General features: G+C 73.0%; 54 protein-coding genes and 1 pseudogene (2 of these 55 only partly in view). 36 read left to right on the top strand and 19 right to left on the bottom strand.

Features of this window, described 5'->3' with window-relative positions; all coding sequences use genetic code 11:
• The 10 genes from HHL19_RS08430 to HHL19_RS08385 form a co-directional block, all read left to right on the top strand.
• Positions 1-563 carry the 3' portion of an ABC transporter permease gene (locus HHL19_RS08430; protein ID WP_169087211.1) on the top strand. 367 nt of this gene lie to the left of the window's left edge, so only the last 563 of its 930 coding nucleotides appear in the window; its start codon lies beyond the left edge, outside the window; it ends in the stop codon at positions 561-563.
• The gene (locus HHL19_RS08425; RefSeq protein WP_169087209.1) at positions 556-1,518 is read left to right on the top strand and encodes an ABC transporter permease; all 963 of its coding nucleotides are present in this window, start codon (positions 556-558) and stop codon (positions 1,516-1,518) included. Before HHL19_RS08430 ends, HHL19_RS08425 begins: the two co-directional genes overlap by 8 nt.
• A gap of 11 nt (positions 1,519-1,529) precedes the next feature.
• Positions 1,530-2,582 carry an ABC transporter ATP-binding protein gene (locus tag HHL19_RS08420; protein WP_169087207.1) on the top strand — a complete coding sequence of 351 codons (1,053 nt, stop codon included), beginning with the start codon at positions 1,530-1,532 and terminating at the stop codon, positions 2,580-2,582.
• A complete protein-coding gene (locus HHL19_RS08415) occupies positions 2,575-3,663 on the top strand; it encodes a dipeptide ABC transporter ATP-binding protein (RefSeq protein WP_169087205.1) in 1,089 nt (362 codons plus the stop codon). Before HHL19_RS08420 ends, HHL19_RS08415 begins: the two co-directional genes overlap by 8 nt.
• A gap of 209 nt (positions 3,664-3,872) precedes the next feature.
• Positions 3,873-5,498: an ABC transporter substrate-binding protein gene (locus HHL19_RS08410; RefSeq protein ID WP_169087203.1), complete on the top strand. Its 1,626-nt coding sequence runs from the start codon at positions 3,873-3,875 to the stop codon at positions 5,496-5,498.
• An 83-nt stretch (positions 5,499-5,581) separates the two neighbouring features.
• The gene (locus HHL19_RS08405; protein WP_169087201.1) at positions 5,582-6,505 is read left to right on the top strand and encodes an ABC transporter permease; all 924 of its coding nucleotides are present in this window, start codon (positions 5,582-5,584) and stop codon (positions 6,503-6,505) included.
• The gene (locus HHL19_RS08400) at positions 6,498-7,484 is read left to right on the top strand and encodes an ABC transporter permease (RefSeq protein WP_169087199.1); all 987 of its coding nucleotides are present in this window, start codon (positions 6,498-6,500) and stop codon (positions 7,482-7,484) included. The genes HHL19_RS08405 and HHL19_RS08400 overlap by 8 nt, the downstream gene beginning before the upstream one ends.
• A gap of 6 nt (positions 7,485-7,490) precedes the next feature.
• On the top strand, positions 7,491-8,474 hold the full coding sequence (locus tag HHL19_RS08395; RefSeq protein ID WP_169087197.1) for an ABC transporter ATP-binding protein: 984 nt from the start codon (positions 7,491-7,493) through the stop codon (positions 8,472-8,474).
• Positions 8,467-9,612, top strand: coding sequence for a dipeptide ABC transporter ATP-binding protein (locus tag HHL19_RS08390; protein ID WP_169087195.1), 1,146 nt, complete (start codon positions 8,467-8,469; stop codon positions 9,610-9,612). Before HHL19_RS08395 ends, HHL19_RS08390 begins: the two co-directional genes overlap by 8 nt.
• A 169-nt stretch (positions 9,613-9,781) precedes the next feature.
• Positions 9,782-10,720 carry a hypothetical protein gene (locus tag HHL19_RS08385; RefSeq protein ID WP_169087194.1) on the top strand — a complete coding sequence of 313 codons (939 nt, stop codon included), beginning with the start codon at positions 9,782-9,784 and terminating at the stop codon, positions 10,718-10,720.
• On the opposite strand, the gene HHL19_RS08380 is transcribed toward HHL19_RS08385, so the two are convergent.
• The gene (locus HHL19_RS08380; RefSeq protein ID WP_169087192.1) at positions 10,696-12,882 is read right to left on the bottom strand and encodes a prolyl oligopeptidase family serine peptidase; all 2,187 of its coding nucleotides are present in this window, start codon (positions 12,880-12,882) and stop codon (positions 10,696-10,698) included. The two genes, HHL19_RS08385 and HHL19_RS08380, sit on opposite strands and share 25 nt — an antisense overlap.
• 259 nt (positions 12,883-13,141) lie before the next feature.
• On the opposite strand from HHL19_RS08380, the gene HHL19_RS08375 reads away from it, so the two are divergent.
• The 4 genes from HHL19_RS08375 to HHL19_RS08360 all read left to right on the top strand — a co-directional run bounded on the left by HHL19_RS08375 (position 13,142) and on the right by HHL19_RS08360 (position 16,980).
• Complete coding sequence (locus tag HHL19_RS08375) at positions 13,142-13,342, top strand: hypothetical protein (protein WP_169087190.1); 201 nt, start codon at positions 13,142-13,144, stop codon at positions 13,340-13,342.
• A gap of 41 nt (positions 13,343-13,383) precedes the next feature.
• Positions 13,384-14,310, top strand: coding sequence for an N-acetyl-1-D-myo-inositol-2-amino-2-deoxy-alpha-D-glucopyranoside deacetylase (gene mshB / locus HHL19_RS08370; protein WP_169087188.1), 927 nt, complete (start codon positions 13,384-13,386; stop codon positions 14,308-14,310).
• Positions 14,307-14,660: a DUF6113 family protein gene (locus HHL19_RS08365; RefSeq protein ID WP_169087186.1), complete on the top strand. Its 354-nt coding sequence runs from the start codon at positions 14,307-14,309 to the stop codon at positions 14,658-14,660. Before mshB ends, HHL19_RS08365 begins: the two co-directional genes overlap by 4 nt.
• Positions 14,661-14,811: 151 nt before the next feature.
• Positions 14,812-16,980 carry a hypothetical protein gene (locus HHL19_RS08360; protein ID WP_206325342.1) on the top strand — a complete coding sequence of 723 codons (2,169 nt, stop codon included), beginning with the start codon at positions 14,812-14,814 and terminating at the stop codon, positions 16,978-16,980.
• Between the two features lie 75 nt (positions 16,981-17,055).
• Here the strand turns inward: HHL19_RS08360 and HHL19_RS08355 are convergent, their stop codons facing one another.
• Complete coding sequence (locus HHL19_RS08355) at positions 17,056-17,418, bottom strand: DUF1304 domain-containing protein (RefSeq protein WP_169087184.1); 363 nt, start codon at positions 17,416-17,418, stop codon at positions 17,056-17,058.
• A gap of 564 nt (positions 17,419-17,982) precedes the next feature.
• Between HHL19_RS08355 and HHL19_RS08350 the strand changes: the two genes are divergently transcribed.
• Both HHL19_RS08350 and HHL19_RS08345 read left to right on the top strand, forming a co-directional pair.
• On the top strand, positions 17,983-18,447 hold the full coding sequence (locus HHL19_RS08350; protein WP_169087182.1) for a MarR family transcriptional regulator: 465 nt from the start codon (positions 17,983-17,985) through the stop codon (positions 18,445-18,447).
• 565 nt (positions 18,448-19,012) lie between these two features.
• Entirely contained in the window at positions 19,013-19,828 is an 816-nt protein-coding gene (locus tag HHL19_RS08345; protein ID WP_169087180.1) for an inositol monophosphatase family protein, read from the top strand.
• A 30-nt stretch (positions 19,829-19,858) separates the two neighbouring features.
• Here HHL19_RS08345 and HHL19_RS08340 read toward each other — a convergent pair whose 3' ends face one another.
• Together HHL19_RS08340 and HHL19_RS08335 are read right to left on the bottom strand one after the other, a co-directional pair.
• On the bottom strand, positions 19,859-20,716 hold the full coding sequence (locus HHL19_RS08340) for a transglutaminase-like domain-containing protein (protein WP_346768449.1): 858 nt from the start codon (positions 20,714-20,716) through the stop codon (positions 19,859-19,861).
• Positions 20,717-20,723: 7 nt separating this feature from the next.
• Positions 20,724-21,734: a GNAT family N-acetyltransferase gene (locus HHL19_RS08335; protein WP_169087178.1), complete on the bottom strand. Its 1,011-nt coding sequence runs from the start codon at positions 21,732-21,734 to the stop codon at positions 20,724-20,726.
• 112 nt (positions 21,735-21,846) lie between these two features.
• Here HHL19_RS08335 and fdxA point away from each other — a divergent pair, with 112 nt between their 5' ends.
• Entirely contained in the window at positions 21,847-22,167 is a 321-nt protein-coding gene (gene fdxA / locus HHL19_RS08330; RefSeq protein WP_015035968.1) for a ferredoxin, read from the top strand.
• A 111-nt stretch (positions 22,168-22,278) separates the two neighbouring features.
• Complete coding sequence (locus HHL19_RS08325; protein WP_169087176.1) at positions 22,279-23,373, top strand: bifunctional succinyldiaminopimelate transaminase/glutamate-prephenate aminotransferase; 1,095 nt, start codon at positions 22,279-22,281, stop codon at positions 23,371-23,373.
• Positions 23,374-23,447: 74 nt separating this feature from the next.
• Here HHL19_RS08325 and HHL19_RS08320 read toward each other — a convergent pair whose 3' ends face one another.
• The gene (locus tag HHL19_RS08320; RefSeq protein WP_169087174.1) at positions 23,448-23,897 is read right to left on the bottom strand and encodes an ATP-binding protein; all 450 of its coding nucleotides are present in this window, start codon (positions 23,895-23,897) and stop codon (positions 23,448-23,450) included.
• Between the two features lie 391 nt (positions 23,898-24,288).
• Positions 24,289-25,209 carry a hypothetical protein gene (locus HHL19_RS08315; protein ID WP_169087172.1) on the bottom strand — a complete coding sequence of 307 codons (921 nt, stop codon included), beginning with the start codon at positions 25,207-25,209 and terminating at the stop codon, positions 24,289-24,291.
• A gap of 29 nt (positions 25,210-25,238) precedes the next feature.
• Here HHL19_RS08315 and dapE point away from each other — a divergent pair, with 29 nt between their 5' ends.
• Positions 25,239-26,354, top strand: a complete 1,116-nt coding sequence (dapE, locus tag HHL19_RS08310) for a succinyl-diaminopimelate desuccinylase (RefSeq protein ID WP_169087170.1) — start codon at positions 25,239-25,241, stop codon at positions 26,352-26,354.
• Positions 26,355-26,433: 79 nt separating this feature from the next.
• Positions 26,434-27,183: a TIGR00730 family Rossman fold protein gene (locus HHL19_RS08305; RefSeq protein WP_169087167.1), complete on the top strand. Its 750-nt coding sequence runs from the start codon at positions 26,434-26,436 to the stop codon at positions 27,181-27,183.
• A gap of 27 nt (positions 27,184-27,210) precedes the next feature.
• Here HHL19_RS08305 and folP read toward each other — a convergent pair whose 3' ends face one another.
• On the bottom strand, positions 27,211-28,071 hold the full coding sequence (folP, locus tag HHL19_RS08300; RefSeq protein WP_169087165.1) for a dihydropteroate synthase: 861 nt from the start codon (positions 28,069-28,071) through the stop codon (positions 27,211-27,213).
• Positions 28,072-28,183: 112 nt separating this feature from the next.
• On the opposite strand from folP, the gene HHL19_RS08295 reads away from it, so the two are divergent.
• Both HHL19_RS08295 and HHL19_RS08290 read left to right on the top strand, forming a co-directional pair.
• Positions 28,184-28,513, top strand: coding sequence for a DivIVA domain-containing protein (locus HHL19_RS08295; RefSeq protein WP_169087163.1), 330 nt, complete (start codon positions 28,184-28,186; stop codon positions 28,511-28,513).
• Complete coding sequence (locus tag HHL19_RS08290; protein WP_169087161.1) at positions 28,510-29,094, top strand: DNA-3-methyladenine glycosylase I; 585 nt, start codon at positions 28,510-28,512, stop codon at positions 29,092-29,094. The genes HHL19_RS08295 and HHL19_RS08290 overlap by 4 nt, the downstream gene beginning before the upstream one ends.
• A gap of 27 nt (positions 29,095-29,121) precedes the next feature.
• Here HHL19_RS08290 and HHL19_RS08285 read toward each other — a convergent pair whose 3' ends face one another.
• A complete protein-coding gene (locus HHL19_RS08285) occupies positions 29,122-29,925 on the bottom strand; it encodes an enoyl-CoA hydratase-related protein (protein ID WP_169087159.1) in 804 nt (267 codons plus the stop codon).
• 312 nt (positions 29,926-30,237) lie between these two features.
• Between HHL19_RS08285 and HHL19_RS08280 the strand changes: the two genes are divergently transcribed.
• Complete coding sequence (locus HHL19_RS08280; RefSeq protein WP_009997451.1) at positions 30,238-30,405, top strand: DUF3117 domain-containing protein; 168 nt, start codon at positions 30,238-30,240, stop codon at positions 30,403-30,405.
• Between the two features lie 122 nt (positions 30,406-30,527).
• Here HHL19_RS08280 and HHL19_RS08275 read toward each other — a convergent pair whose 3' ends face one another.
• Positions 30,528-31,193 carry an O-methyltransferase gene (locus HHL19_RS08275; RefSeq protein ID WP_169087157.1) on the bottom strand — a complete coding sequence of 222 codons (666 nt, stop codon included), beginning with the start codon at positions 31,191-31,193 and terminating at the stop codon, positions 30,528-30,530.
• A gap of 142 nt (positions 31,194-31,335) precedes the next feature.
• On the opposite strand from HHL19_RS08275, the gene sigE reads away from it, so the two are divergent.
• The 5 genes from sigE to HHL19_RS08250 all read left to right on the top strand — a co-directional run bounded on the left by sigE (position 31,336) and on the right by HHL19_RS08250 (position 35,972).
• The gene (gene sigE / locus HHL19_RS08270) at positions 31,336-32,094 is read left to right on the top strand and encodes an RNA polymerase sigma factor SigE (protein ID WP_169087155.1); all 759 of its coding nucleotides are present in this window, start codon (positions 31,336-31,338) and stop codon (positions 32,092-32,094) included.
• Positions 32,091-32,966, top strand: a complete 876-nt coding sequence (locus tag HHL19_RS08265; protein ID WP_346768448.1) for a zf-HC2 domain-containing protein — start codon at positions 32,091-32,093, stop codon at positions 32,964-32,966. Before sigE ends, HHL19_RS08265 begins: the two co-directional genes overlap by 4 nt.
• A gap of 76 nt (positions 32,967-33,042) precedes the next feature.
• Positions 33,043-34,704, top strand: coding sequence for a trypsin-like peptidase domain-containing protein (locus HHL19_RS08260; RefSeq protein WP_169087152.1), 1,662 nt, complete (start codon positions 33,043-33,045; stop codon positions 34,702-34,704).
• Positions 34,705-34,809: 105 nt separating this feature from the next.
• Positions 34,810-35,307, top strand: a complete 498-nt coding sequence (locus HHL19_RS08255; RefSeq protein WP_169087150.1) for a sec-independent translocase — start codon at positions 34,810-34,812, stop codon at positions 35,305-35,307.
• A gap of 62 nt (positions 35,308-35,369) precedes the next feature.
• Entirely contained in the window at positions 35,370-35,972 is a 603-nt protein-coding gene (locus HHL19_RS08250; RefSeq protein ID WP_169087148.1) for a hypothetical protein, read from the top strand.
• A 63-nt stretch (positions 35,973-36,035) separates the two neighbouring features.
• On the opposite strand, the gene HHL19_RS08245 is transcribed toward HHL19_RS08250, so the two are convergent.
• The 3 genes from HHL19_RS08245 to HHL19_RS08235 are packed head-to-tail and all read right to left on the bottom strand — an operon-like array spanning position 36,036 to position 39,050.
• Complete coding sequence (locus HHL19_RS08245) at positions 36,036-37,169, bottom strand: Mrp/NBP35 family ATP-binding protein (RefSeq protein ID WP_169087146.1); 1,134 nt, start codon at positions 37,167-37,169, stop codon at positions 36,036-36,038.
• Positions 37,170-37,213: 44 nt separating this feature from the next.
• A complete protein-coding gene (locus HHL19_RS08240) occupies positions 37,214-37,789 on the bottom strand; it encodes a DUF1003 domain-containing protein (protein ID WP_169087144.1) in 576 nt (191 codons plus the stop codon).
• Complete coding sequence (locus HHL19_RS08235) at positions 37,782-39,050, bottom strand: CBS domain-containing protein (RefSeq protein WP_169087142.1); 1,269 nt, start codon at positions 39,048-39,050, stop codon at positions 37,782-37,784. Before HHL19_RS08235 ends, HHL19_RS08240 begins: the two co-directional genes overlap by 8 nt.
• 342 nt (positions 39,051-39,392) lie before the next feature.
• Here HHL19_RS08235 and HHL19_RS08230 point away from each other — a divergent pair, with 342 nt between their 5' ends.
• On the top strand, positions 39,393-40,163 hold the full coding sequence (locus HHL19_RS08230) for a hypothetical protein (protein WP_169087141.1): 771 nt from the start codon (positions 39,393-39,395) through the stop codon (positions 40,161-40,163).
• Positions 40,164-40,245: 82 nt separating this feature from the next.
• Positions 40,246-40,335 (top strand): annotated as a pseudogene (locus HHL19_RS38435) (transposase); the annotation flags it as partial.
• A 73-nt stretch (positions 40,336-40,408) separates the two neighbouring features.
• Here HHL19_RS38435 and HHL19_RS08225 read toward each other — a convergent pair.
• From HHL19_RS08225 to HHL19_RS08205, 4 genes are all read right to left on the bottom strand, one after another.
• Positions 40,409-43,189 (bottom strand): tetratricopeptide repeat protein, encoded by a 2,781-nt coding sequence (locus HHL19_RS08225; protein ID WP_169087139.1) that lies wholly within the window; start codon positions 43,187-43,189, stop codon positions 40,409-40,411.
• The gene (locus HHL19_RS08220; protein WP_169086363.1) at positions 43,186-43,617 is read right to left on the bottom strand and encodes a hypothetical protein; all 432 of its coding nucleotides are present in this window, start codon (positions 43,615-43,617) and stop codon (positions 43,186-43,188) included. The genes HHL19_RS08225 and HHL19_RS08220 overlap by 4 nt, the downstream gene beginning before the upstream one ends.
• Positions 43,618-44,107: 490 nt before the next feature.
• Complete coding sequence (locus tag HHL19_RS08210) at positions 44,108-44,611, bottom strand: hypothetical protein (protein WP_169087137.1); 504 nt, start codon at positions 44,609-44,611, stop codon at positions 44,108-44,110.
• Between the two features lie 24 nt (positions 44,612-44,635).
• Complete coding sequence (locus HHL19_RS08205) at positions 44,636-45,763, bottom strand: magnesium and cobalt transport protein CorA (protein ID WP_169087135.1); 1,128 nt, start codon at positions 45,761-45,763, stop codon at positions 44,636-44,638.
• A gap of 423 nt (positions 45,764-46,186) precedes the next feature.
• Here HHL19_RS08205 and HHL19_RS08200 point away from each other — a divergent pair, with 423 nt between their 5' ends.
• The 4 genes from HHL19_RS08200 to HHL19_RS08185 all read left to right on the top strand — a co-directional run bounded on the left by HHL19_RS08200 (position 46,187) and on the right by HHL19_RS08185 (position 49,575).
• Entirely contained in the window at positions 46,187-46,777 is a 591-nt protein-coding gene (locus HHL19_RS08200; protein ID WP_169087133.1) for a suppressor of fused domain protein, read from the top strand.
• Between the two features lie 109 nt (positions 46,778-46,886).
• Positions 46,887-47,525 (top strand): DUF6758 family protein, encoded by a 639-nt coding sequence (locus tag HHL19_RS08195; RefSeq protein ID WP_169087131.1) that lies wholly within the window; start codon positions 46,887-46,889, stop codon positions 47,523-47,525.
• Positions 47,526-47,649: 124 nt separating this feature from the next.
• Positions 47,650-48,519, top strand: a complete 870-nt coding sequence (locus tag HHL19_RS08190; RefSeq protein ID WP_169087129.1) for a PHP domain-containing protein — start codon at positions 47,650-47,652, stop codon at positions 48,517-48,519.
• A 450-nt stretch (positions 48,520-48,969) separates the two neighbouring features.
• A complete protein-coding gene (locus HHL19_RS08185; protein ID WP_169087127.1) occupies positions 48,970-49,575 on the top strand; it encodes a MarC family protein in 606 nt (201 codons plus the stop codon).
• Positions 49,576-49,662: 87 nt separating this feature from the next.
• Here the strand turns inward: HHL19_RS08185 and HHL19_RS08180 are convergent, their stop codons facing one another.
• Positions 49,663-49,815, bottom strand: coding sequence for a hypothetical protein (locus tag HHL19_RS08180; protein ID WP_099054331.1), 153 nt, complete (start codon positions 49,813-49,815; stop codon positions 49,663-49,665).
• A gap of 183 nt (positions 49,816-49,998) precedes the next feature.
• Between HHL19_RS08180 and HHL19_RS08175 the strand changes: the two genes are divergently transcribed.
• A complete protein-coding gene (locus tag HHL19_RS08175; protein ID WP_169087125.1) occupies positions 49,999-50,922 on the top strand; it encodes an NYN domain-containing protein in 924 nt (307 codons plus the stop codon).
• Here HHL19_RS08175 and HHL19_RS08170 read toward each other — a convergent pair.
• Positions 50,906-51,808, bottom strand: coding sequence for an alpha/beta hydrolase (locus HHL19_RS08170; protein ID WP_169087123.1), 903 nt, complete (start codon positions 51,806-51,808; stop codon positions 50,906-50,908). The two genes, HHL19_RS08175 and HHL19_RS08170, sit on opposite strands and share 17 nt — an antisense overlap.
• Before the next feature lie 100 nt (positions 51,809-51,908).
• Positions 51,909-54,779: a DEAD/DEAH box helicase gene (locus tag HHL19_RS08165; RefSeq protein WP_169087121.1), complete on the bottom strand. Its 2,871-nt coding sequence runs from the start codon at positions 54,777-54,779 to the stop codon at positions 51,909-51,911.
• Between the two features lie 494 nt (positions 54,780-55,273).
• Here HHL19_RS08165 and HHL19_RS08160 point away from each other — a divergent pair, with 494 nt between their 5' ends.
• Positions 55,274-55,962, top strand: the 5' portion of a protein-coding gene (locus HHL19_RS08160; RefSeq protein ID WP_169087119.1) for a ferritin-like fold-containing protein. The gene runs 64 nt beyond the window's last position; 689 of the gene's 753 nt are visible here — the first part of the coding sequence; it begins with the start codon at positions 55,274-55,276; the stop codon falls past the right edge of the window.

The following is a 55,962-nucleotide window of genomic DNA, read 5'->3' as shown; positions in this document are numbered from 1 at the left end:
TCAAGCCCGACACGCTGCGCGACCGCGGCCTGCTGATCCTCACGCTGCTGCTGATCTCGGTCCCCTCGTTCGTCCTGGGCCGTCTCTCCCAGTACTTCTTCGCGTTCCAGCTCGGCATCGTCGAGCCGAACGTGTCGCTCGAAGAGAACCTCAGCGAACTGCTGCTGCCCGCATCGGTGCTGGGCGCGCTCTCCCTGGCCTACGTGGCCCGCCTGACGCGCACCTCCATCGCCGAGAACCTGCGCGCCGACTACATCCGCACCGCGGTCGCCAAGGGCCTGCCGCGCCGGCGGGTCGTCAGCGTGCACCTGCTGCGCAACTCGATGATCCCGGTCGTCACCTTCCTCGGCACCGACCTCGGCACCCTGATGTCCGGCGCCGTCGTCACCGAGGGCATCTTCAACATCAAGGGAGTCGGCAGCCTCATCTTCGACGCGCTGCGGCACCGCGAGGGCTCGACGGTCGTCGGCGTCGTCACTCTGATCGTGCTCATCTACCTCATCGCCAGCCTGCTCGTCGACCTGCTTTACGCGGTTCTGGACCCGAGGATCCGTTATGCCTGAGAAGATCGCAGAGACCGCGGAGGGCTCCGTCGCCACGATCGCGGACGGGCGCGACACCGTCACGGCGGACGAGGCGGGGCAGACGTCGGGGAAGGCACGCAGCCTCTGGTCCGACGCCTGGCACGACCTGCGGCGCAACCCGCTCTTCCTCGTCTCGTCGGTGATGATCCTGCTGCTGATCGTGATGGCCGTCGCGCCCTCGCTGTTCACCAGCGCCTCGCCGCGTGACGGTGACCTGGTCAACCACTACCTCCAGAAGCCCAACTGGAGCCATGTCTTCGCCGCGGACTGGTTCGGCTACGACATCCAGGGCCGCTCCATCTACGCCCGCGTCATCCACGGCGCCCGGGCGTCGATCACCGTCGGCGTCACGGTCACGATCCTGGTCACCGCCGTCGGCGGCGCCCTCGGCATGCTGGCCGGCTACTACGGCGGCTTCATCGACAGCGTCCTGTCCCGGGTCACCGACATCTTCTTCGGCGTGCCCTTCCTGCTCGGTGCGATGGTCATCCTGACCAGCTTCGAGACGCGCGAGGTCTGGGTCGTGATCCTCGCCCTGGCCTTCCTCGGCTGGACCCAGATCGCCCGTGTCGCGCGCGGCGCGGTGATCACGGTCAAGCAGGCCGACTACGTGGTGGCCGCCCGCGCGCTCGGCGCCTCCACCTCGCGGATCATGATCAAGCACATCCTGCCGAACGCCCTCGCGCCGGTGATCGTCGTCGCGACGATCGCCCTCGGCGGCTACATCGGTGCCGAGGCCACGCTGTCCTTCCTCGGTATCGGCCTCGCCGAGCCGACGGTCTCGTGGGGCATCGACGTCTCCGACGGCTTCCAGCAGATCCGGAACGCTCCGTACGTCCTGGTCATCCCGTCCGTCATGGTCTCGATCACGGTGCTCTCGTTCCTCATGTTCGGCGATGCGGTGCGCAACGCCCTCGACCCCAAGCTGCGCTGAGGGAGGCGTACATGACCATCATCGAAAAGACCGCGAGCGTACCCGCGCCGCGTGGCGCCGCCGGCGACACGCTTCTCGAAGTGCGCGACCTGCACGTGGAGTTCCACACCCGCGACGGCGTGGCCAAGGCTGTCAACGGCGTGAACTACTCGGTCAGCGCCGGCGAGACCCTCGCCGTCCTCGGCGAGTCCGGCTCCGGCAAGTCCGTCACCGCCCAGGCCATCATGGGCATCCTCGACATGCCCCCCGGCAGGATCCCGCAGGGCGAGATCCTGTTCCGCGGCCAGGACATGCTGAAGATGTCCGAAGAGGAGCGCCGCAAGATCCGCGGCCGGAAGATCGCGATGATCTTCCAGGACGCGCTCTCCTCGCTGAACCCGGTCCTCTCGGTCGGCTACCAGCTCGGCGAGATGTTCCGCGTCCACCAGGGCATGTCCAAGAAGGACGCCAAGCTCAAGGCCATCGAGCTGATGGACAAGGTCAAGATCCCCGCCGCCAAGGCGCGGGTCAGCGACTACCCCCACCAGTTCTCCGGCGGTATGCGCCAGCGCATCATGATCGCCATGGCGCTCGCCCTGGAGCCGGACCTGATCATCGCCGACGAGCCGACCACGGCCCTCGACGTGACGGTCCAGGCCCAGGTCATGGACCTGCTCGCGGAGCTCCAGCGCGAGTACAACATGGGCCTGATCCTGATCACCCACGACCTCGGCGTCGTCGCCGACGTCGCGGACAAGATCGCCGTGATGTACGCCGGCCGCATCGTCGAGCAGGCGCCCGTCCACGAGCTGTACGGGCGTCCCGCCCACCCGTACACCCGGGGTCTGCTCGACTCGATCCCGCGCCTGGACCAGAAGGGCCAGGAGCTGTACGCGATCAAGGGTCTGCCGCCCAACCTGACGCGCATCCCGAGTGGTTGCGCCTTCAATCCCCGCTGCCCGAAGGCCACCGACCTCTGCCGTACGGAGATCCCGGCCCTGGTGCCGGTCACCGAGCAGGACGGCGCGGATCTGCCGGGCCGCAAGAGCGCCTGCCACTTCTGGAAGGAGACGATCGATGGCTGACCTCAGCAAGAACGACGAGGCCGTGGCCGCGGCTCTCGACACGCCGATCGAGCGCGGCGAGCCGATCCTCCAGGTGCGCAACCTGCAGAAGCACTTCCCGCTGACGCAGGGCATCCTCTTCAAGAAGCAGGTCGGCGCGGTCAAGGCCGTGGACGGGGTCTCCTTCGACCTCTACCAGGGCGAGACCCTCGGCATCGTGGGCGAGTCCGGCTGCGGCAAGTCCACGGTCGCCAAGCTCCTGATGAACCTGGAGCGGGCCACCGCGGGCGAGGTCTTCTACAAGGGCCAGGACATCACCAAGCTGACCGGCCGCGCGCTGAAGGCCGTCCGCCGCAACATCCAGATGGTGTTCCAGGACCCGTACACCTCGCTGAACCCGCGCATGACGGTCGGCGACATCATCGGCGAGACCTTCGACATCCACCCCGAGGTGGCCCCGAAGGGCGACCGGCGCCGCAAGGTGCAGGAGCTGCTCGACGTCGTCGGTCTGAACCCGGAGTACATCAACCGGTACCCGCACCAGTTCTCCGGCGGTCAGCGCCAGCGCATCGGCATCGCCCGCGGCCTCGCGCTCAACCCGGAGATCATCATCTGCGACGAGCCGGTCTCGGCCCTGGACGTCTCCGTCCAGGCGCAGGTCATCAACCTGATGGAGAAGCTCCAGGACGAGTTCAACCTGTCCTACATCTTCATCGCGCACGACCTGTCGATCGTCCGGCACATCTCGGACCGCGTGGGCGTCATGTACCTCGGCAAGCTCGCCGAGATCGGTACGGACGCGGAGATCTACGACCACCCCACGCACCCGTACACCCAGGCGCTGCTCTCCGCGGTGCCGGTGCCGGACCCGCGGGCGCGTGTCGACCGCGACCGGATCATCCTCACGGGCGACGTGCCCTCGCCGGCGAACCCGCCGTCGGGCTGCCGCTTCCGCACCCGGTGCTGGAAGGCCCAGGACAAGTGCTCCACGGAGCAGCCCGTCCTGGCGATCCCGGAGCGCTTCCGCGGCCAGGACACCCTCGCGGCCCACGAGTCGGCGTGCCACTTCGCCGAGGAGCGGGACGTCGTCCACGCGGGCTGACCGACCGTGACGGCCTGAAGGACGGACCCGCAGGACCAGGGCCCCTCGCACCCCCGCCGGGTGCGGGGGGCCCTTCCGTATCGCCGCGGCCCCTCCCGTACCGCCCCGTGCACCCCCCGTACTCGCTCGGACGCCGTAAAAGTGCACCCCCGTCAATATCGGGTGATATTTGGCCCTAAGTCACGCTTAGGACAATCGGGAGGCACTCCATGCGCGGAGCCACGCACGCCAAGTGGGCCGCACTGGCCACCGCCGTCGCCCTGGCGGCGACCGCCTGCGGCGGCGGTGACGACAGTGGCGGTGGAGGGGCCGACGGCATCGTGAGCTCCTCCTGGGGCGACCCGCAGAACCCGCTGGAGCCAGCGAACACCAACGAGGTCCAGGGCGGCAAGGTCCTGTCGATGATCTTCCGCGGGCTCAAGCAGTACGACCCGAAGACCGGCGAGGCCAAGGACATGCTCGCCGAGAAGATCGAGACGACCGACTCGACCAACTTCACCATCACCGTCAAGGACGGCTGGACGTTCTCCAACGGCGAGAAGGTCACCGCCCAGTCCTTCGTCGACGCCTGGAACTACGGCGCCGCCCTCAAGAACAACCAGAAGAACGCCTTCTTCTTCGGCCAGATCGAGGGCTACGACCAGGTCCACCCCGACGAGGGCGAGGCCACCGCCGACACCCTGTCCGGCCTCAAGGTCACCGGCCCGCAGACCTTCACGGTGAAGCTCTCCCAGAAGTTCTCGACCTGGCCGGACACCCTCGGCTACGCGGCCTTCGCGCCGCTCCCCAAGGCCTTCTTCGACGACCACGACGCCTGGCTGTCGAAGCCCGTCGGCAACGGCCCGTACACCATCGACTCGTACTCCAAGGGCTCCCAGATGGAGCTCAAGCGCTGGGACGGGTACCCCGGTGACGACAAGGCCCAGAACGGCGGCATCACCCTCAAGGTCTACACGGACAACAACACCGCGTACACCGACCTGATCGCCGGCAACCTCGACCTCGTCGACGACGTCCCCGCCGCCCAGCTCAAGAACGTCTCCGCCGACCTCGGCGACCGGTACATCAACGTCCCGGCCGGCATCATCCAGACCCTCTCCTTCCCGTTCTACGACGAGGCGTGGAACAAGCCGGGCCAGGAGAAGCTCCGCCAGGGCCTGTCGAGGGCCATCGACCGCGAGCAGATCACCGAGACGATCTTCCAGAAGACCCGTACCCCCGCCGTCGACTGGACCTCCCCGGTCCTCGGCGAGGACGGCGGCTTCAAGGACATCTGCGGCGACTTCTGCACGTACGACGCCGCCGAGGCGAAGAAGCTGGTCGCCGAGGGCGGCGGCATCCCCGGCGGCACCATGAAGATCTCGTACAACGCCGACACCGGCTCCCACAAGGAGTGGGTGGACGCCGTCTGCAACTCCATCAACCGGGCCCTCGGCAACAACACGGCGTGCGTCGGCAACCCGATCGGCACCTTCGCCGACTACCGCAACCAGGTCACCACCCAGAAGATGACCGGACCCTTCCGGGCCGGCTGGCAGATGGACTACCCGCTCATCCAGAACTTCCTGCAGCCGCTGTACTACACCAACGCCTCGTCCAACGACGGCAAGTACACCAGCGCCGAGTTCGACAAGCTGGTCGACCAGGCCAACGCCGAGACCGACATCCCGAAGGCCGTCGGCCTCTTCCAGCAGGCCGAGGAAGTCCTCCGCGACGACATGGGCGCGATCCCGCTCTGGTACCAGAACGGCAGCGCCGGCTACTCCGACCGGGTCGAGAACGTCTCCCTCAACCCGTTCAGCGTCCCGGTCTACGACCAGATCAAGGTCAAGTGACGTCGTCGTAGGCCGGTGGCGTACGGCCCGGCACGCGGAACCCCGCGCCGGGCCGTACGCCTTCCCCCTCCCTGGAGGTTCCCGTGGGTCGATACGTGATCCGGCGGCTGCTGCAGATGATCCCGGTCTTCTTCGGCGCCACGCTGTTGATCTTCCTGATGGTGAACGTGATGGGCGATCCCATCGCCGGACTCTGCGGCGACCGCGCCTGCGACCCGGCGACGGCCGCCCGGCTGAGGCAGGAGTTCGGCCTCGACAAGCCCGTCTGGCAGCAATACCTGACCTATATGGGCAACGTCTTCACCGGCGATTTCGGCACCGCCTTCAACGGGCAGCCGGTCACCGAACTGATGGCCACCGCCTTCCCGGTCACCATCCGGCTCACCATCGTCGCCATCCTCTTCGAGATCGTCATCGGCATCAGCCTCGGCGTCATCACCGGCCTCAAGCGCGGCCGCCCCGTCGACACCACCGTCCTGCTGCTGACCCTGGTCGTCCTCTCCGTCCCCACCTTCGTCACCGGCCTCCTCGTCCAGCTGCTGCTCGGCGTCAAGTGGGGCTGGATCGACCCGGCCGTCTCGCCCGCCGCCACCTTCGACGAGCTGATCGTCCCCGGCCTGGTCCTCGCCTCCGTCTCCCTCGCGTACGTCACCCGGCTCACCCGCACCTCGATCGCCGAGAACAAGCGCGCCGACTACGTCCGCACCGCCGTCGCCAAGGGCCTCCCGCGCCGCCGGGTCATCAGCCGCCACCTGCTGCGCAACAGCCTCATCCCGGTGGTCACCTTCATCGGCGCCGACGTCGGCGCGCTCATGGGCGGTGCCATCGTCACCGAACGGATCTTCAACATCCACGGCGTCGGCTACCAGCTCTACCAGGGCATCGTCCGGCAGAACACCCAGACCGTGGTCGGCTTCGTGACGATCCTCGTCCTGATCTTCCTGCTGGCCAACCTCCTGGTGGACCTCCTGTACGCCGTCCTTGACCCGAGGATTCGCTATGCCTGAGCCGCTCGAACCGCTGGAAGAGGGTCGCGCGATCGCCGCGACCGGCGCCGGGGGAGCCACCGACCTCGCCATGGAGGAGGCCGAGACCCTGGAGAAGCTGCCCGCCGGCCCCCAGGGCACCGGACCCGACAACAAGCCCCGCTCCCTCTGGTCCGACGCCTGGCACGACCTGCGCCGCAACCCGGTCTTCATCGTCTCCGGCCTGATCATCCTCTTCCTGGTGATCATCGCGATCTGGCCGTCCCTGATCGCCTCCGGCGACCCCCTCGACTGCGACCTCTCCAAGGCGCAGGAGGGATCCCAGCCCGGCCACCCCTTCGGCTTCAACGGACAGGGCTGCGACGTCTACACCCGGACCGTCTACGGAGCCAGGGCCTCCATCGAGGTCGGCGTCCTCGCCACCCTCGGCGTGACCCTCCTCGGCGCCACCCTCGGCGGCCTCGCCGGCTTCTTCGGCGGCGCCTGGGACGGCATCCTCTCCCGGATCACCGACATCTTCTTCGCCATCCCCGTCGTCCTCGGCGGCCTCGTCCTGCTCTCCGTCGTCAGCAACAACACCGTCTGGCCCGTCATCGGCTTCATGGTGCTGCTCGGCTGGCCGCAGCTCTCCCGCATCGCCCGCGGCTCGGTGATCACCGCCAAACAGAACGACTACGTGCAGGCCGCCCGCGCGCTCGGCGCCTCCAACTCCCGGATGCTGCTCCGGCACATCGCGCCCAACGCCCTCGCGCCCGTCATCGTCGTCGCCACCATCGCCCTCGGCACCTACATCGCCCTGGAGGCGACCCTGTCCTTCCTCGGCGTCGGCCTGAAACCGCCGACGGTCTCCTGGGGCATCGACATCTCCTCGGCCTCGCCGTACGTCCGCAACGCGCCGCACATGCTGCTCTGGCCCTCCGGCGCGCTCGCCATCACGGTGCTCGCCTTCATCATGCTCGGCGACGCCGTCCGCGACGCCCTCGACCCGAAGCTGAGGTAGGCACCCATGCTGCTCGAAGTGCGCGACCTGCACGTGGAGTTCCACACCCGCGACGGGATCGCCAAGGCGGTCAACGGCGTGAACTACTCCGTCGACTCGGGGGAGACCCTCGCCGTCCTCGGCGAGTCCGGCTCCGGCAAGTCCGTCACCGCCCAGGCCGTCATGGGCATCCTCGACATGCCCCCCGGGAAGATCACCGGTGGCGAGATCCTCTTCCAGGGCCAGGACCTGCTCAAGCTCAAGGAGGAGGAGCGCAGGAAGGTCCGCGGCGCCAAGATGGCGATGATCTTCCAGGACGCGCTCTCCTCCCTCAACCCCGTCCTCAGCGTCGGCGAACAGCTCGGCGAGATGTTCGTCGTCCACAAGGGGATGAGCAAGAAGGACGCCCGCGCCCAGGCCGTCGAACTGATGGACCGGGTCCGCATCCCCGCCGCCAAGGAGCGCGTCGGCCAGTACCCCCACCAGTTCTCCGGCGGCATGCGCCAGCGCATCATGATCGCCATGGCGCTCGCCCTCGAACCCGAGCTGATCATCGCCGACGAGCCCACCACCGCCCTCGACGTCACCGTCCAGGCCCAGGTCATGGAGCTCCTCGCCGAACTCCAGCGCGAGTACAACATGGGGCTCATCCTCATCACCCACGACCTCGGCGTCGTCGCCGACGTCGCCGACGACATCGCCGTCATGTACGCCGGCCGGATCGTCGAGAAGGCCCCCGTCCACGAGATCTACAAGGCGCCCGCCCACCCCTACACCCGCGGCCTCCTCGACTCCATCCCGCGCCTGGACCAGAAGGGCCAGGAGCTGTACGCGATCAAGGGCCTGCCGCCCAACCTGCTCGCCATCCCGCCCGGCTGCGCCTTCAACCCGCGCTGCCCGATGGCCCAGGACGTCTGCCGCACCGACGTGCCCCCGCTGTACGAGGTCACCGAGTCGCCCGTCCCGCGCTCCAGCGCCTGCCACTTCTGGAAGGAGTGCCTCCATGGCTGAGGCGATTCTCGAGGTCCGGGACCTGCACAAGCACTACCCGCTGACCCAGGGCATCCTCTTCAAGAAGCAGGTCGGCGCGGTCCGGGCCGTCGACGGCGTCGACTTCGACCTCGCCGCCGGCGAGACCCTCGGCATCGTCGGCGAGTCCGGCTGCGGCAAGTCGACCGTCGCGAAGATGCTGGTCAACCTGGAGAAGCCGACCTCCGGCTCCATCAGGTACAAGGGCGAGGACCTCACCAAGATGTCCCCCCGCGCCCTCAAGGCAGTCCGCCGCAACATCCAGATGGTCTTCCAGGACCCGTACACCTCGCTCAACCCGCGGATGACGGTCGGCGACATCATCGGCGAGCCGTACGAGATCCACCCCGAGGTCGCGCCCAAGGGCGACCGGCGCCGCAAGGTCCAGGACCTGCTCGACGTCGTCGGCCTCAACCCCGAGTACATCAACCGCTATCCGCACCAGTTCTCCGGCGGCCAGCGCCAGCGCATCGGCATCGCCCGCGGCCTCGCCCTCCGGCCCGAGATCATCGTCGCCGACGAGCCGGTCTCCGCCCTCGACGTCTCCGTCCAGGCCCAGGTCGTCAACCTCCTCGACCGGCTCCAGTCCGAGTTCTCCCTGTCGTACGTCTTCATCGCCCACGACCTGTCGATCGTGCGGCACATCTCGGACCGGGTCGGCGTCATGTACCTCGGCCGGATCGTGGAGATCGGCTCCGATGTCCAGATCTACGACCACCCCACCCACCCCTACACCCAGGCACTGCTCTCCGCCGTGCCCGTCCCCGACCCCGAGGCGCGCGCCCACCGCGAGCGGATCATCCTCACCGGCGACGTGCCCTCCCCGGCCAACATCCCCTCCGGCTGCCGCTTCCGCACCCGCTGCTGGAAGGCGCAGGACCGCTGCGCCCTGGAGGTCCCGCTGCTCGCCGTCCCGGCCGTCTTCCGCCTCACCGACACCCCCGCCAAGCACGACTCCGCCTGCCACTTCGCCGAGGAGAAGCGGGTGGTCCCGCCGGAGGAGTCGCTGGCCCACCCGGACCCCCTGGAGGAGGGCCCGGCCCCGGCGGAGGCGGCGCGGGAGGCGGGGGCACCGGAGAAGCCGGGTCCGGAGGAGCCGGGAAGCCCGAAGTCGCTTTAACGCCCCGGCAATCACCGAGTATCGGATCCGATATACGAATACTGGATCCTGTCGGACATGCGGCCCGTGCGGGTGCCGTCGACCGGCGGGGGCTCCCCGGAGCCCCCGCCGGAACACCGTTCCGCGGAACCGCTTGCCCCCGCCGCCCCCGACCGTGAGTATCGGCCCCGTGACTGTCACACGACCGGCACGTCTCACCGGCGCGGCGCTCGCCGCCGTCCTCGCGCTCGTCCCCTTCGTCTGGATCCTGCGCGACCTCGCCGCCCTCGGCTCGCCCGAGGACCTGTTCCGGTACTGGACCGGCGACCGCCTCGTGCCCGGCCGCGCCCGGTCGGCCACCACCCTGCTCGACCCGCTGCTCTGCCTCGCCGCCGCCGGCACCGCCCTCGCGGCCCTCCGCTCCCGGCACGCCGCCGCCGCGCTCGCCGCCGCCGGCGCCGTCACCCTCGCCGTACGCCTCCCCGGCCTCTGGACCCACGGCACCGGCCCCCTCGTCACCGCCCTCGCCGAACTCGCCCTCGGCGCCGGGCTCCTCGCCACCGCCCTCGCCGGCCGCCGCCCGCCCACCGGCCCCGACGAACCGGTCCCCACCCGGCCCCGCCGCGCCCCGGCCGCCGCCGCCGGCGTCCTGCTCGCCGTCGCCGCCCTCGTCCTGCTCGCCGGGGAGATCGACCGGGCCGCCGGGCTCGGCCCCCGCCTCGCCGTCGACCGCTTCACCGGCGGCCGCTCCGTCCTCGGCGCCGCGCTCGGCGTCCCGCCCGGCTGGCTCGCCGCCGTCCTCGTCGCCCTCCACCTGACGGCCGCCGTCTCCGCCTTCGCCGCCGCCCGGCACACCCGCCCCCTCGGCCTCCTCGCCGGCGGCCTCCTCCTCGGCACCGGCCTCGCCGAACTCGCCCGCCTCGCCCGGCTCCACCTCCACGACGACGTCGTGTACGTCCAGGCCCCCGAACTCGACGTCCCCGGCCTCGCCACCGCGCTCTACGGCGCGCTCGCCGGGGCCGCCGCCCTCGCCCTCCTGGCCGGGCGCGGCGCCCCCGACGCCGCACCCGCCCCCGGGATCCCGGCGGCGACCCCGTCGCCGCCCTACCCGCGCCCGCCGGGCTGGTGACCGGCGAAACCGCCAAGGGACCGCTTCAGGAAGTCGACCTGGAGCAGCAGCAGGTTCTCCGCCACCTGCTCCTGCGGGGTCATGTGCGTCACCCCCGACAGCGGCAGCACCTCGTGCGGGCGGCCCGCCGCGAGCAGCGCCGACGACAGCCGCAGCGCGTGCGCCACCACCACGTTGTCGTCCGCGAGCCCGTGCACGACCATCATCGGCCGGACCGGCTCCGCGGGCTCCGACAGACCGTCGTCGGTGAGCAGCGACTGCGCCGCGTACACCCCAGGCTCCGCCTGCGGGGTGCCCAGGTACCGCTCGGTGTAGTGGGTGTCGTACAGCCGCCAGTCCGTCACCGGCGCCCCCACCACCGCCGCGTGGAAGACGTCCGGCCGCCGCAGCACCGCGAGCCCCGCCAGATAGCCGCCGAACGACCAGCCCCGCACCGCCACCCGGTTTAGGTCCAGCGGGAACCGCTCCGCGAGCGCCCGCACCGCCGCCACCTGGTCCTCCAGCGTCACCGCGAAGTCCCGCAGCACCGCCTTCTCCCACGCGGGGGAGCGCCACGGCGTCCCCCGGCCGTCCGCCACCACCACCGCGAAGCCCTGCTCGGCGAACCACTGCGACGTCAGGTGCGCGTTGTGCGCGGCGACCACCCGGGGCCCGTGCGGGCCGCCGTACGGATCCATGAGGACCGGCAGCGGCCCGTGCCCCTCCTCGTACCAGGACGGCAGCAGCACCGCGCAGGGGATCCGCCGCTCACCGGCCTCCGTGAGCACCGGCCTGGCCCGCAGCGGCGGTTCGGCCGCGTACGAGCCCACCACCGCCACCTGCCGCCCCGCGCGCAGCACGCGTGCCACCGAACCCGGCGCGTCCGGCCGGGAGGAGACGAGCACGGTCACCGCGCCGCCGCGCACCGCCCCGTGCCAGCCCGCGCCCTCCGAGACCCGCTCCACGCCCGCCGACGACACCCGGTACACATGCGCCTCGCCCGTCTCCGGGGTCCCGGCCGCCTCGCCCGCCGACGCCGACACCAGCACGTCGTCCTCGCCGACGTCCAGCACCGCCCGCACGTGCAGCGAGGCGTCCGTCAGCCGCTCCTCGCCCACCGACAGCGCCCGCGCCCCGCTCTCGTCGCCGATCCGTACAAGGCGCCCGTCCGGCGACCAGCACGGCACCCCCGGCAGCAGCTCCAGCCAGGCCGGGTCCTCCTCCTCCCGCACGGTCGCCGTCGTGCCCGACGCCGTGTCCACCGCGAGCACCCGCTGGCTCCGCTGGTCCCTGGCCTGCACCAGGAGCAGCGGCGCGCCCGCCGACGACCAGTGCACGCGCGCGAGGTACGGGAACCGCTCCCGGTCCCACACCACTTCGGTACGGGAGCCGTCGAGGCCGTAGCGGAAGAGCCGCACCTCCGCGTCGGGCGTCCCCGCCGCCGGGTACGCCACCCGCTGCGGCTCCCGGTCCGGGTGCGCGGGGTCCGCGATGTACCACCGGCGCACCTCGCGGTCGTCCGCGCGGGCCACGAGGAGCGCGTCCGACTCCGGAGACCACCAGAATCCGCGGTCCCGTCCCATTTCCTCCGAGGCGATGAATTCGGCCAATCCGTAGGTGCTGGTCCCGTCCTCCGGAACCGCCAGTTCCCGATCGCTGGAACCATCCGCTCCGACCACCCGCAACGCCCCGCCCGACACGTACGCCACCAGGCGCCCGTCCGGCGAGGGCCGCGGGTCGATCACCGGCCCCGGCACCGGCAGCTCCCGCGCCGTCCCGGCCCGCAGCTCGGCCGCGAACAGCCTCCCTGACAGGGCGAACGCCGCCAGCTCCACCGTCGCGTCCACCGCGTAGCCGACGATCCCCGCCGACCCCTCGCGGCTCCGCTCGCGCCGCGCCCGCTCCTCCGCCGACAGCTCCTCCTCGGCCCCCGCGAGCAGCGCGGACGGCTCCGCGACGACCCGCTCCACCGGTTCCCCGCCGTCCGCCGGCAGGTCGAGCACCATCAGCGCGTGCGTGCGGTCCGTGCCGGATCCGGAACGGACGAAGACGACCCGCTCCCCGTCCGGGGAGACCGAGAAACCGCGTGGCACCCCGAGCGTGAACCGCTGGGTCCTGGCGTGCAGACGCGGGAAGGAAAGCCCCACGGATGGGGCGGCTGAGTGCTGCTGAGACAAGGTCATACGGCCGAAAGTAGCGCTGTACGCCCCCTCGCGCGCCTGTACGCCGATCAATGCGCGGGTACGGATAGTTATGATCCGTAGCGCTTGGTGGGTGTCCCTTCGTGGGTATGCACTCGCGTGGGGTCCCCGGGCACATGCCCGAGGCCCGCACCGGCCGCACGAAGCACGGGCACCACCCGTACGCACCACTCGCACCAACCGCACGCAACCGCACGCACGAACCGCTCGAACAACCGACCGAAGGTGGAGGTGAACCGCCGTGGCACTCTCGCTCTCGATCTCCGTGGTGGTGCTGCTGGCGATCGTCGTCTTCCTGCTGATCCGGAAATCCGGACTCAAAGCCGGTCACGCGGTGGTCTGTGCGCTCCTGGGCTTCTACCTCGCCAGCTCCTCCCTCTCCGACTCCATCACCACCCTCACCACCAACGTGGCGAGCATGATCGCGGGCCTCAAGTTCTGACCCGGACGGTCGGCGGCGCCCCCGCCTCGTAGGCTGGGGCCATGACCGATCTCCCCGCCCGTCGTCTGCTCCTCGTGCACGCGCACCCGGACGACGAGTCGATCAACAACGGCGCCACCATGGCCAGGTACGCGGCCGAAGGCGCCCTGGTCACCCTGGTCACCTGCACCCTGGGCGAGGAGGGCGAGGTCATCCCGCCCGAGCTCGCCCACCTGGCCCCCGACCGCGAGGACCGCCTCGGCCCCCACCGCGTCGGCGAACTCGCCGCCGCCATGGCCGTCCTCGGCGTCACCGACCACCGCTTCCTCGGCGGCGAGGGCCGCTTCCGCGACTCCGGCATGATGGGCGTCCCCCAGAACGAGCGCGCGAACGCCTTCTGGAACACGGACGTGGACACCGCCGCCGCCCACCTCGTCGAGGTCGTCCGCGAGACCCGCCCCCAGGTCCTCGTCACCTACGACCCCGACGGCGGCTACGGCCACCCCGACCACATCCAGGCCCACCGCGTCGCCATGCGCGCCGCCGACCTCGCCGCCGACCCCGCGTACCGCCCCGACCTCGGCCCCGCCCACACCATCGCCAAGATCTACTGGAACCGGGTGCCCCGCCCCGTCGCCGAGGCCGGCTTCGCCCGGCTCGCCGCCGAGGGCTCCGCCTTCCCCGGGGACGCCGCCGTCGACGACGTCCCCGGAGTCGTCGACGAGGACCGGATCACCGCCGAGATCGCCGGCGGCGACCCCGCCGCCGCGAGCTCGTACGCGGCCCGCAAGAGCGCCGCCATGGCCGCCCACGCCACCCAGATCGCCGTCGACGGCCCCTGGTTCGCCCTCTCCAACGACCTCGGCCAGCCCCTCCTCACCACCGAGTACTACGAACTCGTCCGCGGCACCCCCGGCGCCCCGGTCGGCGAACGCGAGACCGACCTCTTCGCGGGCCTCTCCGCCACCGGAGAGGAGACGGGCCGATGACCACCCCCGCCGCCCGGTACGCCGCATACGCCGGCCTCCTCGTCCTCGGCGCCCTCGTCGGCACCGCCGGCGCCCTCGTCCAGGCCGCCTGGCTGCCCCTCGGGCTGCTCCTCGCCCTCCTCGCCACCGCCGCCCTCTTCTACGGCGGCCTGCGCGCCACCGGCAACCAGGTCGGCCTCGCCGCCGCGGGCGGCGGCTGGCTCCTCGCCGTCATCGTGCTCAGCCTCGGCCGCCCCGAGGGCGACGGGCTCTTCGGCGGAGGCCTCGGCGAGCTGGTCTTCCTCTTCGGCGGCATGGGCGCCGCTGTGATCTGCGCCACCGTCAGCAGGCTGCCGCAGAGCACCCCGTAGACCCTCGGGAAACCACCCGTGAGCAGCGGGACTTCCCACCGGGCGGATAACCTGCGGCGCCGGACAGTATGGTGGTGCGCGCCGCCGAACCGCCCGGGAAAGTACGAGCATCAGCAAGAGCGGGCGGCGGAGCCAACCGGGAGATCCTGCTTTGAGTCGTGAAACTGGTCGAGAGACCGACAGTTCGTCCTCCGGCGCCCAGGGGCGCGGCGGGGCAGCCTACCCGTCGGGAACCCAGCCCTACGGATCCCGCGAGTACCCGTCGCTCCACCCGACGCAGGACGCGCCGGAGGAGACCTCCGCCGCGTCCGCGCCGCCGGAGGAACCGAAGACCGAGACCACCCTGACGACCCGGATCCGCATCAACATTCCGGGTTCGCGGCCGATCCCGCCCGTCGTGGTCCGCAAGCCCGTCGCGGAGGCCGAGACCGACGCCCCGGCCGAGCCGGAGCGACCCGCCCCGGCCCCCGAGCCCGCGCCCGCGCCGGCCCCCGCGCCGGCCGCGCCCGAGCCGCCGCAGGCCGCCGCCGAGGCCCAGGCCGCCAAGGCCAAGGAGACCAGCGACTGGTTCGCCCCCCGCAAGAACGCGGGCCCGGCCCCCGCCGCCCCCACGGGCGGCCCCACGACACCCGCCCCGAAGGCCCCCGGCGGCCCGCAGACGCCCGGCACCGGCTTCGCGGGCTCCGCGACCGCCGGAGTGCCCACGGTCGGCAGCACGCCCTCCAGCCGCCCCGTCAGCAACCCGCTGTACGACACCGGCACCCTCCCCGGCTACGAGGGCACCCCCGCCGCCGGCGTCCCCCTCTACGACGGCCCCCTGCCCGACGGCACCCCCGCCGACGGCACGCCCCGCTACGACGGCCAGCCCACCGGCCCCACCACGGGCCCGGCCTCCGGCATCGCCGACCTCGGCACCGGCCAGGGCCCCCGCCCGCCGATGCCGCAGCGCCCCGGCGGCCCGCGCCCCGGCGCCCCCCGCCCCGGCGGCCCCCTCCCGGGTGCCCCGAAGGCGGGCGGCCCGCTCGCCGGCGGCCCCGGCGCCGGCGCACCGCGCCTGTCCGACGACACCGCGATCCTGACCCCGCAGCAGCTCGGCACCGTGCGCGGCCCGGGCGGCCAGGGCGGTCCCGGTGGCCCCGGCGGCCGGCGTGGCCAGGCCGGTCCGCCGGAGGGCGGCGGCCGGATCTCCGGCGACACCCTCACCAGCGGCCTCCCGGTCGTCCCCCCGGCCGACGGCCGCCCCGACCCCAACCCGCGCCCCGACGGGCACCGGGCCCCGTCCCCGGCCGCCCAGCGGCAGCAGCCCGCGCCGGGCCTCACGCCCGTCCCCAAGCCCGCCCCCGCCCCGTCCCGGGCCGCGGCCCCGGCCAAGAAGGGCCGCTCCAAGCTGGTCCTCGCCGCCGTCGGCATCGTCGGCATCGCGGGCGTCGCCTACGGCGCCGGGCTCCTCCTGAACCACTCCGACGTCCCCAAGGGCACCACCGTCCTCGGCGTCGACATCGGCGGCGGCACGAAGGAGGAGGCCGTCGCCAAGCTGGAGGCGAGCCTCGGCAAGCGCGCCGCGACCCCGCTCCAGCTCACCGTCGGCGGCAAGAAGATCCAGCTCGCCCCCGACAAGGCCGGCCTCGCCCTGGACAGCCAGGAGACCGTCCGGGGCGCCGCGGGCAGCGACTACAACCCCGTCTCGGTGATCGGCTCCCTCTTCGGCGGCGAGCGCGTCGCCAAGCCGGTCTTCCCGGTCGACGACGAGAAGCTCGCCGTCGCCCTGCGGGACCTCGCGGGCTCCTCCTCGTCGGCGACCGAGGCGACGATCCTCTTCGCCCCGAACAAGGTCACCGCCGTCGAGGGCAAGCCCGGCCAGGGCCTCGACGTCCAGCGTTCGATGATCTCGGTCAAGGACGCCTTCCGCGCCCAGGTCGAGACCGGCGTGAACAAGGTCGTCGAACTCCCGGTCAGCGTCCGCAACCCCACCGTCACCAAGGCCGAACTGGACCGGGCGATGAAGGAGTTCGCGGAGCCCGCCATGTCCGGCCTGATCACCATCAAGGCCGGCGGCAAGTCCATCGACTTCGGCCCGGCCCGCTCGCTGCCGCAGATCCTCTCCATGAAGGCCGTCGACGGCCACCTGGTGGAGGTCTACGACAAGAAGGCGATCACCCGCCTCCTCGAAGGCACCTTCAAGGGCATCATGGTCACCAAGGGCGACGGCTCGAAGCACGAGGTCTCCGCCGACGAGGTCGCCTTCGTCATGCGCGACGCCCTCCGGGGCAGGACGAAGGCGGAGCGCACCGCCACGATCGACCTCTCGGGCAACGGCTGACCCCCGGCACGACACCCGAGCGAACGGCCCCCGCCCTCACCCGAGGCCGGGGGCCGTTCGCTCGTCCGCACCCTCTCAGCCGGCGACCAGCACGGCGGACAACGCGAGCGCCCCGGGCAGCGCCTGAGCGAAGAGGATCCGCCGGTTGGCGGTGACGGCCCCGTAGACCCCCGCGACGACGACGCAGGACAGGAAGAACACCTGCACCCGGAACCCGGTGGGATCGTCCGCGATCAGCCCCCACACGAGCCCGGCGGCGATGAAGCCGTTGTAGAGCCCCTGATTGGCGGCCATGGCGGCGGTCTCCCGGGCGAGCCGTGCGTCGAACCCGGAGAACCTCCGCCCGGTCTCCTTCTCCCACAGGAACATCTCCATGACGAGGATGTAGAGGTGGAGCAGCGCGATCAGGGCGACGAGAATATCGGCGGTCAAGGACATGCCCCCATTGTGACCGCCCACCCGCCCCCACCCCCACGAGGGCGCGCGCCGGGCGTTTCTCGGGTGGGCCGGGTGGGATGGGCGCGGGTGCGGCCGCCCTCTTTCCGAGAGTGGCACCTTCCGCCGCCGCGTCAAGGGCGCCTTCGGCGTCGCTGCGCGATGGGCTGCGCCCACCCTTGCCCCGGCGGCGGAAGCCGCCGGGACACTCTCGGAGGGCGGCCGGGGGCGGGGCCACCGGGGAGGCGGGGAATGGGCGCGCGTCCGCGTCCGGATAGCGGGCTGGTGGGTGGGGGCCGGGTATCGCTCCGGCCCGCTGATGTCTGTACGCGGGTGGGGTGGGGCTCGGTATGTGGCGTGCGCCGGTGGGGCCGTGTCGATGGGTCCGTGGTGCGCGGCCGTTGCATGGGGTGCATGGTCCGGGCATAGCGGCTGACTGCCGTCGTCCGGTCGGGATTCAAGCCGGGCTGGTCATTGCGAGGGGGCGGGGACCCGGGAACCTCCTTGACCTCAACTGAACTTGAGGTCCTACGTTGATCGCGTTCCGACGATCACGAGGAGGGGACCATGAGCGTGACGCTCAAGGAGTACTCGCAGGAAGAGCTGGCTGCTCAGCCGGTTGGCGCGTGGACCGGCATGGCGTGCCGGCTGGTGGTCGGCGCCCTTCGCGAGCAGTTGGCGGTGGAGGACCTCACGCAGCCGCACTGGTGGACGCTCAACCACGCTGCCGGGGGACCGGGGAGGTGGACGCGTGCGGCGCTGACCGAGCGGCTGCGGAAGTGGGACGACCGGGGGACGGACTTCGACGGCGTCTACGACGACCTGATCACCCGTGGCTGGCTGACGGAGGACGAGGGGCGCATGACGCTGACCGAGGAGGGAGAGGCCGGACGGATCCGGGCGAGGGAGCGCAACGCGCGCGTGCACCGGCAGGTGCACGAGGGCATCGACCCGGCCGACTTCGCAACCACGATCAACGTCCTGCGCCGCATGGTCGCCAACATGGGCGGTGACGGCAACCTCCCCGACTGACACCCCCACCATCGCGCCCCCGGAGGACTGAACGAACGTAACTCGCGCGGAGCGAGCCAAGGGCAGCCGTAATGTCCGATTGACCGCCATTGTCGGCCCCTAGCCCCCGCTCCGCGCGAGCTACGCACCGCCTTCACCCCTCCCGGGCGGGCGGGCGGCCGCAGCTCACGCAAGGCACCCCAAGGGCGCACGCAATGCCCGAATTGCCCGCCTTCTGTGCCCCCGAATCCCCGCTCCGCGCAGCCAACCCACTCACGGTGACCAGCGGGGCCTGAATCCCAACAGAACGACGACGGTCACCCGCTAAGCCCGGACAGTGCACCCCATTCAACGACCGCGCACCACGGACCCACAGCCACGGCCCACCGGCGCACGCCACAGACCGAGCCCCACCCCACCGGCGTGCCGCACAACTCACAGCGGGAGCGATACCCGGACCCCCACCCACCGGCCCGCACACCGCCCACCACCCCAGCCGATTCCCGACCCCCCGGTGGCCCGGCCGCACCCGCGCCCATCCCACCCGGCCCACCGGTAGAGCCCCCCCCGCGCATACGCTCGCCCCATGATCGAGACAGACCTCTCCGACGTCGAAGTCGCCGCCCTCGCCGCGCGGGTCGGGGCCGGAGTCGTACGGGACGCGTACGGGCGGGAGCTCGAACGGGTCGACAAGGGGGCGGGGGACTTCGCCACCGCCGCCGACATCGCGGCCGAGCGGGCCATCCTGGACGTGCTGCGTGCGGCCCGGCCCGGGGACGGTGTCCTCGGGGAGGAGGGCGGGGCGCGGGGCGCGGTCGGCGCTCGGCGCCAGTGGCTCGTGGATCCGCTCTGCGGGACGCTCAACTACACCGTCGGGAGCAAGCTCGTCGCCGTCAATGTGGCCCTGCGCGGCGGGGCGGCGGCCGTGGCCGATCCGTTCGCGGGCGAGGGCGGCGAGGTGTTCCGTACCGACGGGAAGACCGCCTGGGGCGACGACGGCGCCGTCCTGGTGCCCACCGCCGCCACCGGGCTCGTCGACGTGAACCTCGACCCGCCGTTCCCCTCCGCCCCCGGCTTCCGGGCCGTCGGGCTGCTCGCGCACCCCGACTTCGTCGCCGGTTTCCGGCCCCGGGTCGTGTCGACCTCGCTCGCGCTCGCCTGGGTGGCGGCCGGGAAGCGGGCCGCGTACGTCACCGACGGCGGGGACCTCGCCGACAGCGTCCACTTCGCCGCCGGCATCGCCCTCTGCCGTGCGGCGGGCTGCGTCGTCACCGGCCTCGACGGCACCCCCGTGGGGGAGGGGCCGGCCCGTGGCCTCGTGGCCGCCGCCGACGCCGGGACCCACGCCCGCCTCATGGCGATGATCCGGGAGGCGCCCGCCCGGGGGGGGAGGGGGGAGTGACCCGCGTCGACATCCCCGTACGCCACGCGCCTAGTTGAGGCGCGCCCTGGCCGCCTGGGCGCGGTGGCGGATCGCGGCGGCCGATTCCGGGTCGACCGCGTCCATGATCTGCGCGTACGCCTCCATCTCCGCCGCCCCGGTGAGGAAGTCGCCGCGCTGGACGAGGAGTTCGGCGCGTTCGTAGCGGAGGCGGGCCGGGTGGGAGGGGAGCAGCAGGGCCAGGTCCACCGCCCACAGGGCGACGTCGGAGTGTTCGGGGCGCGGGGTCGCCCAGGCGCGGATGTTGCCGAGGATGCGGAGCACGATGGCGCCGGGTTCGGCCGGGCGGAGCATCGAGCGGTCGAGGGCCTCGCCGGTCGCGCTCGCCACGAGGAGTTCGGCGTCCTCGGCGGTCATGGCGCGGCCGCCCGTGAAGGGGTCGGCGAGGTCGAGGTCGGCGGGGTCGCCGAAGCCGACGACGAAGTGGCCGGGGAGGCCGAGCCCGTACACGGGGGCGCCGGCGCGCCGGGCGACCTCCATCCACACCACGGACAGCAGGATGGGCAGGCCGCGGCGGCGCCGGAGCACCTCGTGGAGGAGTGAGGACTCCAGGCGCTGGTAGTCGGCGGGGACGCCTTCGAAGCCCTCGCGGACGCCGAGGAGGGCCGCCAGTTCCTCCTTCCAGGCGCCGGTGTGCCGGGTGCGGTACGGGACGAGTCCGGCGAGCCGGTCGAGTTCGACGTCCGCCTCGACGAGGTCGTGCTCGGTGACGGTGGGGTCGGCCACCGCGCAGATCAGCAGGCAGAGCCGGGCGAGGTCGGGCCGCTCGGCCCGGGCCTCCTCCGCGAACTCGCGCCGCCGGTCGGGCGGCGGGCCGGACGGTCGTCTCAGGGGGTCCTCCGTGCTCACGCCGCGCTCACGCCTCCGCCCGCCGGTGGTGGCGGTAGTGGTGATAGTGGTGGTGCACCGCGAAGTCCATCCCCTCGTACAGCGTCCGCGCGCCGTCGTTGTCGGCCTCGACCTGGAGCCAGGCCGCCGAGGCGCCCTCGTCGAGCGCCTGCCGGGCGAGCGCGGTCATCACCGCCGTGGCCAGGCCCTGCCGGCGGTGCGCAGGGTCGACCTCCACCGCCATGAACCCCGCCCAGCGGCCGTCCACGACGCAGCGGCCGATGGCCGCCGGCACCTCACCCGTGCCCGCGACGGACGCGAACCACACACTCGGGCCGGACGAGAGCACGTGCCGCACCGCCGGGCTCGCCCCCGTGAACCGCTGGTAGCGGCGCAGCCACGGTTCGTCGAGGGTCCGCGAGAGCCGTACGTCCGCCGGTCCCGGTTCCCGGTCGGCGAGCGGGGCGAGCGAGGCGATCCGGAGTTCGGCGGTGACCTCGCGGCGCCAGCCGAGCCGCTCCAGGTCGGCGCAGAGCAGCTCCTGGGTGGCCTCGGCGCCGGTGGCGGCCTGGACGTACGCGGGCAGCTTCCGGGCCGCGTACCACTCCCGTACGGCCTCCAGGGCCTCGGCGACGGGCCGCCCGGGATCGCCCTCGGGCAGCACCGAGTTGGCGCGGCGGGTGAATCCGTCGGCGGCCCGCAGCGTCCAGGCGCCGAGCGGCTCGCTCTCGACCGGCTGCCAGGCGCGCGCGGCGGCCCGCGAGAGCTCCGGGAAGGTGGCGGCGGGGCCGCGCCGGCGGGCGGGTGCCGCGGGGACCACCTTGCCCGCGGCCAGGCGGAGTTCCGGGATCCGGACGGTATCGCCGCTCTTTCGTGTGATCGTGAGCACACCGGCGTCCCAGGATGTGAGCACCCCGATCGCGTCGGTGAACCGTTCGCCCGGTGCGGCAGAGTCCGTCACGTACCGAACGGAGACACGTTTTCCCACGTCAGCCCTGGTGAGACGGACCTCAAGCCGTCCTCCGCCGATGATTTCCACAGCTTCTCCGCCCCTCCTGTTCGGATCGCCCCCAAGAACGGAGATACTAGGTGCGGGCATCGACGACACCGCGCTCCCGCGCAGACCAGCCCTACCGAGGAGGAACGACAGCGTGACCTACGTCATCGCGCAGCCTTGTGTCGACGTCAAGGACAAGGCTTGCATCGAGGAGTGCCCCGTCGACTGCATCTACGAGGGCAAGCGATCTCTCTACATCCACCCGGACGAGTGCGTCGACTGTGGAGCCTGTGAGCCGGTCTGCCCGGTCGAGGCGATCTTCTACGAGGACGACACCCCGGAGGAGTGGAAGGACTACTACAAGGCGAACGTCGAGTTCTTCGACGAGCTCGGTTCGCCCGGTGGCGCCTCCAAGCTCGGCGAGATCGAGCGCGACCACCCCTTCATCGCCGCCCTGCCGCCGCAGAACGGCTGATCTTTCGTTGCACCCGCTCTCGGTCCCGTACGGCTCCGCCGCCGTGCGGGACCGACGCGTATCCGACGCGTATCGCGTACGTACCTGCGTACTGAGGAAGTGAGCCAACCCGTGAGCGCAGTCTCTTCGCGCCTGCCCGTCTTCCCCTGGGACAAGCTGGAGCCGTACAAGGAGACGGCCCTGGCCCACCCGGACGGGATCGTGGACCTGTCGGTCGGCACGCCGGTCGACCCGGTCCCCGCGCTGATCCAGGAGGCCCTGGTGGCCGCGGCGGACTCGCCGGGCTATCCGACGGTCTGGGGCACGCCGGAGCTGCGGGACGCGCTCACCGGGTGGTGCGAGCGGCGCCTCGGCGCGGTCGGCTTCGCCCACCGGAACGTGCTGCCGGTCGTCGGCTCCAAGGAGCTCGTCGCCTGGCTGCCGACCCAGCTGGGGCTCGGCGCCGGCGACAAGGTGGCCTACCCGCGGCTCGCGTACCCGACGTACGAGGTCGGCGCGCGGCTCTGCGGCGCGGAGGCCGTCGTCTACGACGACCCCACCGAGCTCGACCCGGCCGGTCTGAAGCTGCTCTGGCTCAACTCCCCGTCGAACCCGACGGGGAAGGTGCTCGCGAAGGAGGAGCTCGTCCGGATCGTGGCCTGGGCGCGCGAGCACGGCGTCCTCGTCTTCTCCGACGAGTGCTACCTCGAACTGGGCTGGGAGGCCGACCCGGTGTCGGTCCTGCACCCGGACGTCTGCGGCGGCTCGTACGAGGGGATCGTGGCCGTCCACTCGCTGTCCAAGCGGTCCAACCTGGCGGGGTACCGCGCGGCGTTCATCGCGGGCGACGCGGCCGTCCTGGGCGAGCTGCTCCAGATCCGCAAGCACGGCGGCATGATGACGGCGGCGCCGGTGCAGGCGGCGACCGTCGCCGCGCTCGGCGACGACGCGCACGTCGCGGAGCAGCGGGCGCGGTACGCGGCCCGGCGCGAGGCACTGAAGGCGGCCCTGGAGGCCCACGGCTTCCGCATCGAGCACTCCGAGGCGAGCCTCTACCTGTGGGCGACCCGCGACGAGCCCTGCTGGGACACGGTGGCGTACCTCGCGGAGAAGGGCGTCCTGGTGGCCCCGGGCGACTTCTACGGCGAGGCGGGGGCGCGGCACGTGCGGGTCGCGTTCACGGCGACGGACGAGCGCGTGGCGGCGGCGGTCAAGCGCCTCGGCTGACGGGCGGGCACGCCGGTACGCGGAAGGGCCCGGGCGCGTGGTGCGCCCGGGCCCTTCCGCGTGACGTCGGGTGGTCAGCCGATCGGCAGGCCGCCGAGCATCTGGCCGGCCGGGGCGCCGCCCAGCGCGCCGCCGGCGGGGGTGTTGCCGGCGCTGTCGGCGGCGGCGCCGGCGGTCTGGCCGAGGGCCTCGCCGGCGCCGCCCGCGGTCTCGCCCGCGATCTTCTGGGCCGCCGGGGTGGCGGTCCTGCCGGCCGCGCCCACGGCCTTGCCGGCCGCCGGGACGGCCGTGCCGACGGCCTCGCCGCCGGTCGACCCGGCGACCCCGGTCGCGGTCTGCGCGGCACCGTCGACGGCCGAGCCCGCGTTCGCCGCGTCGAGCGCGGTCAGGCCGCCGAGGGCGCCGGTCGGGGCGAGGCTGTGGTCCAGGGCGCTCGCGGAGCCGGCCGCACCGACCACGGGGGCTGCGCCGGCCGCGACGATCAGGGCGGCGCGGGCGATCCGGCGGGTCAGGGGGAGGGACATGGTGCTCCTTCGACGGGGGAGACGGTGGGACGTTGCCTTTGCGGGCTGCACAACCGAGGCGGGGGCGGGGGAGGTTGCGGGCGTCGAAGGTAAAGGCTGGGTAATGCGTCGTATTGTCGGGTGGGGAGGAAAGCGGACGAACGCCGCCGGACGCTGCGCTGTGCTGAACCGTCACTCCTCTTGCGCCCCAAGCCTCCCGGGCCCCCCACCGTTCCCTCCGGCCCCGGTAGCCCCTCGCCACCCCCCGATCCCCACCCCGAGCGACCCCTCGCACACAGGTCCACCCCACCGCTCCGCCGGGGCGCGCCCACCCGTCGCTCCGGCTGCGGGCGCGTGCGCCCGCGGGGCCTCGGGGGCAAGGGATGCGGGTGCGGTCGCGCGGGCGGGGGTGTCAGGGGGTGAGGCGGAGGCGGACCGTGGGGGGGTCGGAGGCGGCGTCGGGGGCGGGGGCGGCGTTCGACCAGCCGCCCCCCGAGTCGTCCGCGTGCCAGACCTTCCCGCCGTACGACACCTCCGCGACCCGCAGCGTCGCCGCGCGCGCGACCGCCCACTGGGCGAGTTCCCAGCCGCGCCGGTCGGAGCCGTCGCCGACGGGGACGACCAGGACGGCCGGTTCCGCCGCGGAGCGCCCCGCGCTGGCGCCGCCGGAGACGGAGGTGGGCGCGGCGGAATCGCCGAAGGCCCGTACCAGCTCCGTACGGACGAAGGCGGGGTCGCCGGGGCGGTCCTCCTTGAGGTCCGCCGTGCACGACAGGGAGGCCGGCGCCCGGCCCGTCAGCGCCGCCGACAGCAGCGTCGCGTCCGGCTCGTGCTTGGCGTACGCCTGCGGGAAGCCGCTCTTCTGGACCTTCTGCGCCGCCACCGTCAGCGGCATCCGCGAGTAGCCGGGGACCTTCTCCAGGCCCTCGTAGAACTTCCCCGCCGAGTACACCGGGTCCATGATCTGCTCCGGCGTGCCCCAGCCCATGGACGGCCGCTGCTGGAAGAGGCCGAGCGAGTCCCGGTCGCCGTGCCGGATGTTGCGCAGCGCCGACTCCTGGAGCGCGGTCGCCAGCGCGATCGTGACGGCCCGCTCCGGCAGGCCGCGCGAGGTGCCGACCGCCGCGATCGTCGCCGCGTTCGACGCCTGCTCGGGGGTGAACTCGTACCGCTGGTCCCCGCTGCCCACCGCGCACCGCGGCGCGCCTTTGCTGCCGGTCATCTGGTGGACCGCGACGTACGACGCGAGGCCGCACAGCACGGCGAGGGCGGCGGCCGAACGGGCGAGTCGGCCGCGACGGGCGGGGCGGGGGGAGTCGGACACGGGGCCCACCGTACTGGAGGCCGGGTTAGGGTCGGCATATGGCTGACATCACCCCGCAGGAGACTGCCCAGGAGACCTCGCTCGACCTCGCCCGGGACGGGGCCGCGCTCACCGCCGCCCTCGTCGACTTCGCGTCCGTCAGCGGGACCGAGAAGCCGCTCGCCGACGCCATCGAGCAGGCCCTGCGCGCCCTGCCGCACCTCTCGGTCGACCGGTACGGCAACAACGTCGTCGCCCGGACGAACCTCGGCCGCGCCGAGCGGGTCGTCCTCGCCGGCCACATCGACACCGTGCCGATCGCCGACAACGTGCCGTCCCGGCTCGACGGGGACGGCGTCCTGTGGGGCTGCGGCACCTCCGACATGAAGTCCGGTGTCGCCGTGCAGCTGCGGATCGCCGCGACGGTGCCGGAGCCCAACCGCGACCTCACCTTCGTCTTCTACGACAACGAGGAGGTCGCCGCCGACCTCAACGGCCTCGGGAAGATCGCCGCCGCCCACCCCGAGTGGCTGGAGGGCGACTTCGCGGTCCTCCTGGAGCCCTCCGACGGGCAGGTCGAGGGCGGCTGCCAGGGCACCCTCCGCGTCATCCTGCGCACGGCCGGCGAGCGCGCCCACTCCGCCCGCTCCTGGATGGGCTCCAACGCCATCCACACCGCCGCGCCGATCCTCGCCCGCCTCGCCGCGTACGAGCCGCGCAAGCCGGTCATCGACGGCCTGGAGTACCACGAGGGCCTCAACGCGGTCGCGATCGAGGGCGGCGTCGCCACCAACGTCATCCCCGACGCCTGCGCGGTCACGGTCAACTACCGGTACGCCCCCGACCGCTCGCCGGCCGAGGCGCTCGCGCACGTCCGCGAGGTCTTCGCCGACTGCGACATCGCCGAGTTCGTCGTCGACGACGAGAGCCCCGGCGCGCTGCCCGGCCTCTCCCACCCCGCGGCCGAGGCGTTCATGAAGGCGGTCGGCGGCACCGCGATGCCCAAGTTCGGCTGGACCGACGTCTCCCGCTTCAGCGCGCTCGGCGTGCCCGCGGTCAACTACGGCCCCGGGGACCCGATCTACGCGCACAAGCGCGACGAGCACGTGCACGTGGACCGGATCCACCACTGCGAGGCACGGCTCCACGACTGGCTGACCGCTCGTCTCCCGTAATTTCGCATTTCGTCACCTCAGGAGTCCTACCCTGACCCAAGAGCCAGAGAAGATCGTGGATCGGCGGAGGGAGCAGGCCATGGGCATTCCCGAGGGAATGGCGAAGCCGGAGGAGCAGCGGCTCGGTCCGGTGCTGAGGCGGAGGGACCAGGTCAAGCCGGGCACCACGGACCAGCGGCTGCTCGACACCGAGGGCGATTCGGAGTGGGTGCACACCGACCCCTGGCGGGTCATGCGCATCCAGTCCGAGTTCGTCGAGGGCTTCGGTGCGCTCGCCGAACTGCCGAGCGCGATCAGCGTCTTCGGCTCGGCCCGTACGAAGCCGGACTCGCCCGAGTACGAGGCGGGCGTACGCCTCGGGCGGGCGCTCGTCGAGGCGGGCTTCGCGGTCATCACGGGCGGCGGCCCGGGCGCCATGGAGGCGGCCAACAAGGGCGCCCGGGAGGCGAAGGGCGTCTCGGTCGGCCTCGGCATCGAGCTCCCCTTCGAGCAGGGGCTCAACCCGCACGTCGACATCGGCGTGAACTTCCGGTACTTCTTCGTCCGCAAGACGATGTTCGTGAAGTACGCGCAGGGCTTCGTCGTCCTGCCCGGCGGCCTCGGCACCCTCGACGAGCTCTTCGAGGCGCTCACCCTGGTGCAGACCCGCAAGGTGACCCGCTTCCCGATCGTGCTCTTCGGCACGGAGTACTGGAAGGGCCTCGTCGACTGGCTGCGCGACTCGGTTGTCGCCGGCGGCAAGGCGAGCGAGCGCGACCTCCTCCTCTTCCACGTCACGGACGACGTGGACGAGGCGGTCGCGCTCGTCACCAAGGAGGTCGCCCGCTAGACCCCGTGAGTCCGGCGGGGCGAGGCCTCAGGCCAGGCCCCGCCGGGCCACCGCGGGCTCGCGGTGGCCCGCGATCGTCGCCACCATGTCGAGCACCTGCCGCGTCTCGGCGACCTCGTGGACGCGGTACACCCGCGCGCCCAGCCAGGCCGAGACGGCGGTCGTCGCCAGGGTCCCGAGGACCCGCTCCTTGACCGGCCGGTCGAGGGTCTCGCCGACGAAGTCCTTGTTGGACAGGGAGACGAGGACCGGCCAGCCGGTCTCCGTCATCTCGCCGAGCCGGCGGGTCGCCTCCAGGCTGTGCCGGGTGTTCTTCCCGAAGTCGTGGCCCGGGTCGATCATGATCCCGTCGCGCCGCACGCCCAGCGCGGCCGCCCGCTCGGCCAGGCCCACGGTGACCCGCAGGATGTCGGCCATCACGTCCTCGTACTCGACCCGGTGCGGCCGGGTCCGCGGCTCGGCGCCGCCCGCGTGGGTGCAGACGAGGCCCGCGCCGTACTGCGCGGCGACCTCCGCGAGCCGCGGGTCGACGCCGCCCCACGCGTCGTTCAGCACGTCCGCGCCGGCCTCGCAGACCGCCTCGCCGACGTCCGCCCGCCAGGTGTCCACGCTGATCACCACGTCGGGGTGGCGGCGGCGGACCTCCGCGACGAAGCCGACCGTGCGGCGGGCCTCCTCCTCGGCCGTGACCTCCTCGCCGGGGCCCGCCTTGACCCCGCCGATGTCGATGATCGCGGCGCCCTCGGCGACCGCCTGCTCGACCCGCGCGAGCGCCGGCTCGTCGCGGAAGGTCGCACCCTGGTCGTAGAAGGAGTCCGGCGTCCGGTTCACGATCGCCATGATCACCGGCTCGTGCGGCCCGAACTCACGCCGTCCCAAGCGCAGCATCCCTTATGTCCTCCCTTGCCGCCGCTCACCTGCTCGTCTGTGACCCTAACCGTCGGTGGCACGTGGCACGATCGGCACGGGAACGTTTTCCACTCCGGGGAGAGGCGCGCTGGTGTTCTGGTTTCTGCTCATCACGATGGTCGTGGTCGTCGCGGCGGTGACCCTCGCCGTCGTCGGCGGCGGCGACAGCGAGGTGCTGCCCGAGGCGGCCCCCGAGCAGCTGGTGGATCCGCTGCCGCTGAGCCGCCCGGTCGACCGCGCGGACGTCGAGGCGCTCCGGCTGCCGGTCGCCGCCCGCGGCTACCGGATGGAGGACGTCGACGACGTCCTGGACCGGCTCGCGGCGGAGCTCGCCGAGCGCGACGCGCGGATCGCCGACCTGGAGGCGGCCCTCGCGGGCGCGCCGGCCGGCGGTGAGCCGACCGAGGGCGAGGAGCGATGACCGGCGGGGCGATCCCGGGCCCGGACGGGCTGCCGCGCTGCCCCTGGGGCCTCTCGGCGGAGGACTACACGGCCTACCACGACGAGGAGTGGGGCCGCCCGGTCCGCGGCGACGACGCCCTCTTCGAGCGCCTCTGCCTGGAGGCCTTCCAGTCGGGCCTGTCCTGGATCACGATCCTGCGCCGCCGCGAGGGCTTCCGGCGCGCCTTCAAGGGCTTCCGCATCGCGTCCGTCGCCGCCTTCGGGGACGCCGACCGCGAACGGCTCCTCGCCGACGAGGGCATCATCCGCAACCGCGCCAAGATCGACGCGACCCTCGCCAACGCGAAACTGCTCGCCGACTGGTCGCCGGGCGACCTGGACGCCCTGATCTGGTCGTACGCCCCCGATCCGGCGACCCGCCCGGCCCCCCGCACCCTCGCGGACGTCCCGGCGATCACCGACGAGTCCACGGCCCTGTCGAAGGCCCTCAAGAAGAAGGGCGTCCGCTTCGTCGGCCCGACGACCGCCTACGCCCTCATGCAGGCCTGCGGCCTGGTCGACGACCACCTCGCGGACTGCGCGTCCCGGGGCGGGAAGTAGCACCCGCGCCGGGACGTCCCGCTCCGGTCAGCGGCCGAGGTACTTCGGCTTCTCCTTCGACAGGAAGGCGCGGACGGCGATGGTGTGGTCCTCGGAGGCGCCGGCGAGGGTCTGGAGCTCGTCCTCCTTGTCGAGGGCCTCGTCGAGGGAGTGGTCGGCGCCGTAGGCGACGGAGGCCTTGAGGGCCGCGTACGCCAGGGTCGGGCCCTCGGCGAGCCTGCGGGCCAGCTTCAGGGCCTCGGCGGGCAGGTCGGCGGCGGGGACCAGGCGGTTCACGATGCCCAGGTCGTACGCCTCCTGGGCGGTGAGCGTGCGGGGGAAGAGCAGCAGGTCGGAGGCGCGGCTCCGGCCGATGAGGCGGGGGAGCGTCCAGGACATGCCGGAGTCGGCGGTGAGCGCGACGCCCGCGAAGGAGGTGTTGAAGGAGGCGGTGTCGGCGACGATCCGGTAGTCGGCGGCGAGCGCGAAGCCGAAGCCGGCGCCGGCGGCGACGCCGTTGACCGCGGCGATCACGGGCTTCTTCATGCCGGCGAGCGCGCGGACGATCGGGTTGTAGTGGTCCCGGACCGTGGTCATCGTGGCGTTGGTGCCCGACTCCTGGTCCTGGAGCAGCAGGCCGACGTGTTCCTTCAGGTCCTGGCCGACGCAGAACGCCCGGTCGCCCGCGGAGGTCAGCAGCACCGCGCGGACCGCCGGGTCGGCCGCCGCGGCCTCGGCCGCGTCCCGCAGCGCCACCTTGGCGGCGATGTTCAGCGCGTTCATGGCCTCGGGCCGGTTGAGCGTGATGGTGGCGAGTCCGTCGCTCACTTCGTACAGGACCGTGTCGGCCATCGGGACCCCTTCGTCTCGTGGATGGGCTGATCAGCCCAGCATGACGGAGATCACCCGGTCCGCCCATGTGAGCTGCGTCAAAGAATCGGGGCCCGCGGAACGACCCGCGGCGGCGAAGTATCGCAGGCCGGACACCGAAATGAGGGGTTTTGAGAGAGCGCGTTGCGGAAGCGATGCCGATCGATGTTGGTCATCGGGTCCTGCGATGCGGGATAATGACCTGGAAGCAATGTGTTCGAAGCCGGTGAGGCGTGCTCCGTGGTACGGAGCTGCCCGGCTGAAGATGAGCTGGTTTCAGGAAGGGGAACGAGCATGGCGGCCATGAAGCCGCGGACGGGTGACGGCCCGCTCGAGGTGACCAAGGAGGGGCGGGGCATCGTCATGCGCGTTCCGCTCGAAGGCGGCGGTCGGCTCGTGGTCGAGCTGACCCCGGACGAGGCCGAGGCGCTCGGTGACGCCCTGAAGAAGGTCGTCGGCTGACCCTCCCTTATTCCTGTCCCACCGCCCCGGTACGGCCCCGCCGCACCGGGGCGGTGGTGTGTCCGGGGCCGGGGGGCGCGCAGGACGGGCGCGCGGCCGACGGGCGGGCGGCCGACGGGCGCTCAGCCGCGCCGGACCGCGCAGAGCAGGCCGTCGCCCACCGGCAGCAGGGTCGGCAGCAGCTGGGAGCTCTCCCGGACCGTGCGCAGCAGCTCGCGGACCCGCTGCACCTCGGCCGGCTGGGCGCCCGAGTCGACCGTGCGGCCGTCCGCGAAGACGCCCTCGAAGCAGATGAGACCCCCAGGTCGGAGCAGGCGCAACGATTCAGCGAGGTAGTCCGGGTACTCCCCGCGGTCGCCGTCGCAGAAGACGAGGTCGTATCCGCCGTCCGCGAGCCGCGGCAGCACGTCGAGGGCCCGGCCGGGGATGAACCGGGCGCGGTTGCCGGCGAAGCCCGCCGCCCGGAACGCCGTCTTCGCGAACTGCTGGTGCTCCGGCTGCACGTCCACCGTGGTCAGGGTGCCGTCCGGGCGCATCCCGAGCAGCAGGTAGATGCCCGACACGCCCGTGCCCGTACCGATCTCGGCCACCGCCTTGGCGTCCACCGACGCGGCCAGCAGACGCAGGGCCGCGCCCGTGCCCGGCGACACCGAGGGCAGCCCTGCCTCACGGGCCCGCTCGCGGGCCCAGCGCAGCGCTTCGTCCTCGGCGACAAAGGCGTCGGCGAACGCCCAGTCCGTCTGCCGGTTGGCGGTAATGGCCCTCTCCTGTCCCCTTAGTTGGCGCAACGGTGACTGTATCCGCTGTCAGCGGGAACCCGCAGATGGGACCGGGCGTTCACCAGGGGAAGGACGAGCGCGCGAGACGGCCGGTGTGGCCGGTTCAAAAGCTCGTAAAGATTTTTATCCGGAGCTAACGGGCGAGGTGGCTATGGTAGGGGCTCCACTGGACACCACCAGAGCCGATAGGGGAGGTGCGGCTGCGCCTGTGGATCGGAGAGGGGCGCTGCGACGCCTCCTCAGGTCGGCGGGTGAGCCGAAATCCGTGACCGACACCGCTGACAAGAGCGCCACCACTGCCACCGCACCCACCACCGCGACCTTCGCATCGGATGCGGAATCGCAGGCGTGGACTCCGCCCACCTGGGAGGAGATCGTCAGCACGCACAGCGGTCGGGTCTACCGCCTCGCCTACCGTCTGACCGGCAACCAGCACGACGCCGAGGACCTCACCCAGGAGGTCTTCGTCCGCGTCTTCCGCTCGCTGTCGACGTACACCCCGGGCACCTTCGAGGGCTGGCTCCACCGCATCACCACCAACCTCTTCCTCGACATGGTCCGCCGCAAGCAGCGCATCCGCTTCGACGCGCTCGCCGACGACGCCGCCGAGCGGCTCCCCAGCCGTGAGCCCTCCCCCCAGCAGGTGTTCAACGACACCCACTTCGACGCCGACGTCCAGCAGGCCCTCGACACCCTGGCGCCCGAGTTCCGCGCCGCCGTCGTCCTCTGCGACATCGAGGGGCTCTCGTACGAGGAGATCGCCGCGACCCTCGGCGTGAAGCTCGGCACCGTCCGCAGCCGCATCCACCGCGGCCGCTCCCACCTGCGCAAGGCCCTCAAGCACCGGTCGCCCGAGGCCCGCGCCGAGCGCGCCCTGGCCACCGTCGGATGGGAGGCCGGTCCAGCGTGAGCGGCACCCGCCCCTCGTCCCCGAGTCCCGCCGAGCACCACCTCGGGGACCGGCTCGCCGCGCTCGTCGACGGCGAGCTCGGCCACGACACCCGCGAGCGGGTCCTCGCCCACCTCGCCACCTGCGCCCGCTGCAAGGCCGAGGCCGACGCGCAGCGCGCCCTGAAGAACGTCTTCGCGGCCAGCGGCGCCCCGCAGCCCTCCGAGGGCTTCCTCGCCCGCCTCCAGGGACTTCCCGGCGGCCCCGGCGAGTCCGGGCGCTCCCCGCTGGAGCAGCTCCTCGAAGCCGGCGGCGTGAAGAGCGACGGCTTCGCCACGGCGCCCCCCGCCGCGCCGGACACCGGCACCGGCTTCCGGGTCCACGCCGTCACCACCCCGTCGGGACGCGGCCTGCGCTTCGCCGTCGCCGCCGCCGGCGCGGTCTCCTTCGCGGCCATCGCCCTCGGCGGCACCCTCCCCGCCGAGAGCTCCCTCACCGCCGCCGCGCGCGGCGGGCAGGGCACCGGCACCGCGGTCACCCCGCTGCGCGCGGGCGCCTCCACGGGACCCGGCACGGGCTCCGTCTCCGCCACCGGGCGGTCGGACCGCTCCGAGCGCTCCCCGGGCGGCGCCCAGTCCCTCGGCCGCGCCCCGGCCCCGCTGGTCCCCGGCACCGTGCCCGGCGCCATCGACCCCGCGGGAGTGGCCCCGGCGGACGCGAACGGGGCCGGTCCGATGGCGGCGATACGGCTCCGGGCGGCGACGCAGGCGCAGTCGCTCCTCGCGCTCTCGCCGTTCATACACCCGACGCCCGCCGCGCTCCAGCCGGCCTTCGGCCCGGCACCCAGCCCGGCCCCCGGCCCCTCCGGCCTCCCGCCGGGCTCCCCCCGCTGACCTCCGACCTGGTTGAATCCTCGGTCAGAGCGCCCGAACCACCGGTCGCTCACGGGTCAGCGGTTGCGGGGAGAGCATGAACGACGGGAAGCCGAACTGGTGGAGCCGGCCCTCGACGCCCCCGGAGGCGGCGCGGATACCCACGCCGCCCCCGGCGGAGGCGGACGACTTCCCCCTCCAGGCCCCGGGCCCGGCCGAGCCCGCCACGCCCGAGCCGGCGGCGGAGCCGCCCGCCACCCCGAAGGCCGACATGACGAAGGAACCAGCAGCCCCCGAGCCCGCCGCACCCCCTGCGGCCCCCGAGGCTCTTGCGGCCCCCGCGGCGCCTGACGAGGTGGCGGCCGCCCCGGCGGAGCCCGTGGCGACGGCCGAAGGCGCCGTGGCGGAGCCCGTACGGGATGAGGCCGGTGCCCCGCAGCCCCTGCACGAGCCCGACGAGTATCGGACGCCGCCCTACGGCGAGCCCGGCCCGTGGGCGCCCGCGCCGCCGGTGCAGCTGCCCGCCGCGCCCCTGCCCGGCCCGCAGGCCGCCGTCCCGGCGCCGCAGGCCGCCTGGGGTCAGTACGACCCCTGGGGTGTCGGCCAGGCCCCCGTGCCGCCGCCCGCGCGGAAGAAGTCCCGGCGGGGCCTCGCCCTCGTCGGAGCCCTCGCCTTCGCCCTCGTCACCGGCGTGATCGGCGGCGGCGTCGGCGCCTACATCGAGCGCAACGGCAGCATCGCCGTCGGCACCGTCGAGCTCCCGCAGGCCGGGGCCGGGACCACCGACCGCGCGCCCGACAGCGTCGCCGGCATCGCCGCCGCCGCCCTGCCCGGCGTCGTCACCCTGCACGTCAGCGGCGGCGGTTCGGCCGGCACCGGCACCGGCTTCGTCCTCGACAACCGCGGCCACATCCTCACCAACAACCACGTCGTCGACGCCGCCGCCACCTCGGGCGACATCACCGTCACCTTCTCCAGCGGCGAGACCGCCTCCGCCAAGCTCATCGGCAAGGACACCGGCTACGACCTCGCCGTCGTCCGGGTGACCGGCGTCACCGGCCTCAAGCCGCTCCCGCTCGGCAACTCCGACGACGTCCGCGTCGGCGACCCCGTCGTCGCCATCGGCGCCCCCTTCGACCTCTCCAACACGGTCACCTCCGGCATCATCAGCGCCAAGGAGCGCCCGATCACCGCCGGCGGCGAGAAGGGCGACGGCAGCGACATCTCCTACGTCGACGCCCTCCAGACCGACGCGCCCATCAACCCCGGCAACTCCGGCGGCCCCCTCCTCGACGGCAAGGGCCGCGTCATCGGCATCAACAGCGCCATCCGCGCCGCCGGCGGCTCCGGCGACGGGGGCGGCGGCAGCGGCGGCCAGGCCGGCTCCATCGGCCTCGGCTTCGCCATCCCGGTCAACCAGGGCAAGCGGGTCGCCGAGGAGCTCATCAACACCGGCAAGGCCACCCATCCGGTCATCGGCGTCAGCCTCGACATGCAGTTCAACGGCGACGGCGCCCGCGTCGGCGACAAGGGCAAGGACGGCACGCCGGCCGTCACCCCCGACGGCCCCGCCGCCAAGGCCGGCCTGCGCCCCGGCGACGTCATCACCAAGGTCGACGGCCAGCGGGTGCACAACGGCGAGGAGCTGATCGTGAAGATCCGCGCCCACCGCCCCGGCGACGCGCTCGCCCTCACGCTGACCCGCGACGGCAGGGAACTGACCCGGACGGTCACGCTCGGCTCCGCCCAGGGCACCTGAGGACCTGCCCGAGTACATGTGGCGGACATCGCAAGGTACCCGTCCGGCAGCCCGGGCGGGTACCGTGGTCCGGGCCGTCCTGGTCCGGCGTGAAGGAGCTATTAGGTGTTCAGCGACATAGGCGCACTTGAGCTGGTGACGCTCATCGTCCTCGCCGTGCTCGTTTTCGGGCCGGACAAGCTGCCGAAGGTCGTCCAGGACGTCTCGCGCTTCATCCGCAAGGTCCGGGAGTTCTCCGACAGCGCGAAGGAGGACATCCGCAGCGAGCTGGGGCCGGAGTTCAAGGACTTCGAGTTCGAGGACCTCAACCCGAAGACCTTCATCCGCAAGCAGCTCGACGGCAACGAGGACCTCGGCGAGCTCAAGGAGCTCCGCTCGACCTTCGACCTCCGCAAGGAGATGAACGACGTCGCCGACGCGGTGAACGGACGCGAGAGCACCCCCGCCCCCTCGCCCTCCGCCGCCCCCGCCGCGGCGCCCGCCGCGGTTGGGGGTACCTCCCGTACCGAAGGTCACGGGGGAGGCTCCGCGCCCGACCTGATGAAGAAGCAGGACCCGCCGGCCGCGCCCGAGCGTCCGCCGTACGACTCCGACGCGACCTGACACGGGGCGTCACCGGCCGGTCGCTATCCTCCTTGAGTTGACGCAACGAGGAGGCGGCCGGAATGAAGACGACGAGTCGGGTGGAAGCCGAGGGGTTTCTGCGCGCACCCTTCGCCTGGTACGGGCTCGACGAGGCGTTCACCGGGCCCCGCAGGCTGATGCAGATCGGCACGGCGGCGGACGGCACGGTCCAGCACGGCTCGGTGGGCCACGGTGACGAGCCGTCGATAAAGTCCGAGGTCGCCGGCACGGAGAAGGAGCGGTTCGCCGTCGTCGTGACCGTCGCCGCGCACCCGGTGCGGCGCACCGGCGACGGCACGGGCGTGCTCGACGCCACCACCGTCTCCTCCGCGGCCTGGCTGGCCGGCTCCGGACTGCTCGCCCACACCTGGCCCGCCTCGCTCGACCACGGGCTGCGGGACCACTGGCTCGACCAGCAGACCGAGACGGCCTTCGAGCTGGCCGACGACCTCGACGGGCCCGCCTGGACCGCGCTGTCGCTGCCGGTCGACGGGGTGCCGGTGCCCTTCCACTACCGCGAGTCCGAGTTCGGCTGGGTCCTCGCCGGCTCCGCCGGGGACGTGCACCTCGGGGCGTACGGGCGGGGCATGAGCGCGTACGGGCTCGGCTTCGCGCAGATCAAGGACCTGGGGCTCTACGCCTGAGGTTCCGGGTACGAGGAAGGGCGCCCCGGTCTCCGGGGCGCCCTTCCTCGTACCTGCGGTGGATCAGAACTTGTTGCGCGGCGTGATGCCCAGGCTCAGGCCCGAGAGGCCGCGCTGGCGGCCGCCGAGCTTGCCGGCGATGGCGCGCAGGGCGGAGCCCGCCGGGGAGTCCGGGTCGGAGAGGACGATCGGCTTGCCGTTGTCGCCGCCCTCGCGCAGGCGCACGTCGATGGGGATCTGGCCGAGGACCGGCACGGTGGCGCCCGTGGTCTTCGTCAGGCCGTCCGCGACCAGCTGGCCGCCGCCCGTGCCGAAGACGTCGACCATCTCGTCGCAGTGCGGGCACGGCAGGCCCGACATGTTCTCGACGACGCCGACGATCTTCTGGTGGGTCTGCACGGCGATCGAGCCGGCCCGCTCGGCGACCTCGGCCGCCGCCTGCTGCGGGGTCGTCACGACCAGGATCTCCGCGTTCGGCACCAGCTGGGCGACGGAGATCGCGATGTCGCCGGTGCCCGGGGGCAGGTCGAGCAGGAGGACGTCCAGGTCGCCCCAGTACACGTCCGCGAGGAACTGCTGGAGCGCGCGGTGCAGCATCGGGCCGCGCCACACGACGGGCGTGTTGCCCGGGGTGAACATGCCGATGGAGATGACCTTCACGCCGTTCGCCGACGGCGGCATGATCATGTTCTCGACCTGGGTCGGACTGCCGTCCGCGCCCAGCATGCGGGGCACGCTGTGGCCGTAGATGTCGGCGTCGACGACACCGACCTTCAGGCCGTCCGCGGCCATCGCCGCCGCCAGGTTCACCGTCACCGAGGACTTGCCGACGCCGCCCTTGCCGGACGCCACCGCGTACACCCGGGTCAGCGAGCCCGGCTTCGCGAAGGGCACCTCGCGCTCGGCGGTGGTGCCGCGCAGCGCCGCCGCCAGCTCCTTGCGCTGCTCGTCGCTCATCACGTCGAGCGTCACGTCGACACCGGTGACGCCCTCGACGCGGGCGACGGCCTCGGTGACGCGTTGCGTGATGGTGTCGCGCATCGGGCAGCCGGAGACCGTCAGGTAGACCGTCACCGCGACCTTGCCGTCCGGTCCGATCTCCACCGACTTGACCATGCCGAGTTCCGTGATCGGACGATTGATCTCGGGGTCGTTCACCGTCGCCAGTGCTTCGAGCACCGCGTCTTCCGTAGCCATAGGTCCGATGGTACGGGGACGACCACCCGGCTATGAAAGGGCTGTCAACGGTCGGGTACGTCACTCCGCCGCTCGCCGTCCGGCGGGAATAGATCACGTTCCTGCCCCCGCTCCTCCAGCTCCCTCACCAGATCCTGGAGTTCGGAGCGGATCCAGTCGCGGGTGGCGACCTCGCCGAGGCCCATCCGGAGCGCCGCGATCTCCCGCGTCAGGTACTCGGTGTCGGCGATCGACCGCTCGTTCTGCTTGCGGTCCTGCTCCAGGTTGACCCGGTCCCGGTCGTCCTGCCGGTTCTGCGCGAGGAGGATCAGCGGGGCCGCGTACGAGGCCTGGAGGGACAGCGCCAGGGTGAGGAAGATGAAGGGGTACTCGTCGAACCGCAGCGACGCCGGGGCGAAGACGTTCCACCCGATCCAGACGACGACCGTCAGGGTCATCCAGACCAGGAAGCGGCCGGTCCCCAGGAAGCGGGCGATGCGCTCCGAGAGCCGCCCGAAGGCCTCGGGGTCGTACTCCGGCAGCAGCCGGTAGCGCCGCTCGCTCGGCAGGTCGAGGCGGATCCGGGGCACGGGCCGCTCCCGCTCCCGCTCCCGCTCCCGGTCCTGCGTCCGCTCAGCCACCGGGCACCCCCTCCTCGTGGAACTCGGTCTCCCGCCAGTCCTCCGGCAGCAGGTGGTCGAGCACGTCGTCGACGGTGACCGCGCCGAGCAGCGACCCGCTCTCGTCGACGACCGGCGCCGCCACCAGGTTGTACGCGGCGAAGTAGCTGGTCACGGCCGGCAGCGCGGTGTCCGGGCCGAGCGGCGGCAGATCGCTGTCGACGAGCGAGCTGACCAGCGTGAACGGCGGGTCGCGCAGCAGCCGCTGGAAGTGCACCGTGCCCAGGTACTTCCCGGTCGGCGTCTCGTCCGGCGGCCGGCACACGTACACCTGCGCCGCCAGCGCCGGCGACAGGTCCTGCTGTCGTACGCGGGCGAGCGCGTCGGCCACCGTGGCGTCCGGGCGCAGCACGATCGGCTCGGTCGTCATCAGACCGCCCGCCGTGCGCTCCTCGTACGACATCAGCCGGCGCACGTCGGCCGCCTCGTCCGGCCGCATCAGGGTGAGCAGCCGCTCCTTCTCCTCGTCGGGGAGCTCGTTGAGGAGGTCTGCGGCGTCGTCGGGGTCCATCGCCTCCAGGACGTCGGCGGCCCGCTCCTCCTTCAGCTTGCCGAGGATCTCCACCTGGTCGTCCTCGGGCAGCTCCTCCAGGACGTCGGCGAGCCGGTCGTCGTCGAGGGCGGCGGCGACCTCGGCGCGCCGCTTGGGGGAGAGGTGGTGCAGGGCGTTGGCGAGGTCGGCGGGGCGGAGCTTCTCGAAGGTGGCGACCAGGCTCTCGGCGCCCTGCCCGTGCTCCTCCAGGGAGAAGCCGGTGACGGCCGACCACTCCACGGTCAGCGTCTCCCCCTTGCGGCGCAGCGCCCCGCCCTTGCCGCGGCGGACGAAGACCTTGTCGATCTCCCAGTCGCGGCGGGCCGGCAGCTGCTGGATGGCGATGTCGAGGACGGTGACCTCCTCGCCGGTCTCGACGAGCGTCACCCGCCGGTCGAGGAGCTCGCCGAGGACGAGCCGCTCGGTCGGTCGCTGTTCGAAGCGACGCATGTTGACGACGCCGGTGGTGATGACCTGGCCGGACTCGACACCGGTGATCCGGGTCATCGGGACGAAGACCCGGCGCCGGCTCAGCACCTCCACGACCATGCCGAGCAGCCGGGGCGGGCGGCGGCCGACGCGGAGCATCGCGACCAGGTCGCTGACCCGGCCCACCTGGTCGCCGACGGGGTCGAAGACGGGCACGCCGGCGAGGTGGGAGACGAAGATACGGGGGGCGCCTGCCGCCATGCCTCGCGCCTCCTCGGTGCCGCACGATCCGGGTCGCCGCGCCGCCTCCGGGGGCTTCGCGGCTTTTACGATGTCCTGGGCGGACTCCGCAGGGTTCAGGCTAGCCCGTGGTGTTCCGCCCCGCTCCGGCAGCGCCGCCGTCCGGCTGCCTGCGGGGGCGCCGGGCCCGCCCGGGTACGCTGCGGTCTGCCGCCCCCCACCGGCACCGGCCGGCCCGTCCGGCCGACCCCGGCGGCCCCTCCCGCCGTGTGTGCGCGTGGCCGGGGCCCCGTTCCCCCCCGCACCGCAGAACGAGAGGCAGCGCAGGTGGCCGTCCGCACCCCGTCATCGCGTATTCCGTCCGTGCCGTCGGCACGCGCCCGCACGGCCCCCGCGGGCCGGTTCCGCCGGGCGGCCGTGCCGCTGGTGCTGTGCGCGGGGCTGGCGGTGGGTCTGACGGCCTGCGGGGCCGATCCCGACGAGGGGACGAACGGGGTCGGGAAGCTGTCGGCGCCGGAGATCGAGCGGGAGGCCCGCACGGCGGCGGACGCCGCGAAGGCGGTACGGCTCGCGGGCACCCTGGTCAGCAAGGGCGGCACCTTCAAGCTGAACATGCGGCTGAAGCAGAACGGCGGCACCGGCTCGGTGACCACGAAGAACAACACCTTCGAGCTGCTGCGGGTCGGCGACGCGCTCTACCTCAAGGCCGACGCCGGCTTCTGGTCGCACGAGAAGGAGGGCGACGGCAAGCCCACCGAGGCCGACACGGAGGCCGCCGACAAGCTCGGCGACAAGTACGTGAAGGTGCCGAGCGACGACCCCTCGTACAAGCAGCTGCGCGGCTTCACGGAGATGGACCAGCTGCTGCGCGGACTGATCGGGCTGCACGGCGAGGTCGTCAAGGGCGACCGGGACCAGATCGGCGGCGTCCGCACGGTGAAGGTGAAGGGCGGCGCGGAGGGCCAGGGCGGCACCCTCGACGTGGCCCTGGAGGGCTCGCCGTACCCGCTGCGGTTCGCCCGCGGCGGCGGTGCGGGCCTGGTCGTCCTCTCCGAGTGGGACAAGGACTTCCCGCTGGCCGAGCCGGACCGCGAGGAGACCCTCGACTACGGCCGCCAGCTGCCCCGGACCTGAACCGGGCTCGGCCGGCGCCCCAGTCCCACAGCGCCTGGAGCACCGGCCCGCCGGCCGCTCGGACAGCACCTAGTCGGAGAGCCTGCTCGCCGCCTACGACCTGGGCAAGGACCAGCTCCACGGGCACATCAAGAAGACCAGGAACCGCTCGAAGTTCCTGGAGTTCTGCCGCTCCGGAGCGGGCGCGACTGCGACTCCTGTGTGGAGATACCCGCCTGGGACCGCAGTCGGACTCCGTCCGCTCCTCAGTAGGAGGGCTCGTCATCGTTGTCGAACGCGGAATCGACGCTGTACGAAGAGCCGTAATCCTCGTCGGACGGGGACGAGGAGGACGAGGGAGAAGAGTCGTAGCTGCTCGATCCGCTGGACGAGGAGGTGTCGTCGGCAGCAGGGACGGAGGAGCGGTGACCGCCCGCCTTCGTGTCACGCGGGCGCGATCCGCCGAAGCCGTACTGGTGAGCGGGCCTCGGGGCGGGCCGTTCCTCCGCTGCGTCGACAGGCAGCGGGGAGACGGTGGGGCCGGTCGCGTCGGCGACAGTGCCCACGGGGAGAGCGGTGAGGGTGGAGCCGTCCGAGAGCGACGGTACGACCAGACCGTGTGACGCCAGGTAGCCGTCCGGGAGGTGACGCCCGGCGGCGAGGCTGTCGGGGGTGCCCGGGGAGGCGTCGTACAGAGGCAGGGCGGCTGCCGGCGGCAGGGCGATGAGAGGGCTGAGCGGCTTCAAGGGGACGCGCCGTAGCGAAGCGCGACGGCGGACGAGACGGCGGATCGTCCGGTGTGCCTCCCGCGCCTGTTGCTCCAGCTTCCTCGCCTCGTGCCGCGCCGCGTCGGGGCGAACCTCGGAGAAGTGCTGGATCGCGATCCGCAGCCAGTCGCGGGTCTCGCGAACGTTTCCCGTCGCCGCGCAGGCGAGTCCCAGGTTGTACGCGGCCTGACCCCGTCCGAACCGGTCCTCGGCCGGGAAGGCGTGGAAGGCCCGCCGGTAGGAGTCCCGGGCGGCCCCCAGGTCGCCGCTGTGCAGTCGGACGTTCCCCAGGTGTACGAGCGACTGGCCCTCGCGGTGTGCGTCCCTGCCCCGTCTGCTGTGCTCGACAGCCTGCTCGTGCCGCGCGAGGGCCTTCGGGCCATCACCGTGACGGGCCGCCACGACACCGAGATTGTTGAGGATCGCCGCGATCCCGCTTCCCGTCCTCAGGATGTCCCGAGAGGGGCGCTGCTCACAGGCCTTCAGCACGTGTTCGAGCGCGGCGGCGCCCTCGGAGCCGGTCCTCAGGGGTTCATCGAGCTCGCTCAGCGCCCGGTACATGAGGGAGGCCGTCACGTCCAGGTGGCTGTTCCGAGGGTCCCCGGCGTCCACCGACGCTCGGTAGTGGGCCAATGCCTCGTTCAGGAGGCTCTGTTGGTGGTACGCCCTGCCGATCTCCCGCAGCAGGTGGCTTCGGGATTCCCGGAAGCCGGAACGACGCGCGAGGCGGGCCGCCGTCTCGTGGGTGAGCACCCAGTCGTCCCAGTGCTTACGCAGGTCGAAGAACGGTGTCAGGGCGAAGGCCAGGGATACGGCGGGTGCGTCTGCCTGCTCGTGGTCCTGGGAGCGGAGCACGGCGGCCACCAGGTTCGGCCGCTCTGCGTCCAGCCACGCGAGCGCGGAGCCGACGGTACCCAAGCCCGCTTGAGCGCGAGCGGCAGAGTGCGGCGCCGACCTTCCTCCCCACTCCCCATGGACCGTGCGAGCGTCTCCCGGGACACCGGGCAGACGCGTGACGGCGGTCCTGGCCGTCACCTCGTAGTGGTCCAGGAGCCGGGTGAACGCGTACTCCCGCTCGTCGGCGGGGACTTCCTGGCAGCGCTCCTGGGCGTACAAAAGTACGAGGGATTCGAAGCGGTACCCGTCGTAGCCTGTGCTCTGTTCGAGGAAACGCAGGTCGTGCAGCTCGCTCAGCCGTCTGGCGGCCACCAGCGGTGAGACGCCCTCAAGCGCGGCGGCGGCGTGGACGCTGATGTCGGGTCCGGGGTGGAGCGCCAGGAACCGGAGCGTTCTCCGGGCGTGGGTGGAGAGCAGTCGGTACGACTCGTCGAGGGCGGAGCGTACGCTCAGGTCTCCGGTGTCCAGTTCGGCGAGCCGCCCGGAGGAGTCGGCAAGCCTGTCGTGGAGTCTGGCGATGGACATGCCCGGCTGAAGGACGAGAATGCGTGCCGCTCGCATCAGGGCGAACGGCAGGTGGTCGCAGAGCTCGGCCACTGCCCGCGCGCCTTCGGGATCGTCGGTGATCCGCTTGTCCCTGCCGAGCGCGTGCTCGACGACAGCGCCCAGGAGAGCGACCGCGTCGGAAGGCGCGAGCCGGTCGAGAGCGTGGAATTCCGCGTGCTCGTCCAACAGCGCGGTCAACTGTCGGCGGCTGGCGACCAACAGCCGCGCGGTGCCGCCGGGCGGCAGGAACGGCGTGACCTGCTCGGCCGCGGTGACCCCGTCCAGGACGATCAGCACCGGCTTGCCGTGCGCCTCGCCGTGGTCGAGCAGACAGCGGACGAACAGCTCTCGCTGCTCGTCGGGTGTCCCCGACCGGGGCACGGGCCGGTCCAGCGCGACGGCCAGCATGCGCAGAGCCTGGCTCAGCCCGTCGCCGACCGTCCCCGTGCCGCCAGGCCGGTTCCCCATGTCGATGAACAGCTCGCCGCTGAACCAGCGGCGCCGGCCGCGCCGCGCCTCCTGGGCCACCGCCCTGAGCAGGAGGGTCTTGCCCACACCAGCCGGGCCGTGGACGACCACCGGTCCCGAGGCGCCGCGGGCGGGGTCCAGCCCGGCCAGCACCTGTCGGGTCTCGATCTCCCGGTCGACCCAACGGCCGACGTCGGGCATCCGTCCCACCACCTGGGCCCTGACCTCCCGGGGCAGATTCCAGGTGTTGATCTGAACGCCGTGGTCCCCCATCTGCTGAGGGCTCTCGCGGTAGGTGATTCCCGTCAGGTGGGTGACGTCCGTCCGTCGTCTGCTCGAACCGTCCGGGACGTCGGGTTCACGCGTCACGTGTCGGAGCCGTAGTGGTTCTGCATGTGGTTGTGGTTGCCGTACTGCTGCGGGGACTTGTCGTAGGTGTTGTCGTGGACGTGCAGCACCGGATACCGGTCCGCCACCGCCGGAACCAAGGCGATCAGCTGCCTCAGCTCCGCCTCCGTCTGCTGCCGAAGCCGGTCGTCCACATCGCCGAGCAGGGCCGAGAAACGCGCCTCCCACAGACTCGCCTGGCGGCTGTTTCCCTCCGCGTCCTGCGACGCCCGGACCAGCTCCGTCCGCTCCAGGTCGAGCTCCACGTCGTCCTCACCGCTCCGGCCCGGACGACGCCGGAAGATCCGGACCACGCCGTCGCGGACGCTCCCCCACGCCTCCGTCCCGGCAGCCTGCACCACGGCCGTCCCACCCGCCGCGGCCAGCGCTATCAGCGACTCGTTCAGCATCCCCCGCACCCTCTCCCCTGGCCATGAACGGCACTCGCCTCTTCCCCGTCCCCACCCGCGGCCAAACGAGGCGCCGGCGCGAACACGTACGCATCCACCGCTGGATGACGACCCGGCACAGTCACTTCATCCCTGGCTCACCGCGTACCAGCGAACCGTGAGCCACCGCACGATGGAGGCAGATCACCCGTTGCTCCCGCTTGAGGATCACGGGTCACGCCTTGTGGCAGCGATCCGGGCCGCCGGCTTCGGCGTCGCGTGACGCGCGGTTCGTGGCGATCGGGCCCGCTGGAGCGGCCGGCCGGGGCGCCGGACCCGCGTGACCCGCGCGGGGTGCACCACCGCCCGGCCGCTGTGCTCGCACTCACCGCGTGCGCGGTGCCGGCCAGGGCGACCTCCTTGCCGGCGGTCGGCGAGTGGATCGACGAACCGGGTGTCACACGGCAACGCCGGAGCCCTGGGCCTGAAGGCCCGGGGTCCGGGAGGGGCACTAGCGCCGCTTCTTCTTCCGGCGGAGGAGCAGCTTCGGCAGGGCGGCCGGGACCGGCCGGCGGGTGGTCGCCGGGGACGGCAGGGGGACGGCGGCGAGCGAGGCGTCGGGCAGCGCGGTGGTGGCGGTGCGCGGGTCGAGGCGCAGGACGCGGCACTCGCGCGCCCAGCGCTCGGGCATGGCCTCGCCGTCGGGGGCGTTGAGCCGCTTGCCCTTCAGTTCGGCGACGGCCGCGTCCCACTCCTCGGTGCCGGGGGTCAGCTGACGTACGGCGGCCGTCCAGGCGACGATCCGGCCGCCCTTGTCCTTGCTGCGGACGGTGACCTCGGCGGTGGCGCCGTCGGCGAGGCCGGGCAGTGGCTGCTCGCCGGGGCCGTCGCCGACCACGTGGGCGGCGCCGTCGTGCCAGACGTGCCAGAGCGCCCGGGCGGGCCCGGTGCCCCGGACCCAGACGAGGCCGGACTTCTTGGTGGCCTCCTCGACGAGGAACAGCTCTTCAGTCATGGCCCGCAGCCTATCGGGACGCCGCTACAGCCAGCCGTTGCGCTTCAGGGTGCGGTGGATCGCGAAGCAGATGACGGCGATGCCGCCGAGGACCATCGGGTAGCCGTACTTCCACTGGAGCTCCGGCATGTACTCGAAGTTCATGCCGTAGACCCCGCAGACCGCCGTGGGGACGGCGACGATCGCCGCCCACGAGGTGATCTTGCGCATGTCCTCGTTCTGCGCGACGGTCGCCTGCGCCAGGTTGGCCTGGAGGATCGAGTTCAGCAGCTCGTCGAAGCCGACGACCTGCTCCTGGACGCGGGCGAGGTGGTCGGCGACGTCCCGGAAGTACTTCTGGATGTCCGGGTCGACCAGCCGCATCGGCCGCTCGGAGAGCAGCTGCATCGGGCGCAGCAGCGGGCTGACGGCCCGCTTGAACTCCAGGACCTCGCGCTTGAGCTGGTAGATCCGGCCGGTGTCGGTGCCGCGCGTGGAGCCCTTCGCGGCGGGCGAGAAGACGTCGATCTCCAGCTGGTCGATGTCGAGTTCGACGGCGTCGGCGACCGCGATGTAGCCGTCGACGACGTGGTCGGCGAGGGCGTGCAGCACGGCCGAGGGGCCCTTGGCGAGGAGTTCGGGCTCGCCCTGGAGGCGGTGGCGGAGGTTGCGCAGCGAGCCCTGGCCGCCGTGCCGGACGGTGATGACGAAGTCGGGGCCGGTGAAGCACATCACCTCGCCGGTCTCCACCACCTCGCTGGTGGCGGTGAGTTCGGCGTGCTCCACGTAGTGGATCGTCTTGAAGACGGTGAAGAGGGTGTCGTCGTACCGCTCCAGCTTGGGCCGCTGGTGGGCGTGGACGGCGTCCTCGACGGCGAGCGGGTGGAGTCCGAACTCGGCGGCGATGCCGGCGAATTCGGCCTCGGTCGGCTCGTGCAGGCCGATCCACGCGAAGCCGCCGGACTCCCGCACCTGCGACATCGCGCCGCGCGGGGTGAGGCAGGCGCGGTCGTCGATGCGCCGGCCGTCGCGGTAGACCGCGCAGTCGACGATGGCGGTGGAGGCCGAGTGGTCGCGGGTCGGGTCGTAGTTCGTGTACGTGGTCGGGGTCTTGCGCAGGCTCGGACGCAGGCTGGGCCGAACGGCGGCGCGCAGGTCACGGATCATCGACATGGCGTGCTCCTTCACGGACAGGCCGTCGGCGAGCGTGGCGCAACCCGGAATGAGGACGGGAGAAGGACGTCGTCCACAAAGCGGGCGGCACCGGCGGATCGCGGTGACGGCGTTCGCAACTCAGACAGGCAAAGAGGAGGTGCTCTTCCGTCGTACGCGATGCCGGGGAAGGGGGTCCGCGGTTCAGGGACCCGGGGTCACCGGAGGGGGGAACGCACCGGGCTGGGGTGCGGTGCGGCGGAAGAGCGGCTGGTACTGCCCGATCGACTTCGGTCCATCGCAGTCCCACCTCCTCCGGCCGGTCCCTCGTGAGGGATGACGTGTGACGCACAGTCGGGAAACCCGACCAGTGGCCAACACTATCAGCCGACCGAGGGTCAATCCCTTACTTTGCCCGTTCCATACGCGATCTATGCTCGCCGCATGGGAGAAGTTCTTGCACTGGTCGAGGCCCGGCTGCGTACGGCCCTGGGCGAACCCGACGCGCGGGCCGCGGTGACCTTCCTCGGCACCGACCGGATCGAGGTGCTCCGCTTCGTTGACGCGGAGGCCGGGCTCGTCCGCTACGCCACGCTCGGCATGTCCGCCGCCCCGATGGCCGACCCGACCGCCGCCCTCGCCGACCCCGTCAAGGGCCCGCGCGCCGAGCTGGTCCTGACCGTACGCCTGGGGCGCGCCGACACCGACAAGGTGCTGCGCCCGCTCGCGGTGCTCGCCGCCACCCCTCAGGTGGAGGGCCTGATCGTGGCCGCCGGCGCCTCGCTGGACGTCGGCGAGCCGCTCTGGCCGGGGGCCGGCTTCAGCTCGGTGCTCGTCGCCGAGTCCGGCGGGCTCGTGGAGGACCTGGAGCTCGACGAGCCGATGGACCCCGTGCGCTTCCTGCCGCTGCTGCCGATGACGCCCAACGAGGCGGCCTGGAAGCGGGTGCACGGCGCGCAGGCCCTGGAGGAGCGCTGGCTCGCGAAGGGCACGGACCTGCGCGACCCGCTGCGCGGCTCGGTCGCCCTGGACTGACCCCGGGGCCGAGGGGCGGCGCGCGCCGGGGTGAACGCTCCCGGCCGGACGGGTGATCGGTCGCGGCCGTCCTTGACGGGAGGCGCGCGCGGGAGGACCGTTGAGCCCTATGAGGGGCGAACCCAGTTGTCCGAAGTGCGGTGGGCGGGTCAGGGCGCCCGGTCTCTTCTCCGACTCCTGGCAGTGCGACGTACACGGACCCGTGCACCCGCTGCAGCCGGTGATCCCGCCCAGCATCGAAGGCCTCGGCGTCGTCGTGCACCGCTCCCACGTGCCCGTCTGGATGCCCTGGCCGCTGCCCGTCGGCTGGCTCTTCACCGGCGTCGCGTACGCCGGTGACGACCGCAGCGGCGGCCGCGCCACCGCCGTCGCCTGCTCCGGGCCCGGCCCGCTCGGCGGCATCGGCGAGCTGCTGCTCGTCGCCGAGGAGCTGGGTGTCGGCCTGGGCGCCCGGTACGCGGGCATCGACGGCCCCGACCCCGGCTCCGGCATGGCCATCGACAAGCCGCCCGCGGCCAAGGTCCTCGCCGCGGGCCGCCCCACCCCCCTGTGGCACGTCACCGGCACCCCCCACGACCGGGCGGTCTTCGCCGGCGAGGCCCGTGGACTGTGGCTCTGGGCCATCGTCTGGCCCGAGCAGTCCGGGCTCCTGATGTACGACGAACTCGTCCTCACCGACCTCCGCGACGCGGGCGCCGAGGTCGACCTCCTGCCCTGCGGGGCGCTGACCCCTCGCCTGCTCGGCTGAGGGCCGGGGCGCGTCCCGCGGCGCGTAATGGGTGCCCGCTGGGTGGGATCCGTACAGCAGGGGGCGTATCGCCCGTTATGCTGGAGCGTCACTCGTCCGTGCCGAGCCCCTGGAGAACCGCGTCGTGCGCATCGACCTGCACAGCCACTCCACGGCGTCCGACGGCACCGACACCCCCGCCGAGCTGGTGCGGAACGCCGCCGCGGCCGGGCTCGACGTCGTCGCGCTCACCGACCACGACACCACCCGCGGGCACGCCGAGGCGATCGCCGCCGCGCCCGAGGGGCTGACCGTCGTCCCCGGTGCCGAGCTCTCCTGCCGCCTCGACGGCATCGGCCTGCACATGCTCGCCTACCTCTTCGACCCCGAGGAGCCCGCGCTCCTCGCCGAGCGCGAGCTGGTCCGCGACGACCGGGTGCCGCGCGCCCGGGCCATGGTCGCCAAGCTCCGGGAGCTCGGCGTCCCCGTCACCTGGGAGCAGGTCGAGCGGATCGCCGGAGACGGCTCCGTGGGCCGCCCGCACGTCGCCGAGGCCCTCGTCGAGCTGGGGGTCGTCCCGGACGTCTCCGGGGCCTTCACCGCCGAGTGGCTCGCCGACGGCGGCCGCGCGCACGTGCAGAAGCACGAACTGGACCCGGCGGAAGCGATCCGACTTGTGAAGGCGGCCGGCGGCGTCACCGTCTTCGCCCACCCGGGCGCCGTCAAGCGCGGCCAGGTCGTGCCCGAGTCCGCGCTCGCCGCGCTCGCCGAGGCCGGGCTCGACGGCATCGAGGTCGACCACATGGACCACGACGAGCCCACCCGCGCGCGGCTGCGCGGGCTCGCGAAGGAGCTGGGCCTGCTCGTCACCGGCTCCAGCGACTACCACGGCAGCCGCAAGACCTGCCGGCTCGGCGAGTACACCACCGACCCCGAGATCTACGGCGAGATCACCCGCCGTGCCACCGGCGCCTTCCCGGTCCCCGGCGCCGGCGGAGCCCTGACCCAGGGCTGACCCCGCCGGGCGCGCCCTCGGGTCCCGACCCGCCGGACGGGCTCCACGGCCCGACCCGCCGGACGGGCTCCACGGCCCGACCCGCCGGACGGATCCCCGGCTCGCCCGTCGTGTGACGCGGCCCCCGGGCCCGGCCGGCGACGGCCGGGGCTTCGGGCCGGCCTGCCGGACGGTTTCTCGGGCCCGGTCCGCCGACGGCCTCCGGTCCGGCCGGCCGGACGCGCCCTCGGGCCCGGTCCGGCGGACAGGTCGGAGAGGCCCGTGCCCCGGGCCGGCCTCCGTGCCCTGCCGCCGTCGCGCGACGACGGCCCGCACCCGTATCCGTACCGCCCCTGGCTCCGCGCGTCCGTCGCGCGGGGGCGGGGCACTCCTGCCCCGGTGCCGGAATCCTGAATTCCGGTCCGGTGCCTCACACCCCACCGTTCGACCCTCACCGCAAGGCACCCCACCGTGTTCGACGTCGCCGTCTTCGGCTCGCTCTTCCTCACCCTCTTCGTGATCATGGACCCGCCCGGCATCACGCCGATCTTCCTCGCGCTGACCTCCGGCCGCCCGGCCAAGGTCCAGCGCCGGATGGCCTGGCAGGCCGTCGCCGTCGCCTTCGGCGTCATCACCGTCTTCGGCATCCTCGGCCAGCAGATCCTGGACTACCTGCACGTCTCCGTCCCCGCCCTGATGATCGCGGGCGGCCTCCTGCTGCTGCTCATCGCGCTCGACCTGCTCACCGGCAAGACCGACGAGCCGAAGCAGACCAAGGACGTCAACGTCGCCCTCGTCCCGCTCGGCATGCCGCTGCTCGCCGGGCCCGGTGCCATCGTCTCCGTCATCCTCGCCGTCCAGCACGCCGACAGCGCCGCCGCGCAGATCTCCGTCTGGAGCGCCATCGCCGCCATGCACGTCGTGCTCTGGCTGGCCATGCGCTTCTCGCTGGGGATCATCCGCGTCATCAAGGACGGCGGCGTCGTCCTCGTCACCCGGCTCGCCGGCATGATGCTCTCCGCGATCGCCGTGCAGCAGATCATCAACGGCGTCACCCAGGTGATCCAGGGCGCCTGACCGGGCCCGGACACCACTGCGCCCCCGTGCGGATTCCGCCTGAGCGGAGTCCGCGCGGGGGCGCGGTGCGTGGTGTGGACCTGCCCGTTACGAGGCGGAGGTCTCTGCGGGGCGGATCCAGATGCGCTGGCCGATCGCTGCGGCCTGCTGCACGATCCGGTTGACGGAGGCGGCGTCCACGACCGTCGAGTCGACGGGCGTGCCGTCGATGTCGTCGAGTCGCAGGATTTCGAAGCGCATGGCTTCTCCCTTCGTCCGAGTTGATCCTCCATGCGGAGAACTGTGTACTGGCGTACGTATGTGTCCAACAGCGGAACCATCCAGAACATTCCTTCGCTAAGGAAAATTTTCGGATGGCTAACTACTGGCGGGTAGCGGAGCCGGCGGCGGACAATGAGGACCGACGACGGACAATGAGGGCCGATGAACGACGCCATGAACCCCGCACCGCCCACCGACGCCCTCGCCGCACTCGACGCCCGCCTGGAGCGCACCAATGAGCTCCTGACGCGGATGCTGGCCGAGGTCGCGAAGACCCCGTCCACCCACGCCATCTTCGTCGACGCCGGTTACGTCCATGCTTCCGCCGGGTTGCTGGTGACCGGCACCGAGGACCGGCGCTCCTACGATCTGGACGCCGAGGGCCTCATCGAGGCGTTCATCGACACCGCCCGCACGATCTTCGCCGACAGCAGGCTGCTCCGCGTCTACTGGTACGACGGCGCCCGCCGCCGCATCCACACCCCCGAACAGCAGTCCATCGCCGAGCTCCCCGACGTCAAGGTCCGCCTCGGCAACCTCAACGCCAACAACCAGCAGAAGGGCGTCGACTCCCTCATCCGCTCCGACCTGGAGTCCCTCGCCCGCCACCGCGCCATCAGCGACGCCGCCCTCGTCGGCGGCGACGAGGACCTCGTCTCGGCCGTCGAGGCCGCCCAGGGCTACGGCGCCCGCGTCCACCTCTGGGGCATCGAGGCCGCCGACGGCCCCAACCAGGCCGAGGCGCTGCTCTGGGAGGTCGACAGCCAGCGCACCTTCGACCTCGACTTCTGCCGGCCGTACGTCACCCGCCGCCCGGTCACGATGTACGAGAACGACACCGAGCCGCCACCCTCCCGCGACGAGGTCCGCTTCGTCGGCGCCCAGATCGCCGCCACCTGGCTCGGCGAACGCGGCCGCGACCGGCTCGCGGAACTCCTGCCCGGCGACCCGTACCTCCCCGCCGGCTACGACCAGGACCTCCTCGTCGAGGCCGAGTCCCGGCTCAGCCGCTCACTGCGCGGCCACGGAGCCCTCCGCCGCGCCCTGCGCGACGGCTTCTGGCAGCACCTCAGGGCGCAGTACTGAGCTCCGCCGCCTCGCGGGAGCGGGCGTCCACCCGCTGCCAGAAGGCGGCCAGCCGCTCGGCCGTCTCGCGCGGGTGCGAGACGTTGGGGGAGTGGCCCGCGCCCTCCACCACCGTGTGGTGCGCACCGGTACGGGCGGCGGCCGCCGCCAGCTCGGCCGGCGGCCAGACCATCTCCTCGGAGCCGTACGCCAGGTGCACCGGCATCCCCAGGCCGGCCAGCTCGGCCGCGCCGTCCGGGTCGCGCAGCAGCAGCCGGCCCGTGCCGGACAGCTGGGCGACCTTGGTCAGCATCCAGCGGCGCCGCAGGAAGCCCAGGACCTCCTCCGAGTCGACCGCCTCGTCGGGCTCCTCGCCCCGGCTGTCCAGCCAGCGCGTCGTCCGCCACACCCGGTCCTTCGCCAGCAGCGCGTGCCCGGCCCGCAGCGCCCGGATCCGGACCCGCTGCGGGCGGGCGACCCGGCCGGGACCGGAGGAGAGCAGCGTCAGCGAACGGAAGGCGCGCGGGGCGAGCACCGCGGCCGAGCGGGCGACGATCCCGCCGAAGGAGTGGCCGAGCAGGTGCACGGGGCCGTCGCCGAGCGCGAGGGCCTGCGCGACCGCGTCCAGGGCGAGCGCCCGGCGGCGGTAGGCGGCGCGGCCCCGGGGGCCGTACGACTCGTTCTGCCCGCGTCCGTCGACGGCGACGACGCGGTATCCGGCCTCGCCCAGCGGGCCCAGCAGCGCCAGGAAGTCCTCCTTGCTGCCCGTGTACCCGGGCAGCATCAGCACCGTCCCCCGCCGCTCGCCCGCCGGCGCCGTGTCGAGCACGGCGAACGCGCCGCGCACGGTGTCGAGGCGGCGGGCGCGGGTGCCCGGTGGGAGGTCGAGGGAGCGGGGCTTGCTCATGCAAGGACTGTAACCGGAGGGCGGTCGCCGGTACGACGACGGCGGCCCGGCCCCTGGTGGGGGCCGGGCCGCCGTCATGCCCGGAGGTCCGGGCGGAGCGTCACGCCTCCGGCTGTGCCGGGGCGGCCTTCTTCGCGGCGCGCTTGCGCGGGGCCTTCGGCGCCTCCTCGGCCGGGGCCTCGGCGGCGGGGGAGGAGGCCGGGGAGACGGCCTTCTTCACCGTGCGCCGACGGGTCGGCGTCGCGGTCTGCGGCTCCGACGCGTCCGGCGCCACGGCGGCGGCCGTCTTCTTGGCGGCGCGCTTGCGGGGAGCCTTGGGGGCCTCCTCGGTGGCGGTGGCGGTGGTGGTCGCCTCGGTCGCTTCGGTGGCCGGGGTGGCCTTCTTGGCGGTGGTCCGCTTGCGGGGGGCCTTGGGGGCTTCCTCGGCGGCCGGTGCCTCGGTGGCGGCCGGAGCCGTCTTCTTGGCGGCGCGCTTGCGGGGAGCCTTGGGGGCCTCCTCGGTGGCGGTGGCGGCGGTGGTCGCCTCGGTCGCCTCGGTGGCCGGGGTGGCCTTCTTGGCGGTGGTCCGCTTGCGGGGGGCCTTGGGGGCTTCCTCGGCGGCCGGTGCCTCGGTGGCGGCCGGAGCCGTCTTCTTGGCGGCGCGCTTGCGCGGAGCCTTCGGGGCCTCCTCGACGACGGCCGGGGCCGGGGTGGGCTCGGCGACCGGGGCCGGGATGACCACGACGGCCTCGGCGGGGGCCGTGGTCGTCACCGGGCTGGACGCCTTGCGGACCGCGCGGCGGCGCGGACGGCCGGCGGCCGGCTCCTCCACGACCGGGGCCGCGGGGGCCTCGACGACGGCCGGAGCCGCCTCGACGACGGCGCCCGGGGTGGTGGCCGGGCGGGTCGCCCGGCGCCGGGCACGCGGCGGCGCGGCCACGGCCTGAGCCGGGACGGCGGCCGGAGCGGTCTGGACCGCAGAAGCCTGGACCGGAGCGGTCTGGGCCGGAGTGGTCTGGGCCGGAGCCTCGGCGGCCGGGGCGGCCTTGACCGGGGCGGCGGCCGGGGCCGACTGGGCCGGGACCGGGGCGGACTTCCTGCGGGCGGCGGCCAGCTCGGCGGCGGCGGTCTCCACCGTCTGGAAGCTCACCGTGTCCTCGGCGCGCGGCCGGACCCGCCGCTTGCGCGGCGTGAAGACCGGGCCGGCGGCCGGGGCAGGGGCGGCGGGAGCGGCCTTGGCGACCGGCGCCACGGCCTTCTCGACGACCGCCGGGGCCGTCTCCGTACGACCGCCACGGCCACGCCGGCGGCGCGGGGCGGCCGACTCCTCGGCCGGGGTCTCCGCCGGAGCGGCGGGCGCGGCGGGCGCGGCCGTCTCGACCGCGGGGGTCTCGACGGCGGCCGGGGCCGTCTCCGTACGACCGCCACGGCCGCGGCGGCGGCGCGGGGCCGCCGACTCCTCGGCGGGGGCCTCGACCGGAGCGACGGGTGCGACGGATGCGGCGGGGGCCTCGACCGGGGTCTCGGCCGGCGTCACCGGGGTGGCGCCGGCGACCGGGATGCCGCCGGTCGACGGGCCGGTGCCGCGGGTGCGGCGGCGGCGCGGACGGCGGGGGCCGTCGACGGCCTCGGGGGCCTCGGCGGTCTCCGGCGCGGTGGCGGTCGCCTGCGGGGCTGCGGCCGCGGCCTCGGCCTCCGCGCCGCCACGGGTGCGGCGGCGCTGACGCGGGGTGCGGGTGCGGGCGGGGCGCTCCTCGGCGACCGGGGCCTCGGCGCGGCCACCGCGGCCACGACGGCCGCCGGGCTCGCCCAGGTCCTCCAGCTCCTCCGCGGCGAGACCCGCGCGGGTCCGCTCGGAGCGCGGCAGGATGCCCTTGGTGCCCTCGGGGATGTCGAGGTCGGTGTAGAGGTGCGGGGAGCTGGAGTACGTCTCCACCGGGTCGGCGAAGTCGAGCTCAAGCGCCTTGTTGATCAGCTGCCAGCGCGGGATGTCGTCCCAGTCGACGAGCGTGATCGCCGTACCGGTGTTGCCCGCGCGGCCGGTCCGGCCGGTGCGGTGCAGGTACGTCTTCTCGTCGTCGGGCGTCTGGTAGTTGATGACGTGGGTGACGCCCTCGACGTCGATGCCGCGCGCGGCGACGTCGGTGCAGACGAGGACGTCCACCTTGCCGTTGCGGAAGGCGCGCAGCGCCTGCTCGCGGGCGCCCTGGCCGAGGTCGCCGTGGACCGCGCCGGAGGCGAAGCCGCGCCGCTGGAGCTGCTCGGCGATGTCGGCGGCCGTGCGCTTCGTACGGCAGAAGATCATCGCGAGGCCGCGGCCGCGGGCCTGGAGGATGCGTGCGACCATCTCCGGCTTGTCCATGTTGTGCGCCCGGTACACGCGCTGCGTGATGTTCGCGTGGGTCACGCCCTCGTCGTCCGGCGAGGTGGCGCGGATGTGCGTGGGCCGCGACATGTAGCGGCGGGCCAGGCCGATGACCGCGCCCGGCATGGTGGCCGAGAACAGCATGGTCTGGCGGGTCGCCGGAAGCATGTTGATGATCTTCTCGACGTCGGGCAGGAAGCCCAGGTCGAGCATCTCGTCGGCCTCGTCGAGGACGAGCGTCCTGACGTGCGACAGGTCGAGCTTGCGCTGGCCCGCCAGGTCGAGCAGACGGCCGGGGGTGCCGACGACGACGTCGACGCCCTTCTGCAGCGCCTCGACCTGCGGCTCGTAGGCGCGGCCGCCGTAGATGGCGAGGACGCGGACGTTGCGCACCTTGCCGGCGGTCAGGAGGTCGTTGGTGACCTGCTGGCACAGCTCGCGGGTCGGCACGACGACGAGGGCCTGCGGGGCCTCGGTCAGCTTCTCGGGCTCGGCGCGGCCGGCCTCGACGTCGGCGGGGACGGTGACGCGCTCCAGGATCGGCAGGCCGAAGCCGAGGGTCTTGCCCGTGCCGGTCTTGGCCTGGCCGATGACGTCGGTGCCGGTGAGGGCGACCGGAAGGGTCATCTCCTGGATGGGGAAGGGGGTCACGATGCCGACGGCTTCAAGCGCCTCGGCGGTCTCGGGAAGGATTCCGAGCTCTCGGAACGTAGTCAGGGTGCTGCCTCTTCTGTGAGACGCGGCGCGAGGCGAACGAAGGGGGTCTCATCGTGCCGGGCTCTTCCCGCGGGATCCTTGGGGAAGATCACCGCCGGGTGGCACGGGACCACTGCCGCCGCTCGAGCGTCGTACCGCTGAGGGACCCTTCGGCGGGTCCGCCGGAAGGGCTGTCGGGCCGGAGCCGATCGGGCCACCGACCGGGCATCCTCATTCATGCGTCGGCCCACCGGGTACGTCCGAACGTACGAAAGCATGTCCGCATACTCGGCAGGCGCATTACCACTGTACCCCGGAATCGCGCATGTGTGTCGGGCGAAATGGTGATGAGGGCACGGTCACACTGACTGACCAGGTCCTTCGGGGCGTGGAGGGGGCGTGGAGGGCGGGCTATTGTGCCGTGCATGGAGACGCCTGACAACGCCACGCCCGCCGGTGGGACCGACGCCGACACCAGCCCCACCGGCATCGCCGCCGAGGACTGGGCCACGGCCTCCGCCGAGCCGCAGTACCGCGCCGCCGTGATCGACCTCCTCGGCGCCCTCGCCTACGGCGAGCTCGCGGCCTTCGAGCGGCTCGCCGAGGACGCCAAGCTCGCGCCGTCCCTGGAGGACAAGGCGGAGCTGGCGAAGATGGCCTCCGCGGAGTTCCACCACTTCGAGCGGCTGCGCGACCGGCTCGCCGCCGTGGACGCCGAACCGACCGCCGCGATGGAGCCCTTCGCGAAGGCGCTCGACGACTTCCACCGCCAGACCGCCCCGTCGGACTGGCTGGAGGGCCTGGTCAAGGCGTACGTCGGCGACTCGATCGCCAGCGACTTCTACCGGGAGGTCGCGGCCCGCCTCGACTCGGACACCCGCGCCCTGGTGCTCGCGGTGCTCGACGACACGGGCCACGGCAACTTCGCCGTGGAGAAGGTCCGCGCCGCGATCGAGGCCGACCCGCGCGTCGGCGGCCGGCTCGCGCTGTGGGCCCGCCGGCTGATGGGCGAGGCGCTCTCGCAGGCCCAGCGGGTGGTGGCGGAGCGGGACGCGCTCTCCACGATGCTCGTCGGCGGGGTCGCGGACGGCTTCGACCTGGCGGAGGTGGGCCG

The organism is Streptomyces sp. R302 (assembly GCF_012927245.1).
In the GTDB taxonomy this organism is placed as follows: domain Bacteria; phylum Actinomycetota; class Actinomycetes; order Streptomycetales; family Streptomycetaceae; genus Streptomyces.
This window is presented reverse-complemented; position numbering and strand designations above follow the sequence as displayed.

Coding starts and splice junctions, on each gene's coding strand:
- HHL19_RS08425 (WP_169087209.1), top strand. CDS start 556: ATGCCTGAGAAGATCGCAGAGACCGCGGAGGGCTCCGTCGCCACGATC.
- HHL19_RS08420 (WP_169087207.1), top strand. CDS start 1,530: ATGACCATCATCGAAAAGACCGCGAGCGTACCCGCGCCGCGTGGCGCC.
- HHL19_RS08415 (WP_169087205.1), top strand. CDS start 2,575: ATGGCTGACCTCAGCAAGAACGACGAGGCCGTGGCCGCGGCTCTCGAC.
- HHL19_RS08410 (WP_169087203.1), top strand. CDS start 3,873: ATGCGCGGAGCCACGCACGCCAAGTGGGCCGCACTGGCCACCGCCGTC.
- HHL19_RS08400 (WP_169087199.1), top strand. CDS start 6,498: ATGCCTGAGCCGCTCGAACCGCTGGAAGAGGGTCGCGCGATCGCCGCG.
- HHL19_RS08395 (WP_169087197.1), top strand. CDS start 7,491: ATGCTGCTCGAAGTGCGCGACCTGCACGTGGAGTTCCACACCCGCGAC.
- HHL19_RS08390 (WP_169087195.1), top strand. CDS start 8,467: ATGGCTGAGGCGATTCTCGAGGTCCGGGACCTGCACAAGCACTACCCG.
- HHL19_RS08380 (WP_169087192.1), bottom strand. CDS start 12,882: ATGACCTTGTCTCAGCAGCACTCAGCCGCCCCATCCGTGGGGCTTTCC.
- mshB (WP_169087188.1), top strand. CDS start 13,384: ATGACCGATCTCCCCGCCCGTCGTCTGCTCCTCGTGCACGCGCACCCG.
- HHL19_RS08365 (WP_169087186.1), top strand. CDS start 14,307: ATGACCACCCCCGCCGCCCGGTACGCCGCATACGCCGGCCTCCTCGTC.
- HHL19_RS08355 (WP_169087184.1), bottom strand. CDS start 17,418: ATGTCCTTGACCGCCGATATTCTCGTCGCCCTGATCGCGCTGCTCCAC.
- HHL19_RS08350 (WP_169087182.1), top strand. CDS start 17,983: ATGAGCGTGACGCTCAAGGAGTACTCGCAGGAAGAGCTGGCTGCTCAG.
- HHL19_RS08345 (WP_169087180.1), top strand. CDS start 19,013: ATGATCGAGACAGACCTCTCCGACGTCGAAGTCGCCGCCCTCGCCGCG.
- HHL19_RS08320 (WP_169087174.1), bottom strand. CDS start 23,897: ATGTCCCTCCCCCTGACCCGCCGGATCGCCCGCGCCGCCCTGATCGTC.
- dapE (WP_169087170.1), top strand. CDS start 25,239: ATGGCTGACATCACCCCGCAGGAGACTGCCCAGGAGACCTCGCTCGAC.
- HHL19_RS08305 (WP_169087167.1), top strand. CDS start 26,434: ATGGGCATTCCCGAGGGAATGGCGAAGCCGGAGGAGCAGCGGCTCGGT.
- folP (WP_169087165.1), bottom strand. CDS start 28,071: ATGCTGCGCTTGGGACGGCGTGAGTTCGGGCCGCACGAGCCGGTGATC.
- HHL19_RS08290 (WP_169087161.1), top strand. CDS start 28,510: ATGACCGGCGGGGCGATCCCGGGCCCGGACGGGCTGCCGCGCTGCCCC.
- HHL19_RS08285 (WP_169087159.1), bottom strand. CDS start 29,925: ATGGCCGACACGGTCCTGTACGAAGTGAGCGACGGACTCGCCACCATC.
- HHL19_RS08280 (WP_009997451.1), top strand. CDS start 30,238: ATGGCGGCCATGAAGCCGCGGACGGGTGACGGCCCGCTCGAGGTGACC.
- sigE (WP_169087155.1), top strand. CDS start 31,336: ATGGTAGGGGCTCCACTGGACACCACCAGAGCCGATAGGGGAGGTGCG.
- HHL19_RS08260 (WP_169087152.1), top strand. CDS start 33,043: ATGAACGACGGGAAGCCGAACTGGTGGAGCCGGCCCTCGACGCCCCCG.
- HHL19_RS08250 (WP_169087148.1), top strand. CDS start 35,370: ATGAAGACGACGAGTCGGGTGGAAGCCGAGGGGTTTCTGCGCGCACCC.
- HHL19_RS08245 (WP_169087146.1), bottom strand. CDS start 37,169: ATGGCTACGGAAGACGCGGTGCTCGAAGCACTGGCGACGGTGAACGAC.
- HHL19_RS08235 (WP_169087142.1), bottom strand. CDS start 39,050: ATGGCGGCAGGCGCCCCCCGTATCTTCGTCTCCCACCTCGCCGGCGTG.
- HHL19_RS08220 (WP_169086363.1), bottom strand. CDS start 43,617: ATGCTGAACGAGTCGCTGATAGCGCTGGCCGCGGCGGGTGGGACGGCC.
- HHL19_RS08210 (WP_169087137.1), bottom strand. CDS start 44,611: ATGACTGAAGAGCTGTTCCTCGTCGAGGAGGCCACCAAGAAGTCCGGC.
- HHL19_RS08205 (WP_169087135.1), bottom strand. CDS start 45,763: ATGTCGATGATCCGTGACCTGCGCGCCGCCGTTCGGCCCAGCCTGCGT.
- HHL19_RS08200 (WP_169087133.1), top strand. CDS start 46,187: ATGGGAGAAGTTCTTGCACTGGTCGAGGCCCGGCTGCGTACGGCCCTG.
- HHL19_RS08195 (WP_169087131.1), top strand. CDS start 46,887: ATGAGGGGCGAACCCAGTTGTCCGAAGTGCGGTGGGCGGGTCAGGGCG.
- HHL19_RS08180 (WP_099054331.1), bottom strand. CDS start 49,815: ATGCGCTTCGAAATCCTGCGACTCGACGACATCGACGGCACGCCCGTC.
- HHL19_RS08175 (WP_169087125.1), top strand. CDS start 49,999: ATGAACGACGCCATGAACCCCGCACCGCCCACCGACGCCCTCGCCGCA.
- HHL19_RS08170 (WP_169087123.1), bottom strand. CDS start 51,808: ATGAGCAAGCCCCGCTCCCTCGACCTCCCACCGGGCACCCGCGCCCGC.
- HHL19_RS08165 (WP_169087121.1), bottom strand. CDS start 54,779: ATGACCCTTCCGGTCGCCCTCACCGGCACCGACGTCATCGGCCAGGCC.